The organism is Anaeromicropila populeti (assembly GCF_900112775.1).
GTDB classification, from domain to species: domain Bacteria; phylum Bacillota; class Clostridia; order Lachnospirales; family Lachnospiraceae; genus Anaeromicropila_A; species Anaeromicropila_A populeti.
Window position 1 is genome coordinate 1 of record NZ_FOYZ01000011.1, and the last position, 57,671, is coordinate 57,671.

General features: G+C 37.0%; 56 protein-coding genes and 1 pseudogene (1 of these 57 running past the window's edge). 49 read left to right on the plus strand and 8 right to left on the minus strand.

Annotated features, from left to right (window positions below):
• From BM305_RS19200 to BM305_RS13630, 5 genes and pseudogenes are all read left to right on the plus strand, one after another.
• Nucleotides 1–468, plus strand: a 468-nt coding sequence (locus BM305_RS19200) for a hypothetical protein (protein ID WP_092561731.1), incomplete at its 5' end; no start/stop codon positions are given.
• Between the two features lie 341 nt (nt 469–809).
• Nucleotides 810–1,286 carry a phage tail tip lysozyme gene (locus tag BM305_RS19665; protein ID WP_092561733.1) on the plus strand — a complete coding sequence of 159 codons (477 nt, stop codon included), beginning with the start codon at nt 810–812 and terminating at the stop codon, nt 1,284–1,286.
• Between the two features lie 122 nt (nt 1,287–1,408).
• A pseudogene (locus tag BM305_RS19670) lies at nt 1,409–1,558 on the plus strand (phage tail tip lysozyme); the annotation flags it as partial.
• 9 nt (nt 1,559–1,567) lie between these two features.
• Nucleotides 1,568–2,134: a hypothetical protein gene (locus tag BM305_RS13625; protein ID WP_143099183.1), complete on the plus strand. Its 567-nt coding sequence runs from the start codon at nt 1,568–1,570 to the stop codon at nt 2,132–2,134.
• Between the two features lie 194 nt (nt 2,135–2,328).
• Nucleotides 2,329–2,601 (plus strand): hypothetical protein, encoded by a 273-nt coding sequence (locus BM305_RS13630; protein WP_207649495.1) that lies wholly within the window; start codon nt 2,329–2,331, stop codon nt 2,599–2,601.
• Between the two features lie 74 nt (nt 2,602–2,675).
• Here BM305_RS13630 and aroA read toward each other — a convergent pair whose 3' ends face one another.
• The 3 genes from aroA to aroF are packed head-to-tail and all read right to left on the minus strand — an operon-like array spanning nt 2,676 to nt 6,145.
• On the minus strand, nt 2,676–3,953 hold the full coding sequence (aroA, locus tag BM305_RS13635; RefSeq protein ID WP_092561739.1) for a 3-phosphoshikimate 1-carboxyvinyltransferase: 1,278 nt from the start codon (nt 3,951–3,953) through the stop codon (nt 2,676–2,678).
• A 40-nt stretch (nt 3,954–3,993) separates the two neighbouring features.
• The gene (locus tag BM305_RS13640) at nt 3,994–5,103 is read right to left on the minus strand and encodes a prephenate dehydrogenase (protein ID WP_092561741.1); all 1,110 of its coding nucleotides are present in this window, start codon (nt 5,101–5,103) and stop codon (nt 3,994–3,996) included.
• Nucleotides 5,104–5,131: 28 nt separating this feature from the next.
• The gene (aroF, locus tag BM305_RS13645; RefSeq protein ID WP_092561743.1) at nt 5,132–6,145 is read right to left on the minus strand and encodes a 3-deoxy-7-phosphoheptulonate synthase; all 1,014 of its coding nucleotides are present in this window, start codon (nt 6,143–6,145) and stop codon (nt 5,132–5,134) included.
• Between the two features lie 268 nt (nt 6,146–6,413).
• Between aroF and fusA the strand changes: the two genes are divergently transcribed.
• Nucleotides 6,414–8,495, plus strand: coding sequence for an elongation factor G (gene fusA / locus BM305_RS13650; RefSeq protein ID WP_092561746.1), 2,082 nt, complete (start codon nt 6,414–6,416; stop codon nt 8,493–8,495).
• A gap of 94 nt (nt 8,496–8,589) precedes the next feature.
• Nucleotides 8,590–9,855, plus strand: a complete 1,266-nt coding sequence (gene hydF, locus BM305_RS13655) for a [FeFe] hydrogenase H-cluster maturation GTPase HydF (protein ID WP_092561749.1) — start codon at nt 8,590–8,592, stop codon at nt 9,853–9,855.
• A 95-nt stretch (nt 9,856–9,950) separates the two neighbouring features.
• On the opposite strand, the gene BM305_RS13660 is transcribed toward hydF, so the two are convergent.
• Nucleotides 9,951–11,339, minus strand: a complete 1,389-nt coding sequence (locus BM305_RS13660) for an aspartate ammonia-lyase (RefSeq protein WP_092561752.1) — start codon at nt 11,337–11,339, stop codon at nt 9,951–9,953.
• 156 nt (nt 11,340–11,495) lie between these two features.
• Between BM305_RS13660 and BM305_RS13665 the strand changes: the two genes are divergently transcribed.
• The 5 genes from BM305_RS13665 to BM305_RS13685 all read left to right on the plus strand — a co-directional run bounded on the left by BM305_RS13665 (nt 11,496) and on the right by BM305_RS13685 (nt 15,113).
• A complete protein-coding gene (locus tag BM305_RS13665) occupies nt 11,496–11,987 on the plus strand; it encodes a YqeG family HAD IIIA-type phosphatase (protein WP_092561755.1) in 492 nt (163 codons plus the stop codon).
• Between the two features lie 10 nt (nt 11,988–11,997).
• Nucleotides 11,998–12,522 carry a shikimate kinase gene (locus BM305_RS13670; RefSeq protein ID WP_242940548.1) on the plus strand — a complete coding sequence of 175 codons (525 nt, stop codon included), beginning with the start codon at nt 11,998–12,000 and terminating at the stop codon, nt 12,520–12,522.
• Nucleotides 12,523–12,546: 24 nt separating this feature from the next.
• Complete coding sequence (locus BM305_RS13675; protein WP_092561758.1) at nt 12,547–13,608, plus strand: M24 family metallopeptidase; 1,062 nt, start codon at nt 12,547–12,549, stop codon at nt 13,606–13,608.
• A gap of 120 nt (nt 13,609–13,728) precedes the next feature.
• Complete coding sequence (efp, locus tag BM305_RS13680) at nt 13,729–14,286, plus strand: elongation factor P (RefSeq protein WP_092561761.1); 558 nt, start codon at nt 13,729–13,731, stop codon at nt 14,284–14,286.
• Between the two features lie 164 nt (nt 14,287–14,450).
• Nucleotides 14,451–15,113: an SIMPL domain-containing protein gene (locus BM305_RS13685; protein ID WP_092561764.1), complete on the plus strand. Its 663-nt coding sequence runs from the start codon at nt 14,451–14,453 to the stop codon at nt 15,111–15,113.
• A gap of 67 nt (nt 15,114–15,180) precedes the next feature.
• Here BM305_RS13685 and BM305_RS13690 read toward each other — a convergent pair whose 3' ends face one another.
• Entirely contained in the window at nt 15,181–16,362 is a 1,182-nt protein-coding gene (locus tag BM305_RS13690) for a LysM peptidoglycan-binding domain-containing protein (protein ID WP_143099184.1), read from the minus strand.
• Nucleotides 16,363–16,505: 143 nt separating this feature from the next.
• Nucleotides 16,506–18,056, minus strand: a complete 1,551-nt coding sequence (locus tag BM305_RS13695; protein WP_092561770.1) for a putative polysaccharide biosynthesis protein — start codon at nt 18,054–18,056, stop codon at nt 16,506–16,508.
• A gap of 177 nt (nt 18,057–18,233) precedes the next feature.
• On the opposite strand from BM305_RS13695, the gene BM305_RS13700 reads away from it, so the two are divergent.
• From BM305_RS13700 to BM305_RS13720, 5 genes are all read left to right on the plus strand, one after another.
• A complete protein-coding gene (locus BM305_RS13700) occupies nt 18,234–18,746 on the plus strand; it encodes an RrF2 family transcriptional regulator (protein ID WP_092561773.1) in 513 nt (170 codons plus the stop codon).
• A gap of 58 nt (nt 18,747–18,804) precedes the next feature.
• Nucleotides 18,805–19,983, plus strand: coding sequence for a cysteine desulfurase NifS (gene nifS, locus BM305_RS13705; protein ID WP_092561776.1), 1,179 nt, complete (start codon nt 18,805–18,807; stop codon nt 19,981–19,983).
• Between the two features lie 24 nt (nt 19,984–20,007).
• Nucleotides 20,008–20,445, plus strand: coding sequence for a Fe-S cluster assembly scaffold protein NifU (nifU, locus tag BM305_RS13710; RefSeq protein WP_092561779.1), 438 nt, complete (start codon nt 20,008–20,010; stop codon nt 20,443–20,445).
• The gene (mnmA, locus tag BM305_RS13715; protein ID WP_092561782.1) at nt 20,445–21,527 is read left to right on the plus strand and encodes a tRNA 2-thiouridine(34) synthase MnmA; all 1,083 of its coding nucleotides are present in this window, start codon (nt 20,445–20,447) and stop codon (nt 21,525–21,527) included. The genes nifU and mnmA overlap by 1 nt, the downstream gene beginning before the upstream one ends.
• Nucleotides 21,528–21,660: 133 nt before the next feature.
• Nucleotides 21,661–22,590, plus strand: a complete 930-nt coding sequence (locus BM305_RS13720; RefSeq protein WP_092561785.1) for a glycoside hydrolase family 113 — start codon at nt 21,661–21,663, stop codon at nt 22,588–22,590.
• A 67-nt stretch (nt 22,591–22,657) separates the two neighbouring features.
• On the opposite strand, the gene BM305_RS13725 is transcribed toward BM305_RS13720, so the two are convergent.
• Together BM305_RS13725 and BM305_RS13730 are read right to left on the minus strand one after the other, a co-directional pair.
• Nucleotides 22,658–23,461, minus strand: a complete 804-nt coding sequence (locus BM305_RS13725; RefSeq protein WP_330393486.1) for a histidinol-phosphatase HisJ family protein — start codon at nt 23,459–23,461, stop codon at nt 22,658–22,660.
• A 15-nt stretch (nt 23,462–23,476) separates the two neighbouring features.
• Nucleotides 23,477–25,225: an Rqc2 family fibronectin-binding protein gene (locus BM305_RS13730; protein WP_092561788.1), complete on the minus strand. Its 1,749-nt coding sequence runs from the start codon at nt 25,223–25,225 to the stop codon at nt 23,477–23,479.
• 238 nt (nt 25,226–25,463) lie between these two features.
• Here BM305_RS13730 and BM305_RS13735 point away from each other — a divergent pair, with 238 nt between their 5' ends.
• The 32 genes from BM305_RS13735 to BM305_RS13890 all read left to right on the plus strand — a co-directional run.
• On the plus strand, nt 25,464–26,342 hold the full coding sequence (locus tag BM305_RS13735; protein ID WP_092561791.1) for a YicC/YloC family endoribonuclease: 879 nt from the start codon (nt 25,464–25,466) through the stop codon (nt 26,340–26,342).
• A gap of 42 nt (nt 26,343–26,384) precedes the next feature.
• The gene (locus BM305_RS13740) at nt 26,385–26,645 is read left to right on the plus strand and encodes a DUF370 domain-containing protein (RefSeq protein WP_092561794.1); all 261 of its coding nucleotides are present in this window, start codon (nt 26,385–26,387) and stop codon (nt 26,643–26,645) included.
• Nucleotides 26,635–27,267, plus strand: a complete 633-nt coding sequence (gene gmk, locus BM305_RS13745) for a guanylate kinase (RefSeq protein WP_092561797.1) — start codon at nt 26,635–26,637, stop codon at nt 27,265–27,267. The genes BM305_RS13740 and gmk overlap by 11 nt, the downstream gene beginning before the upstream one ends.
• 1 nt (nt 27,268) lies before the next feature.
• Nucleotides 27,269–27,517, plus strand: coding sequence for a DNA-directed RNA polymerase subunit omega (gene rpoZ, locus BM305_RS13750; protein WP_092561800.1), 249 nt, complete (start codon nt 27,269–27,271; stop codon nt 27,515–27,517).
• A 90-nt stretch (nt 27,518–27,607) separates the two neighbouring features.
• Nucleotides 27,608–28,198, plus strand: a complete 591-nt coding sequence (gene lepB / locus BM305_RS13755; RefSeq protein ID WP_242940549.1) for a signal peptidase I — start codon at nt 27,608–27,610, stop codon at nt 28,196–28,198.
• A gap of 33 nt (nt 28,199–28,231) precedes the next feature.
• Nucleotides 28,232–28,825 carry a signal peptidase I gene (lepB, locus tag BM305_RS13760; RefSeq protein ID WP_242940550.1) on the plus strand — a complete coding sequence of 198 codons (594 nt, stop codon included), beginning with the start codon at nt 28,232–28,234 and terminating at the stop codon, nt 28,823–28,825.
• A gap of 38 nt (nt 28,826–28,863) precedes the next feature.
• On the plus strand, nt 28,864–29,877 hold the full coding sequence (gene trpD / locus BM305_RS13765; RefSeq protein WP_092561804.1) for an anthranilate phosphoribosyltransferase: 1,014 nt from the start codon (nt 28,864–28,866) through the stop codon (nt 29,875–29,877).
• 196 nt (nt 29,878–30,073) lie between these two features.
• A complete protein-coding gene (gene dapF / locus BM305_RS13770) occupies nt 30,074–30,919 on the plus strand; it encodes a diaminopimelate epimerase (RefSeq protein ID WP_092561807.1) in 846 nt (281 codons plus the stop codon).
• Nucleotides 30,920–30,945: 26 nt separating this feature from the next.
• A complete protein-coding gene (locus BM305_RS13775; protein ID WP_092561810.1) occupies nt 30,946–32,403 on the plus strand; it encodes a UDP-N-acetylmuramoyl-L-alanyl-D-glutamate--2,6-diaminopimelate ligase in 1,458 nt (485 codons plus the stop codon).
• 17 nt (nt 32,404–32,420) lie between these two features.
• Nucleotides 32,421–34,649 (plus strand): replication restart helicase PriA, encoded by a 2,229-nt coding sequence (gene priA / locus BM305_RS13780; RefSeq protein WP_092561813.1) that lies wholly within the window; start codon nt 32,421–32,423, stop codon nt 34,647–34,649.
• 16 nt (nt 34,650–34,665) lie between these two features.
• The gene (def, locus tag BM305_RS13785; RefSeq protein WP_092561817.1) at nt 34,666–35,154 is read left to right on the plus strand and encodes a peptide deformylase; all 489 of its coding nucleotides are present in this window, start codon (nt 34,666–34,668) and stop codon (nt 35,152–35,154) included.
• A gap of 30 nt (nt 35,155–35,184) precedes the next feature.
• Nucleotides 35,185–36,114: a methionyl-tRNA formyltransferase gene (gene fmt / locus BM305_RS13790; RefSeq protein ID WP_092561820.1), complete on the plus strand. Its 930-nt coding sequence runs from the start codon at nt 35,185–35,187 to the stop codon at nt 36,112–36,114.
• Nucleotides 36,115–36,119: 5 nt separating this feature from the next.
• The gene (locus BM305_RS13795) at nt 36,120–36,818 is read left to right on the plus strand and encodes a zinc metallopeptidase (RefSeq protein ID WP_092561823.1); all 699 of its coding nucleotides are present in this window, start codon (nt 36,120–36,122) and stop codon (nt 36,816–36,818) included.
• The gene (gene rsmB / locus BM305_RS13800) at nt 36,808–38,172 is read left to right on the plus strand and encodes a 16S rRNA (cytosine(967)-C(5))-methyltransferase RsmB (protein WP_092561826.1); all 1,365 of its coding nucleotides are present in this window, start codon (nt 36,808–36,810) and stop codon (nt 38,170–38,172) included. The genes BM305_RS13795 and rsmB overlap by 11 nt, the downstream gene beginning before the upstream one ends.
• A 4-nt stretch (nt 38,173–38,176) precedes the next feature.
• Nucleotides 38,177–39,226, plus strand: a complete 1,050-nt coding sequence (rlmN, locus tag BM305_RS13805; protein WP_092561829.1) for a dual-specificity RNA methyltransferase RlmN — start codon at nt 38,177–38,179, stop codon at nt 39,224–39,226.
• 2 nt (nt 39,227–39,228) lie between these two features.
• Nucleotides 39,229–39,948: a Stp1/IreP family PP2C-type Ser/Thr phosphatase gene (locus tag BM305_RS13810; protein ID WP_092561832.1), complete on the plus strand. Its 720-nt coding sequence runs from the start codon at nt 39,229–39,231 to the stop codon at nt 39,946–39,948.
• 52 nt (nt 39,949–40,000) lie between these two features.
• Nucleotides 40,001–42,073, plus strand: coding sequence for a Stk1 family PASTA domain-containing Ser/Thr kinase (gene pknB, locus BM305_RS13815; RefSeq protein WP_092561834.1), 2,073 nt, complete (start codon nt 40,001–40,003; stop codon nt 42,071–42,073).
• Entirely contained in the window at nt 42,073–42,951 is an 879-nt protein-coding gene (rsgA, locus tag BM305_RS13820; protein WP_092561837.1) for a ribosome small subunit-dependent GTPase A, read from the plus strand. The genes pknB and rsgA overlap by 1 nt, the downstream gene beginning before the upstream one ends.
• 21 nt (nt 42,952–42,972) lie before the next feature.
• Nucleotides 42,973–43,635 carry a ribulose-phosphate 3-epimerase gene (gene rpe, locus BM305_RS13825; RefSeq protein ID WP_092561840.1) on the plus strand — a complete coding sequence of 221 codons (663 nt, stop codon included), beginning with the start codon at nt 42,973–42,975 and terminating at the stop codon, nt 43,633–43,635.
• A complete protein-coding gene (locus BM305_RS13830) occupies nt 43,628–44,284 on the plus strand; it encodes a thiamine diphosphokinase (RefSeq protein ID WP_177214737.1) in 657 nt (218 codons plus the stop codon). The genes rpe and BM305_RS13830 overlap by 8 nt, the downstream gene beginning before the upstream one ends.
• 20 nt (nt 44,285–44,304) lie before the next feature.
• Entirely contained in the window at nt 44,305–45,402 is a 1,098-nt protein-coding gene (gene ychF, locus BM305_RS13835; RefSeq protein ID WP_092561846.1) for a redox-regulated ATPase YchF, read from the plus strand.
• Between the two features lie 20 nt (nt 45,403–45,422).
• Entirely contained in the window at nt 45,423–46,277 is an 855-nt protein-coding gene (gene lgt, locus BM305_RS13840; RefSeq protein ID WP_092561849.1) for a prolipoprotein diacylglyceryl transferase, read from the plus strand.
• A gap of 200 nt (nt 46,278–46,477) precedes the next feature.
• Nucleotides 46,478–46,906 (plus strand): division/cell wall cluster transcriptional repressor MraZ, encoded by a 429-nt coding sequence (gene mraZ / locus BM305_RS13845; RefSeq protein WP_092561852.1) that lies wholly within the window; start codon nt 46,478–46,480, stop codon nt 46,904–46,906.
• 19 nt (nt 46,907–46,925) lie between these two features.
• Complete coding sequence (gene rsmH, locus BM305_RS13850; RefSeq protein WP_092561855.1) at nt 46,926–47,870, plus strand: 16S rRNA (cytosine(1402)-N(4))-methyltransferase RsmH; 945 nt, start codon at nt 46,926–46,928, stop codon at nt 47,868–47,870.
• Between the two features lie 24 nt (nt 47,871–47,894).
• Nucleotides 47,895–48,455, plus strand: a complete 561-nt coding sequence (locus tag BM305_RS13855; RefSeq protein ID WP_092561858.1) for a septum formation initiator family protein — start codon at nt 47,895–47,897, stop codon at nt 48,453–48,455.
• Between the two features lie 23 nt (nt 48,456–48,478).
• Nucleotides 48,479–50,458 carry a peptidoglycan D,D-transpeptidase FtsI family protein gene (locus tag BM305_RS13860; RefSeq protein ID WP_092561861.1) on the plus strand — a complete coding sequence of 660 codons (1,980 nt, stop codon included), beginning with the start codon at nt 48,479–48,481 and terminating at the stop codon, nt 50,456–50,458.
• Between the two features lie 84 nt (nt 50,459–50,542).
• The gene (locus tag BM305_RS13865; RefSeq protein WP_092561863.1) at nt 50,543–52,300 is read left to right on the plus strand and encodes a peptidoglycan D,D-transpeptidase FtsI family protein; all 1,758 of its coding nucleotides are present in this window, start codon (nt 50,543–50,545) and stop codon (nt 52,298–52,300) included.
• An 88-nt stretch (nt 52,301–52,388) separates the two neighbouring features.
• Entirely contained in the window at nt 52,389–53,342 is a 954-nt protein-coding gene (mraY, locus tag BM305_RS13870) for a phospho-N-acetylmuramoyl-pentapeptide-transferase (RefSeq protein WP_092561866.1), read from the plus strand.
• Nucleotides 53,343–53,366: 24 nt separating this feature from the next.
• A complete protein-coding gene (murD, locus tag BM305_RS13875) occupies nt 53,367–54,725 on the plus strand; it encodes a UDP-N-acetylmuramoyl-L-alanine--D-glutamate ligase (protein ID WP_092561869.1) in 1,359 nt (452 codons plus the stop codon).
• A gap of 26 nt (nt 54,726–54,751) precedes the next feature.
• Complete coding sequence (locus tag BM305_RS13880) at nt 54,752–55,906, plus strand: FtsW/RodA/SpoVE family cell cycle protein (protein WP_330393489.1); 1,155 nt, start codon at nt 54,752–54,754, stop codon at nt 55,904–55,906.
• A gap of 64 nt (nt 55,907–55,970) precedes the next feature.
• Nucleotides 55,971–57,221, plus strand: a complete 1,251-nt coding sequence (gene murA, locus BM305_RS13885) for a UDP-N-acetylglucosamine 1-carboxyvinyltransferase (protein ID WP_092561872.1) — start codon at nt 55,971–55,973, stop codon at nt 57,219–57,221.
• A gap of 25 nt (nt 57,222–57,246) precedes the next feature.
• Nucleotides 57,247–57,671 carry the 5' portion of a cell division protein FtsQ/DivIB gene (locus BM305_RS13890; protein ID WP_092561875.1) on the plus strand. Its footprint extends 328 nt past the window's final position, so the window shows 425 of its 753 coding nt (coding positions 1–425); the start codon lies at nt 57,247–57,249; its stop codon lies off the right edge, out of view.

Here is a 57,671-nt window from a genome sequence, read left to right on the forward strand (position 1 = left end):
GCAAGCGAAGAAAAGATATTAAACACTCCATATCCAACTGAAGATAACAATTTAGTTACTGTAGAGCCAGAAAAAGAGTTGGATGATTCAAACAATAAAGATGAAATAGAAGTTAGCACAGCACCAGATGAGGAGATGGAAGAAAGTGCTGATCCTTATGTGGGAGTATATAACGTTCCAGGAATTGATGAGCCTTTCCTTAAAATAGAGAAGGATAAGGATGGTGTATATTTGATACAAATTGGTCTTTATAGACTAACGACATTGGATCAATGCAAAGGAGTCGTGAAAGACAATAAACTGGAATTTAGTACAAATGAATGTTTTGATGATGAGTTAGAAGGAGAAATAGTATTAAACGGAGATATTGCGGAGGTAAGTTTTTTTGGCGATGAGTGGTTAGATTTTGCAGGATTTAATTTCCGCAAATTTGAGAAGATATCTGATGTACCTTACGACCTTTGGTAATTATAAGGACAACTTTTCTCAGCTAATATCTCTGAGCAAGTTATGAATGAGATGGTTTCTATGAAAAAGATTTAAAAGAAGAAGCAATATCTTTTAGGGGGTATTTCAATTTACCCCCTTTGCTTTGCTATTTAGTAAAAAGACAGTATGTTCAGATAGGTTTACATGAGCCTGTTTTGGTTTTGAATTCAACGGTACATAGTAGTAAAATTGGTGTAATAAGTGCAACTAAGTACATAACGGATGCCCCCATAATCTATATGAAATAAGCATTAAAGTCAACGGTCGTCAGCAGTGCAACTGCATTAGCAAAAAATACAACGAAAGATTATGTCCCAGGGATGCCGCCTAGTGTCTATGAAAAATATAAGAAATCCTTAGAGTCAAAATTCAATGGAAAGACTCCTGTTATTAATAAGATGCTGGATAACATAGATAAAGATACGTCTTTGAAATTGTCAGAGGATAAAAAGGCGGCAATGTTAGTTGCAGGCGAGAAACTTTTAAACAAGGGATATGAGCCTGAATTTGTGGCAGGCGTGCTTGGCAATGTCATGAATGAGGGGACAGCAGGAAAATTTGAAAGTTCATATTACAATAATAATCCTGAACCGAATTATTTGAAGTATATGGATGATAATTTTAATTATAGAAAAAACTTTTCTAGTAAAAATATAGGAGAAGTCGGGATTAAAGAGACAATTGAACTTCAGAAGAAGGTAGAGGTAACAACGTATTACAACAAACAAGGGAATAGTGAATATAAGGGGATGTTCGGGTTAGGAACGTGCCAATTTACTGGTTCAAGAACTACATAATTACTTGATTCTTATGCAGATTACTACAAAAAAACGCAAAACAATCATCCATCGAAGGAGGATTGTATTAGAATTGAAGTGGACTTTATGGTAGGAGAAATAGATGGAAGTTACAACACAAGGGTGTATCAAGCATGGAAAAAGGAAGTAAAACTGCAAGCAGTGCAGGAAAAATAGTTTGTAAGAAGTACGAAAAACCAGATGATATGGACAATCAATCAGAAGAAAGAGGAGAAAATGCTACAAAAATATATGATATAATGAAGAAGTAGGTGAAAAAAGTGAAAAAAGTGAAATTAATTTACATGCTCCTGATTGTAGGCGTATTGCTACTGTCATCATGTGGAATCAAAGAAGATGTTGCAAGTGAAGAAAATGTTGCAAGCGAAGAAGCCATATTGAACACTCCTTACGCAACTGAAGATAATAATTTAGTTACGGTAGAGCCAGAAAAAGAGTTGGATGATTCAAACAACAAAGATGAAATAGAAGTTAGCACAGCACCAGATGAGGAGGTTAAAGAAAGTGCTGATCCTTATGTGGGAGTATATAACGATCCAAGTATTGATGAGCCTTGCCTTAAAATAGAGAAGGATAAGGATGGTGTATATTTGATAAAAATTGGTCTTCATAGAGTAACGACATTGGACCAATGCAAAGGAGTCGTGAAAGACAATAAACTAGAATTTAGTACAAATGAAATATTTGATGATGAGTTAAAAGGTAAAATAACATTAGATGGAGATAATGCAGAAGTAGTGTTTTTTGGCGATGAGTGGTTAGATTTTGCAGGATTTAATTTCCGCAAATTTGAGAAGATATCTGATGTACCTTACGACCTTTGGTAATTATAAGGACAACTTTTCTCAGCTAATATCTCTGAGCAAGTTATGAATGAATGAGCTATGGAGCAAAACAATGAAGATGGTTCCCATGAAAAAGATTTAAGTGAAGAAGCAATATCTTTTAGGGGGGGATTTGGTATCCCCATAGGTCAAAGGGGGATAGCTGTAGGGTGTATTTCAATTTACCCCCATTCCTATTGCTAATTAGTAATAAGAAAGTATGTTTAGACGGGGATAAATGCGCTATTAATGGAATGTATAGTACATTAGAAGATATTATTGCCAATGCAGAAGAATATTTTTCTAATCTCATTTTTTGTAATTGTGTGATTGAACAACTAAAAGTAGAAAATCATTGCATAACGGTTAAGCAGATTTTCAAACGATTAAGTGAATTGCAGGAAGAATTTTCTTTTTACCAGATGAAAATAATAAAAATTGCTACATTGGGCATATTGGGAAAAACTTAAAACAGTGAAATATAACTGAAAAAAATAATTAGAGCCAGAAAAATCTTAATGATTTTTCTAACTCCGTAACAACTTTATTCAATGATTTTGTTCAAGGACTCATAAAAATCTGGGTAGGAAATAGCAACACATTCACTTCCAAGAATTTCGGTTGTACCATCAGCAATTAAGCCAGCAACAGCAAATGTCATAGCGATACGATGATCCAGTTTGCTATCAATTACAGCACCGTGTAAAGCTTTTCCACCGCGGATAATCATACCATCGTCAGTTGCCTCTGCATCAGCCCCCATTTTCTTTAAATTTTCAACCATAACATCAATACGATTGGACTCTTTTACCTTAAGCTCTTCGGCATCTTTGATAATGGTTTCGCCGTCTGCATATGCAGCAAGAACAGCAATCATAGGAAGTTCGTCAATCAAAGTAGGAATTAGACTTCCACCAATTATAGTTCCATGAAGTGTGCCAGAAGTAACTACTAAATCAGCAGAAGGTTCGCCCTTCGTGGTGCTGACATTCTCCAGTTTGATATTAGCCCCCATCTGTTGGCAGACTTGTAAGATACCATCTCTTGTAGGATTAATACCAACATTTTTGATGACTAGCTGTGAGTTGGGAACTATTAAGGCAGCACATATAAAATAAGTTGCAGAGGAAATATCACCTGGTACGATAACTTTCTGCCCATCCAGCCTGCTGCAAGGAAAAACAGAGGCAGTAGTATTATCACTGGACACAGAAGCACCAAAATACTCTAACATAAGTTCAGTGTGATTTCTGGATACATAGGGTTCTGTAACGGAGGTCTTGCCATCTGCGTATAAACCAGCAAAAAGAATAGAAGACTTCACCTGGGCAGAAGCAACAGGTGAGCTATAATGAATTCCTTTAAGTGGTCCGCCTATAATTCTAAGAGGAGCACAGTCATTACCAAGTACGCTGGTAATATTGGCTCCCATTTGGGAAAGGGGAGTAATAATACGTCTCATAGGTCTTCGCTGAATCGATTCATCACCATTCAAAATAGTTTCAAAATTCTGTGCGGCCAAAATCCCTGACATTAGTCTTGTTGTGGTACCACTATTTCCTACATCTAAAATGCCGTCTGACTTCTTTAACCCTCGAATCCCGTTTCCTTTTACTAATACAGAAGTCCCGTCATTTTTTATGGTTACACCCATTTTACGAAAGCAATCAATAGTGGAAAGGCAGTCAGCACCCTGCAAAAAATTTGTTATTTCAGTAGTGCCATCTGCTAAGGCACCTAACATAATTCCTCTATGTGAAATGGATTTATCTCCTGGAATACTAAGTTCACCAGCTAGTCTGTTTGCTTTATGAAATTTCATTGGTATCTATCCTTTCTACTTGTTTCTACTATGTAAAAACTTAACGTTCATATATAGTATAATGATAATGGCGCAACAATTCAACGCTTTTCTTTTCAGCGGATTGATCATAAAGTTCAATTCTAAGAACTCCTTCTTCAAATTCACGATTATGAAGAATTCCAATGTTTTTTATATTAATGGAGTTGCTTGCTAAAATAGTTGCTATGGTGGCAATTGCTCCAGTTTCGTCTAATAAGTCAACATATACTTCATATATTTTTTCCATAGCACCCTTTGGGTTTTGAGAAATAGAATCACGGTACTCCTTCGCTGCTTCAAAGGAATGCATTAAAAAATCCTCATCCTCTGCTATAATAGCGTTTTCCATACTGTCAATATCGGCTTTTATTGCACGGAGAAATTTTATAATGCTGTTTCGATTGGTTAAACAGATATTCTGCCACATAACTGGTGAAGAGGAAGCAATTCGCGTAATATCCTTAAATCCGCCTGCTGCCAGAAGACGCATATGTTCCTGCGAATTATCCTGTTCCCTAACCATATTTACAAGGCTGGCCGCTATAATATGTGGAACGTGGCTGATAGCGGCTGTCACATCATCATGTGTATTATAGTCAAGGAGGATAGGGAGGGCACCAATTTTTTTCACAAGGGCTTCCATGAATTTAGTCGTTTGCGGAAATGTTTTTTCAGTGGGAGTCAATACATAAAAAGCATTTTCCAACAGCTTATCAGAAGCATTATCATAGCCTGTTTTTTCAGAACCGGCCATTGGATGGCCACCTATAAAATGTTCCTCTAGATGCAATATTTTAACAGCTTCGTGAATATTTCCTTTTACACTGCCCACATCTGTAAGAATACAGTTTGGCTTAATATGTGGTTTCAATTTTTCCAAATACTTAATATTAGATAAAACCGGACCACATAAAAAGATAAGATCGCATTTGGAAAAATCGGTTTCCAAATTGGTTGTTATCCGATTTAGTGTACCTTCTTCTAGTGCAAGCAATAGATTTCTATTTGGTTTATCTATATGATGATCATAGCCAACCAAAGTGTATGATGAAAACTGCTTCTTTATAGATTTTGCAATGGAACCTCCTATTAAACCCAAACCGATAAAGCCAACACTAATATCCTCCATTGTATATACCCTCCTGTTTTTATTGCTATTAAAATGTTTTATTCATTACCTGAACCAGAGGTCTGATTTCTTCACATAACTGTTCAAACTCAGGGAAAGTAAGTGATTGTGGACCATCTGATAATGCCCGGGCTGGATTTGGATGTGTTTCAATCATTAATCCGTCAGCACCTGCAGCAATAGCAGCCTTAGTAAGTGGCTTTACATAAGAACGAACTCCAGTTGCATGACTTGGGTCAACAATAATAGGAAGATGGCTCTTTTCCTTAATAACAGGAACAGCACTTAAGTCCAGAGTATTTCTTGTGGCAGTTTCAAATGTACGAATACCACGTTCACATAAAACAACATTTGGATTACCTTCCGCCATGATATATTCAGCGGCATTTAACCACTCATCAATAGTAGCAGATAAACCACGTTTCAATAAAATAGGCAGTCCTGATTTACCAGCTTCCTTGAGCAGATAGAAATTCTGCATGTTTCTTGCACCGATTTGGAGCATGTCTACATATTTTACTGCATTTTCAATTGCAGATAAGCTTGTTACTTCACATACAGTTGCAAGCCCAGTAGCATCGCCAGCAGCTTTCATAAGCTTAAGACCATCTTCTTCCAGACCCTGAAAAGAGTAAGGACTTGTTCTTGGCTTGTAAGCGCCGCCTCTCAAAATTTGTGCGCCAGCTTTTTTAATCGCAAGTGCTGTTTCCATTACCTGATTTTCATCTTCAACTGCGCAAGGACCAGACATAATAATAAGTTCTTTTCCACCTATCATAGTATTTCCAACTTTAATTACACTATTATCAGGGCGGAACTTCCGATTACTTAATTTATAACTTTCCGTTACTGTAACAATTTTTTCAACATCATCTGCAATTTCTAAATTAGCGTCCTTCAATTTTGCTTTATCTCCAATCACACCAATAATGGTAATTTCTTTTCCTGTAGAAATATGTGAATCAAGTCCACTAGAATGAATTATGTTAAGAACGGCATCAATGGAAGACTGCTTTGCATTTGGTTTCATTACTATTATCATAATATAATCTCCAATCCAATAAAATAATAAAATAAGTATTTACTTTTATTAATAAATTTAAAACAAGGGTACTTTATTGGTTTAAAGTGTAACACTAAAAAATAAATATGTCAATACTTTAACGCGTAAAAGTTTAAAGCTTTAAAGTGTTACGCGTTAAAGCAAAATAACAAACATAAAAACTTTGTTAATATGCATAAAATAGTTGTAAAATAGGAGTTTTTTTAGTAAAATATATACATAGTTTTTGAAATAAAGGAGGTATGCAATGGAAACTTTTAAGTATGAGAAAATCAGGAATGTTGCAATTCTAGGACATGGAAGCTGCGGAAAAACAACGTTAGTAGAATCTATGGCATATGTAACGGGTATAATCAGTCGTCAGGGAAAAGTTGAGGAAGGAAATACCATAAGTGATTTTGATAAAGAAGAGATAAAAAGGTTATTTTCTATAAGCACCTCGGTAGTACCAATCATTTGGGAAGCCATAAAAATCAATTTTTTAGATACGCCTGGTTATTTTGATTTTATTGGAGAAGTAGAAGAAGCATTAAGCGCGGCAGATGCGGCTGTTATTGTGATTTCCGCCAAAGCAGGAGTTGAGGTTGGGACAATGAAGGCGTGGGAACTTTGTGAAAAGCTGAAACTGCCAAAGCTGTTTTTTGTAACGGATATGGATGATGATAATGCAAGTTATCGTGAGGTAATTGAAAATCTAACTGATTTATATGGAAAAAGAATTGCTCCTTTTCATCTGCCTATTAGAGAAAATGGGAAATTTGTCGGTTTTGTTAATGTTGTTAAGCAGGCAGGTCGGCGTTTTACAGAAAAAAGTAATTATATTGAGTGTGAAATACCAGACTACTCAAAAGAATACCTAGCTAAATACCGTGAACTTCTGCTGGAAGCAGTTGCAGAATCCAGCGAAGAGCTAATGGAGAAATATTTTGCAGGAGAAGAGTTTACCCAACAGGAAATGTCTATGGCATTAAGAGCCAGTGTGATAGATGGTTCTATTGTGCCTGTTCTGATGGGTTCAGGTGTACATACCCAGGGAGCAGTTATGCTGTTACAGGCAGTAGAAAAGTATTTTCCGGCGCCCAATAAAGGAATTATAACTGGTATTAATAATAAGACCAAAGAGACCTTTGCAGCTTTATATGATGCCAATAAACCAATGACAGCAAAAATATTTAAAACAATTGCGGATCCGTTTATTGGAAAGTTTTCATTAGTAAAAATTTGTTCTGGTATTTTAAAAGCAGACGATATGATATATAATACCGCCAGTGGAACGGAAGAGAAAATCGCGAGACTATATGTCCTGCGAGGCAAGGAACAGATAGAGGTAAAAGAGCTTTACGCAGGTGATATTGGAGCCATTGCCAAGTTGTCAGATTCAGTAACTGGTGATACGCTTGCTACAAAGGAATGCCCTGTCATCTATGACCGGCCTAAGATTTCAACTCCATTTACATACTTGCGTTATCTGGCTAAGAAAAAAGGAGATGATGATAAAATTTCACAGGCACTTTCTAAAATCATGGATGAGGATTTGACAGTTAGAACAGTAAACGATGCAGAAAACAGGCAGACCTTACTTTATGGAATCGGAGAACAGCACTTGGAGATTGTAATCAGCAAGCTTTTAAACAGGTATAAGGTAGAGCTTGAGACTATTGTACCAAAAGTTCCGTATCGTGAGACCATTCGCAAAAAGGTAAAGGTGCAGGGAAAATATAAGAAGCAGTCAGGTGGTCACGGACAGTATGGAGATGTCCATATTGAATTTGAGCCCCTTGGTGATTTAGAGAAGGCTTATGAATTTGAAGAAAAAGTATTTGGAGGTGCAGTTCCTAAAAATTATTTTCCAGCAGTAGAAAAGGGAATTGGGGAAAGTGTTTTAAAGGGACCATTGGCAGGTTATCCAGTAGTAGGAATTAGAGCTGTTTTGGTAGATGGCTCGTATCACCCGGTTGATTCTTCTGAAATGGCATTTAAAATGGCAGCTATTCAGGCATTCAAGCAGGGGATTATGGAGGCAGGTCCGATTCTGCTGGAACCGGTTGCATTGCTGAAAATAATCGTACCAGATAAGTTTACTGGTGACATTATGGGGGATTTGAATAAAAGAAGAGGCCGCGTATTAGGAATGAATCCTTTATATAATGGAAAGCAGGAAATTGTTGCAGATATTCCACTTTCTGAAACATTTGGATACTCTACAGCATTGCGTTCTATGACAGGAGGAATGGGAGAATATGAATATACCTTTTCCCGATATGAACCAGCTCCTTCTGATGTACAGGAAAAAGTAATTGAGGAATCCAGAAAGGAAGAGCAGCTATAATAAATTTTTTGCCTTTTTCTATTGCAGTGTGGTATCATATATCCGTAAAACAGTTTGAACACAGGCAATAAGTGAAATAGAAAGAGGTGCAGATATGGGGCTTAATGACACTCCAAAAGGAGAACGGATTCATATTGCTATTTTTGGTAAAAGAAACGCTGGGAAATCCAGTTTAATAAATAGTGTAACTGGACAGGAGCTGGCAATCGTTTCAGATGTACTTGGAACGACGACAGATCCGGTTTATAAAGCTATGGAATTACTGCCGCTGGGACCAGTTATGATGATTGATACGCCTGGGCTGGATGATGAAGGAGACCTTGGTGAACTACGTGTAAAAAAAGCTATGATGGTTTTAAATAAAACAGATATTGCGGTAATTGTAATTGATGTGAAAGAAATCGCAGCGGTACAAGAAAAGTTAGATTTTCAGTTTGAACGAAAAATAATTTCTATTATTGAAGCTAAAAAAATTCCTTATTTAGTTGTATTAAATAAAACTGATACAGTGGAGAACTGGGAATCAAAGGAACAGGAAGTAATACAAGTGGTAAAAAGTGAGCTGAATGGGGCAAACTGCATGGCAGTAAGTGCGTCAGCCAATAAAAATATCAGAGAGCTGAAAGAACTTCTTGGCAGATTAGTTCCGGAAGAAGAAGAAAAATTTCAAATTGTGGGAGATTTGCTTCAGCCCTCTGATTTAGTTGTATTAGTAGTACCAATTGATAAAGCGGCACCTAAGGGAAGGCTGATATTACCCCAGCAGCAGACGATTCGGGACATTCTGGAATCGGATGCCATTGCAGTTGTGACAAAGGAATATGAATTGAGGGAAACATTGGAAAGCTTAGGGCGAAAGCCAAAACTTGTTATTACGGACTCCCAGGTATTTGCTAAAGTATCTGCTGATACACCAAGGGATATTCTGCTGACTTCCTTTTCTATTTTATTTGCAAGGCACAAGGGTGATTTGGAAGAGCAGGTAAAGGGTGCGATGGCTGTTGAGAGATTGAAGGATGGAGATATTGTATTAATGGCGGAAGGCTGTACCCATCACAGGCAGTGTGATGATATTGGAACGGTTAAAATTCCAAGATGGTTATTACAAAATACTGGAAAGAAGCTTAGTTTTGAAACAAGCAGTGGAATGGATTTTCCAGAAGATTTAAGTAAGTACGCTATGATTGTTCATTGTGGAGGATGTACTTTAAATCGAAGGGAGATGCAGTTTCGACTAAAGCAGGCTGTTGATCAGGAAATTCCTATCGTAAATTATGGAGTGCTGATTGCTTATATGCAGGGAATTTTAAAAAGAAGTTTAGAACCGTTTCCGGGAATTCATTTCTTGCTGGAGGAGTAAATTTCTATCAATGAAATATAGTGATGCCAGGGTATAAATATATACCCTGGCATATGTTCATGTCATAACATCAGCTTATATTCAGAATAGCTTATTTATCCAATATAGGTTGATGCTTTTGATATAGAAAAAATAGTATCTAAGGTTTCTTTTGGCAAAAGCTCATTTTCAAGTATATATTGTTTAATTTCATCGGAATTTCCATGACATTCCTTTACTGCCAAGGCAGCAGCATCGTATCCGATGAAGGGTACTAACGCCGTAATTAATACACTTGTATTATTTAAGTGTTTTTTACAGTTTTCCTCATTCGGAATAAGTGTTAAAATACAATGCTCCCTAAATAGCTGAACGGCTGAAATAAGTAAATCCAGAGAACCTAGAATATTGTGTGCAATTAATGGAAGGAAAGCATTAAGCTCCAGTTGTCCGCTGGCAGCTGCGAATGAAACAGCCTGATCTTTCGCCATAACATCCATTGCAACTTGAGTAACCATTTCAGGAATAACAGGATTTACTTTACCAGGCATAATGGTGGAGCCTGCCTGAAGTTCTTCCAATCGGATTTCCCCCAGTCCACCATTTGGACCAGAATTCATCAGCCGCAAATCACTAGATATTTTCATCAGATTGACAGCGCATGTTTTAAGGAGACCAGACACTTCAACAAAAATGTCATTATTCTGGGTAAGATCCATAGGATATTCTGCATAAGCCAGGCCAAGTCCTGATAGATCCCGCAGCCGTTCCACTACCTTGTAGGTGTATTTCTTTGAGGCATTGCTTCCAGTTCCAACAGCCGTTCCACCCAAATTAACTTGTCTAAGCCGTTCCTCAACCTTATATATTCTCCATCTGTCTCTTGCAATAGCCTGTGCATAACATCCAAATTCCTGACCAAGTGTAATAGGAAGTGCATCCATTAATTCTGTTCTTCCTAACTTTATGACAGCTTCAAAATCCTGCTCTCTGTTTTGCAGGGCTTCTTGTAACAGGGAAAGCTGTCTGCTTAACTGGCGTACTTTATAAATAGCAGCAATTCTTAAAGCTGTAGGATAAACATCATTGGTTGACTGAGATTTGTTAACATCGTCCAGCGGGTGAATGTAAGAATACTCACCGCAGTGATAACCAGCCAAAGAAAGCGCAGTATTTGCAATTACTTCATTTACGTTCATGTTTGTTGAAGTACCAGCACCACCCTGCAATGGATGCAGAGGAAAAGATTCTTTGTTATAGGTATTATTCTCTAAAAGCTTGTCACATGCCTGTATGATAAATCTGGCTTTTTGTTCATCCAGTTCCTTCAGTTCAAGATGAGCAAGGGCAGCGGCTTTTTTTACTAAAATCATAGCTTTTAGTAAAGCGGGATTCACCAAATCACTGCCTAAACAGAAGTTTTGTCTGGCACGGGCAGTGTGAATTCCGTATAAGGTATGCTCTGGAAGTTCCAGCGTTCCAATTTTATCAGTTTCAATTCTCACATGAACACATCCTCTCTGCTATATTTTTTTATTATAGCATGCTGACCAGTGATTTTAAATGAAAATTATTAATAATTGTATTTCACATAAAAAATTGATATAATAAATTGTCTAGAAAAATTTGTGAAAGAGCAGGTGAAATGCTCTGGAGGTTTTATGTTAAATAAATTTTTTCCAAATGAATGGGTTGATTCTGCATACGGAATTGATTTTAGAAAAATGTATGACAAGGGATATCGAGGCGTTATTTTTGATATTGATAATACGCTGGTAAAGCATGGACAGGATGCTGATAAAAAAGCGGTTGCCTTTATGGAAGAATTAAAGGACATGGGTTATTCCATCTGTTTACTGTCAAATAACAAGCGTGAGCGGGTAGAGAGATTCAATCAAAATATTAATGTTAATTATATTTATAATGGTAAGAAGCCACGCAGGGGTAATTATCTGAAAGCTATGCAGATTATGAATACCAATACAGGAAATACAGTTTTTGTAGGGGATCAGTTGTTTACTGATGTTTATGGAGCAAAGCGAGCAGGGCTATATAATATTCTGGTCAAACCTATCGATCCCCAGGAGGAAATTCAGATTGTCCTAAAACGATATCTAGAAAAAATTGTATTACATTTTTATCAGAGAAATTAGGAGGTTTGAGGTGAAAAAAAATATTATTTTAATAGGATTTATGGGCTGTGGGAAGAGTTCTGTTGGAGAATTGCTTCATAAAGCTTTTGCGTATACGTTTATAGATACCGATCAGACAATTGAAAAAGATAGTGGAACTACCATACGTGATATTTTTGCACAAAAGGGAGAAGCTTATTTTCGAGAATTAGAGACAAAGACCATTGAGAAGATGGCTGAATCCACAGAACATGCTGTGATTTCCACAGGCGGAGGACTGCCCTTGCGAGAATGTAATGCAAAGATTTTAAAGGAAATGGGGTTTGTAGTTTATTTACGAGTAAAAGGGGAAACCGTATTAAAGCGGCTGGAGGGGGATATAACAAGACCACTTTTACAAGGAGATAACGTTGAAGAAAAGGTAAAAAGCCTGATGGAATATAGGGATCCAATTTACGAAGTGAGTGCACATCTGGTATTAGATGTAGATGATAAAGATTTTGATAGTATTATTGACGAAATAAAAAGAAACTACGAAATCATGGTGTCACGTTAAGGAAAGGGCAGAGAAAGGGAAGCGATGAGTCATAATAAAATTAATGATATTTTGCAGCAATTCTCAGTAGAAGGCCTGTTGATTTCAAATGGCTGTAATATGAGATATTTAAGTGGATTTTCAGGTGCTGCTGGATATTTGTTTATAACAGAAGAGAGAAAAGTGATTTTAACAGATTTTCGTTATACTATTCAGGCGGAAAGTGAATCCAGAGATTACGAAATTCTTGAGGTAGAAGGGGATTATGAATCAGTTCTAAATTTGTTAATTCGAGAAGAAGGCATTAAAACCATTGGCTTTGAGGGCAACGATGTTCATTACTGTGATTATGTGAAAATGAAAGAAAAGCTGGTGGTGGATAAGCTTGTTTCTATTAAGGACGCAGTTACTTCTCTGCGGTCTGTAAAAATGCCATGGGAACTGGAACGACTGCAAAAGGCAGAAGAGATTGGGGACTTGGCATTTCAGAAGATTCTTCCTGAGATTAAACCAGGAGTAACAGAACTGGAACTTGCAGCGAAGATTGAATATTTATTAAAAACCAATGGTGCAGAAGGCTTAAGCTTTGAAACGATTGTTGCATCTGGTGTGAATTCGGCAAAGCCACATGCTGCTCCGTCAAACAAAAAAATAGAATATGGAGATTTTGTTTTAATGGATTTTGGCTGTATCTATCAGGGATATTGCTCGGACATGACTAGAACAGTTGTAGTGGGGAAGGCATCCCAGGAACAAAAAAAAGTATACCAAACGGTATTGGATGCACAGACAGCTGCACTGGATTTTATTCAGGCAGGCTATGAAGGCTGTGAAATTGATCAGGTTGCCAGAAAGCTTATAAATGATAGAGGATACGAGGGCTGTTTTGGTCATGGATTAGGCCACAGTGTGGGACTTTTTATTCATGAAAATCCGAGGCTATCCCCAAAGGAGAGGAATGTCATTGAGGAAAATACAATAGAGACAGTAGAGCCTGGAATTTATATAAAAGATTTTGGTGGTGTGCGTATCGAGGATATGGTACTGGTGACGAAAGAAGGATGTATTAATTTTACAAAATCCACAAAACAATTGATTGAACTATAAAAAAAGTAGTTGAAAAAAAGTGTCTTTTATTATAAACTAAAATGAGGGTGCGAGCGAACAAAAACAGACTCGCATGATGAGATTAAACGAATGAGTGAAATTTAAGGAGGACTATTTAGAATGGTTAGTGCAGGCGATTTTAGAAACGGCATTACAATTGAATTAGATAATAACGTATTTCAGATTATTGAATTCCAACATGTAAAACCAGGAAAGGGTGCGGCTTTTGTTCGTACAAAATTGAGAAATATTAAGAGTGGTGGTGTTGTTGAAAGAACATTCAGACCAACTGAAAAATGCCCACAAGCACATATTGAAAAGAAAGATATGCAGTATCTTTATAGTGATGGTGAATTATATAACTTTATGGATGTTGAAACATTTGACCAATTTGCGTTAAATGAAGAAGCAATCGGTGATTCTTTAAAGTTTGTGAAAGAAAATGATATGGTTAAAATGGTTTCTCATAATGGAACTGTATTTGCCATTGAACCTCCTATGTTTGCTGAATTAGTAATTACAGAAACTGAACCAGGATTTAAGGGTGACACTGCTACAGGTGCTACCAAACCAGCTATTGTTGAGACAGGAGCAACTGTATTAGTTCCTTTATTTGTAGAAACTGGTGATAAAATCAGTATCGATACAAGAACTGGAGATTATTTGAAGAGAGTTTAATCGTTTTGGCGGTTTTTCAGAACCATACAAAGGCGCAAATCAAAGGAAAGCAAGGTTTCCAATGGTTCGCGCCTTTGGTGAATTTGTATAGAGTGTTCTTAAAATGTAATATTTTACCTTTCCCATGCATACATTATGTTAATCTATAGTTAGGAGTATCCATAATGAATAAGGATAATGAACAGAACAGCTGGAGATATAATGCTATGACATTAACCGGAACTGGTCTGGTTAATGCGGTTCCTGATACGGCTGTAATTCGTTTAGGAGTTCAAACCACGGGAGAAAATCTGATTGAGGTACAAAGAGAGAATGCAGAAAAAATGGAGCAGGTTTTAGAAGCCTTACAGCAATTTGATGTTATGGAAATACAGACAGCAGAATATGCAATTAACAAAATATATGAGTATGAAAATAATACTAGAATTGACAGAGGGTATTCAGTGCGTAATATTCTGGAGATTAACACAAGCTCGCTGGGTGAAACAGGAATGCTGATTGATGCTGCTGTGAATGCAGGTGCAAATGTTATTGAAGCTGTGGAATTTCAAGTATCTAAGAGAGAAACTTATTATATGCAGGCACTTAATCTTGCTGTAATGAATGCCTATCAAAAGGCAAAATCCATTCTTAAGAATATAGGAGTAACAAGCGAACCAGTTCCAAGAAATATTATTGAAAATACAGGGATGGCAGTTCCGATGCGAAATGGTGTGGTAAGAGAAGCACTTTCGTCAACTCCAATTGAAATGGGAAGCAAACAAATCGAGGCGTCAGTGACAGTAGAATTTGTTTACGAATCGAAATGGCCAAACCGTACTGAGTAATAGAAGAGGAAAACAGGACTTGTGTAAATGGGTGTCACAAGTCCCCGTTTATTATGGGATTCAAAGTTCAAAGGCGGGTACCAGACCAAATATTAGTTGGAAGATTGTTTCTGTATCCCCATTTTCCAGTAAAGGAATCTTGCTCAAAAGTCAGTTCTAGTATTCCAGCATCTCTGGGAGGCGTATAGGTTGGTTCTTCGGTCCAGATACCAGTCAAAACATTATTTTTCAGGATCCCGGTTACTTTACCATTATCCCAGTTATAAAACCCATCTACATAAGGACCAGTTTGAGTAAGTGTCATCAGCCCCCAGTTCGTATTCCATTTTCCACTGATATTAATTTCTTCCGTACTGGAAATTGTAGTGGGAGCTGAGTTCTCGGTCTTACTATCTTCCCATTTTTTAAGTAGTTCTTCATAATCTGTTTTTATTTGTTCGCACTCAGTTACATATTCATCTTGATAGGCTTTATAAGTTTCAATCATAGACTGTTTCCAAGCCTCAAGTTCTTGCAGCTGTTCCGCTGGGTTATTTCCAGACTCCAATCCTAGAGAAATATATTTCTCGTTTAATTTTGTAATGGCAGCAGTAGCAAGACGTGAAATCTGCTCTGTCAGCTCAACTGCATTTGAAGTAACACCAAATTCCAAATCGTCAATCATCAGCTTAATATTATCCGTAATAGGAGACATATCTAAATTTAAAAGAGAAGCAATGTTTAGAGCAACAGACAGAATCAGGTTTGTGTAAAACAGAAAGCAGCTTCTGGAAGCAGAGTATTCAGAAACTTCTTTCAGCATATTAATAATATCAGCTGTAGCTTTTTCCAGTTCCTTTATGTCAATATTTTCAGTAGGCATTTCCATAAAGCCATCAATCTTAGTTTTTGCACTGGCGATATCCCCAGATACTCTTCTGATAGAATCCGTAATGGTTATATACTGATTATATAACTGGGAATAAAGCTGGATCCAGTTTGAAATGGCTTCTATCGTTTTCTTTTCATTTAGCATTTCTTTAAGCAATTCATTTATATTTTCAGGAGTAGCAATTTCTTTACGTTCTTCGCAGGCAATTACCTGATGTACAGATGCTGCAATAGGAATTTTGATGGCTTTACCAGTACAGATATTATAAGGTCGGATGTAAGGGTTAGCATTCAGAATAGAAGCAACTGTTGTTTCATATTTTTTTGCCAGCATATAAAAATTATCACCTGGCTGAACAATATGTGCAATATATTTCAAGGCAATCAACTCATTTAAAATCTCTTATTACATAGTATTCATTTAAGAGAAAAAAGGTTCACATGGCAGGTGATATTTTATTTGTTAATTAATAGCAGAAAAAGCCAAAAGAAACAACTAGTATCTGTTTCTTTTGGCTTCGTCTATTTAAAGTCTTTGGCTGAAAGCGAATGGGTGATAAATAGAAGCAGAAGGTAAAAAGTAAGGACAAGGGAGCAGACAATTAGTAAAATCCAGGCGTTTCCTAAATGTAAACCAGATTGAAAAAAGTGATACGTTTTTTGGGACAACATGCCTAGTATAAATATAATCAGGGCAGGTTTGAGCAAACTGTTTACTGCATCAAATTTTATGGAAATTGTATGCACTAAAGAAAGATAATCCAATAACGCAATTGCCAGCTGACTGACAAGGAGACCAATCAGGTATCCATAGATCCCCTTGTTCGGTACCATGTAAAATACAAAAAGAATGCGGATAGATAAACCGCATATGGTATTAATAAAGGTTAAATGCGTTTTGCCCAGACCATTAATAATGCTCCCTAAGGTGGTTGTAAGGTAAATAAAAGGACAAAGCCAGGACAAGGTGACTAAAAAGCTTCCAGCCTGCTGGTTGTGAAAAAAAATGTCTCCAAAGGAGCGTCCAAAAAAAATGAATATCCCTGTGCTGAAAATCCCAATTACCAAACTGTATTTAATGGAAATGGAGGTGGTCTGGTTAATGGCAGACTGGTTTTTCGCTGCATTTGCTTCAGAAATGGTAGGGAGCAATAGTACAGCAAGGGAATTGGTAATGGCAGATGGAAAAAGAATAAATGGAAGAGCCATTCCTGTCAATACACCATAGACACTTAATGCTTCACTTGTAGATAAACCAGAACGTTTTAGCATGGTTGGAATTAGTATGGCTTCCAGACTATGTAAAAGGCTTACAATCAAGTGGTTTCCTGTTAATGGAACAGAATATTTTAATAAAGGGAACAGTATTTTGGAAACTGGTAAAGAAGCATGAGATATATCAGCAGGAGCAGGAATCTTTACAAAAGCCAGAGAACAAATATTGTAAAGGTTAGACACAATTTCACCGATAACAACTCCAAATACAGCAAGCTCACAAGTGACTCCAGCATCACCTTTCCCAAAATAGGTTGCAATCACATATACACTGATTACTCTGACAAACTGTTCCAAAAGCTGGGTTACAGCAGGAACACCAGATTTTTTTAAACCATAATAATAGCCATTAATGCATGCAGTTCCACCGCAAAAAGGAAATACATAGGATAATACTTTTAAGGAATTAGTACAGGCCGGCTCTTTAATAATATGAGTGGCGATAAAGGAGGCATTGTGATACAACAAAACAGATAAACAAAGGGCGGTAGTAATAGAACAAAATAAACCACACAAAAGGATTTTCTTTATGTGAAACGATTCCTTTTGTTCCTGTGTAGTAAGATAATGCTGCCTTCCAGCTTGATCAGCCACTAGCTTAGAAATGGCTGTTTGGATTCCGCTTGCATAAATGGTAAAACAAATTCCATAAACAGGAAATACAAGCTGGTAAATTCCTAGTTTTTCCGCACCTAGTGCATTAGATAAGTATATTCTGTAAAAAAACCCGATAATCCGCGTAGCAAGGCCGGCCAAAGTTAGAATCATAGTTCCTTTTAATATTGTGCTTTTTTTCATGACATCATCCTGACAAAAGGATTTATTCTATATATATTCTTTCAAAAATAAAATCATAACTATTTATAGCACTAACTTCTTGACAAAATATTTCAATAGTGATAGTATGTAAAACATAAATCAGACTTTTTTAGTCGGAATTAAAAAAGTAGGAATTAGATAAGGATCTGATAGCATATGAAAATATCAACAAAAGGAAGATATGGATTGCGGGCAGTCCTGGATGTAGCATTACATTCAGAAACAGAAGCTGTTGCGTTAAGCAGTATTGCTGCAAGGCAGCAGATTTCTATTAGTTATCTGGAACAACTGGTTTCGAAGCTAAAGAAAGCGGGAATTGTCAATAGCATTCGTGGTGCTCAGGGAGGCTACGTTCTGGCAAAGCCAGCTGAAGAAATATCAGTTGGAGATATTTTAAGGGCTCTGGAAGGTGATCTTCATCCCGTTGACTGTGCAGAAATTATGGATGGATCATCGGTGTGTACGGGCTCAGATGTATGTGTGACCAAGTTTGTCTGGAAACGCATCAGTGACAGCATCAATGATGCGGTGAATTCTTTAATGCTGGCAGAACTGGTGAATGAGGGAAAGGCAATTCAGGAGAAGGCTCAGGAGGACGAAGGAGCGAATGATACAGTTACACAGAAAAATAGTACTCCGATGTGTCAAAAACCAGGTAGTTTGCATTAAAATATAGTATATGATAAGGAATACTTTGATTATTTTAGGATAGAAAAGAGGAAAAACTATGGATAGAAAAATATATTTAGATAATGCAGCAACAACACCAGTAAAGCCTGAAGTAGTAGAAGCCATGCTGCCTTATTTTACAGAAAGGTTTGGCAATCCGTCCAGTGTTTATGAGTTTGCTGCACAGAATAAATCAGCAGTTACCGCTGCAAGAGAAACCATTGCTCATGCACTTGGTGCAGAGCCCGCTGAAATATATTTTACAGCAGGAGGAACAGAATCAGACAACTGGGCAATTAAGGAAACAGCTGAAGCATATAGTCAAAAGGGAAACCATATTATTACAACAAAGATAGAGCATCATGCGGTGCTTCACACATGTGAATATTTGGAGAAACATGGATATGAGGTAACTTATGTAAATGTAGATGAAAATGGTGTAGTAAAATTAGATGAATTAAAAAAAGCAATCAGACCAACGACTATTTTAATTTCTGTAATGTTCGCTAATAATGAAATAGGAACGATTCAGCCAATCAAGGAAATAGGCGAGATTGCCAAGGAGAATGGAATTTTATTTCATACAGATGCTGTTCAGGCATTTGGGCATGTGAAAATTGACGTGAATGAATATCATATAGATTTGCTCAGTGCAAGTGGTCATAAAATAAATGGACCAAAGGGAATTGGTTTTTTATATATAAGAAAAGGGCTTAAGCTTCGTTCTTACATTCATGGCGGGGCACAGGAAAGAAGCCGCAGAGCAGGAACTGAAAATGTACCAGCTATAGTCGGATTTGGAAAAGCCGTAGAATTAGCTGTTGCTACAATGGACGAAAGAATGAAAAAGGAGTTAGAATTAAGAGATTATCTGATTAGCCATATTCTTGCAGAAGTTCCATATGTACGATTGAATGGACATCAGAAGGAACGTTTATCCAATAATGCAAATTTCAGTTTTCAGTTTATAGAAGGGGAATCTTTGCTGATTATGCTTGATATGGAAAATATTTGTGCATCAAGTGGTTCCGCATGTACATCAGGCTCCCTGGATCCTTCTCATGTATTGCTGGCAATCGGGCTCCCTCATGAAATAGCTCATGGATCTTTAAGATTGACATTAAGTGATGATATTACAATGGATGAAATAAAATATGTCATAGTAAAAATAAAGGAAATTGTTGAAAAATTGCGATCAATGTCACCGTTATATGAAGATTTTATTAAAAGACAGTAGAACAATCATTAGGAGGAAATTATTATGTATACAGAAAAGGTAATGGATCACTTTAAAAATCCAAGAAACGTTGGAGAAATTGAAAATGCAAGCGGCGTTGGTACTGTTGGGAACGCAAAATGTGGAGATATTATGAGAATATATTTGGACATAGATGAAAATGAAATCATTCAGGATGTTAAGTTTAAGACGTTTGGGTGCGGAGCCGCAGTTGCAACAAGTAGTATGGCAACTGAGCTAGTAAAGGGGAAAACCGTTCAGGAAGCACTGGCTGTTACAAACAAAGCAGTAATGGAAGCATTAGATGGTCTGCCACCTGTAAAGGTACACTGTTCCCTGTTAGCAGAGGAAGCGATCCATGCAGCCCTTTGGGATTATGCAGAAAAGAACGGTATTAAAATAGATGGTTTAGAGAAACCTAAGAATGATATTAGTGAACATGAGGAAGAAGAGGAATATTAATGCAAAAAGTTGTAATTGGTATGTCAGGAGGAGTCGATTCTTCAGTTGCTGCATATCTTCTAAAGGAACAAGGCTATGATGTAATAGGAGTAACCATGCAAATTTGGCAGGATGAAGCAACTTATGTAATGGAGGAAAACGGAGGCTGCTGTGGCTTGTCAGCGGTAGATGATGCAAGACGTGTGGCGAATCAGCTGGATATCCCATATTACGTAATGAATTTCAAAGATTCCTTTAAAGAAAATGTAATCAACTATTTTATAGCGGAATATCTTGAAGGAAGAACTCCTAATCCGTGTATTGCATGTAATCGGTATGTAAAATGGGAATCTTTATTAAAGAGATCGTTGGATATTGGAGCTGAGTTTATTGCAACAGGTCATTATGCACAGGTTGTTCAACTAGAAAATGGACGATTTACCTTAAAAAAATCAAAAACCTCCAGTAAGGATCAAACGTATGCATTATACAATCTAACACAGGAGCAGTTAAGCCACACACTTATGCCAGTTGGTGCATATACAAAAGAGGAAATACGTGAACTGGCAGCTAAGATTGGACTTCAGGTGGCTAACAAACCAGATAGTCAAGAAATTTGTTTTATTCCAGACAATGATTATGGAAGATTTATTAAAGAAAATTCAGCATTGGAAAATTTAGAAGGTAATTTTGTAGACTTGCAAGGGAATATTATTGGCAGGCATAAAGGGATTATGCATTATACAATCGGTCAGAGAAAAGGTCTTAATTTGTCAATGGGTCGTCCCGTTTTTGTAGTAGAAATTCGTCCAGAAACCAATGAAGTTGTAATTGGAGATAATACAGATGTATTTTATCATACATTATATGCAGACCAGATTAATTTTATGTCAATTCCAGAACTGGAAGGTAAAATGGAAGTCAATGCAAAAATCAGGTATAGCCATCAGGGCTCAAAAGCTGTGATTGAGCGGGTAGATAAAGATATTTTAAAATGTGTGTTCGAGGAGCCACAAAGGGCCATTACGCCAGGTCAGGCAGTTGTGTTTTATGCAGATGACTTTGTAATTGGTGGAGGAACAATAATGGGGAAAATGTTATAAAAATGTAAAAAAGAATGAACAGCTTGATTTATAAGTTCTAAAGTCCTATAATGTAACTAAGGGCTTTAGAACTTTTTTACAATTAAACTAATTTGCGAAGAATTTGTTAAATGTTTGTAAATGGGGTGTTAGTATGTGCTTTTTGAAAGCAATCAATTATACAGGCTTAAATTATGGTATGAATGGAGAAGAAAGATCCAAGGAGTCATTAAGAATGATGCGGGCAAAAACAGCATGTAATGCAGTGATTATTGTACTAGGTGCATTGCAGGAAACGTTTCATACGGAATGGATAGACTATAAACACCATTTTATGCCGACAGATGAAGAATTGGCAGATTTTATTCAATATTCCAGGAGCTTGGGACTTAAGGTGATTTTAAAGCCTATTGTAAACTGTAAAGATGGAACGGTTCGTTCTTGTATTAATTTTTCAGAGCAAGGATTGTCTAGTGAAGGGAAGTGGGTCAGCTGGTTTTTAAATTATACGGATTACCAAATACATTATGCTAGACTGGCAAAAGATACAAAATGCGACATGTTGATCTTTGGAAGCCAGCTTGTAAAGACAGAGCATAAAGAAAAATTGTGGCGGGAAGTAATTTCTCAAGTTCGCGAGTATTATAATGGACAGTTATGCTATGAAGCTGATAAGTACCAGGAAGATGGCGTTAGGTTTTGGGATGCTGTTGATGTAATAGGAACAAGCGGCTACTATGGGCAGAAGTGTTTGGGACATGAACTTGACCGTATTAAAAAGATAGTAGAAAAATATCATAAAACTTTTGTAATAACAGAATGTGGATGCAAATCCTGCGAAGGTTCTGCGCTGGCACCGGATCAATGGATTCTGTCTGGAAGCTTAAGCTATGCAGAGCAGATTTCCTATTATAAAACTCTATTTGAAGAATGTAGTAAACGGAATTTTATTAAAGGGATTGGAATTTGGGCATGGCAAAGCAGGCTTGATAATAAAGAGATTTGCGAAAAGGATAGGGGCTATTTTTTATATGGAAAACCCGTTTGTGACTTAATCCATATGGCATGGAAGGAAAATCAATAATTTATTTTAGGCTGTCACACAAAGTTTAAGAATCATCTGTGTGGCAGCCTATGTTTTTGCGCATTTACTAAAGAGGAAGCATTTGCGGCTTTCTGTTCTCAAAGATGGTGTAGTACCGGAAACCGAGGGATTTTAATAAAGGAACAATTTTATCAAAGTCATATCCAAGATGCTCTGGACAATGACCATCAGATCCAATGGTTAATATTTCACCACCCAATTCCAAATAACGAGTTAAAATTTCTTCGTGAGGATTTGGATGACCAAGTCCATATTTAAATCCAGAAGTATTCACTTCAATCCCTTTTCCCAGAGAGAGCAGCTTTTTTAAAATTTCATCTAAGAGATCCTGGTATTCAGAGTAGACAATGCTTTTATTTTTAACAGGTGCATAACGAATCATGTAGTCAAGGTGACCATAAACATCAAAATCATGGTATACTTCAATATTTGCAAGAATTGACTGAAAATATTCTTTCATGCCACTATGAAGGGTTTTATTTTCCCAGAAATCCTTATAATAAGGGTCTCTGTCTCCTACTAAATGAGTAGAACAGATTACAAAATCGAATGAATAAGTAGAAATTAGTTCTTCAAACCGTTTTGCTAAATAAGGGCGCATACCTATTTCGATTCCCTTTAGAATATTAATTTGTGGATAAAGTGCAGATAGTTCAGTAATTTTTCTAAAATATTCTTCAGGATCAAATTCAAAAAGCATTTTATATTGTATTGGAAAGTCATAGTCCATATGGTCCGTAAAACAAATTCTCTCAAGTCCCATAGAAATTGCTTTTTCAATCATATTATGCATTGGTGTCCTGGAGTCCGAACTAAAATCTGAGTGGACATGGTAATCTGCCAGCATCATAAACATTTCCTCCTCTTAATCCTCTATTTGCTGAATTCCTTGTATATCAGGAGAAACAATAAAGGAATAGTTTGTATAGTAAATAACAAAGCCAGGCTTACTGGCGTTGGGTTTTTTGATATTTTTGCGTTCAGTGTAATCTACTTCCACTTTATCCAAATCCCTCCCCTTAGAATAATAGGCAGCCAGCCGTCCAGCTTCTATAAATGTCTGATCTGGCAGATCTTCGCCGTTGGATTTAACAATTACATGGGAACCAGCAATGTGTTTTACATGAAACCACCAGTCGTTTCCAGATGCTATTTTAAAGGTTAGCTCATCATTCTGAAAGTTATTTTTGCCAACATATATGTGAAATCCATCAGAAGAAATATAATGAAATGGTTTACTCTTTGAGGTGGCTTTTTTTCCTTTTTCGGTAATATTTTTACGTTTCATATACCCGTACTCCACTAGTTCCTGTTTTAATGACAGTAAATCTTCCTCTTTTAATGCAATGTCCAGAGCATTGCTAATAGATTCTAAATGCTCCAATTCCTCCTGGGTATCTTTCATTTGAACGGTAACTGCTTCAAAGGTACGTTTCAATTTGTTGTAGCGGTCAAAATATTTTTTTGCATTATCCATAGGGGAAAGCGTTTCGTCCATTGGAATTTTTACTGTTTCATTGGTATAATAATTGACACATTCTAAAAATTTGGAACCAGCATCTATATTATAGCCGTAAGTAGTAATCAGTTCACCATATACTTTGAATTTATCCCGTTTTTCAGTATCCTTTAGTTGTTTCTCTTGTAAATCAAACTTTTTATAATTCCGCTCTAGTGCTGTTGATACGATTTTGCGTAAGGTAGTAGATTTTTGGCGGATTCTAGTCAAGGTCTCTTTTGTTTGATAAAAGGCTTCCAGAACTTCTGAAATACTAGGGAAGCTTGTTTCAACCGCCTTTTCAAACGAGGTAAGAGATGTAGATGAAAACTCAATAGGTTCACCCTGTTCATACATAATGACAGGAGTAAATTTCTTTTTTTCTAAATCTTCCATCAGGCGTTCTATATTTTTGTATAAATGTAAGAATTCAGATTCGGATAGAGACTGGACAGCCTGACTTCCATCTAGTGATGCCCGGTAACATAATTCGTTTGCTATTAATGGACTAAAACCTGTAAGAGAAGTATAAATTGTCTTACATAATGAAGTAGGTTTTGATAAAATAGCGTCCTTAAAAATTATATTATTTAATTCGTAAGGGTTTATTTTATCTTGTGTCATAGGAATAAAATAATTTCTTCCAGGCAATACTTCACGCACGGAGCTTAAAAGAGAAGAAATATGTTTAATGCTGTCTACGATTACCATAGCATCATCACAAAATATGATATTGCTGTGTTTTCCCATCAGTTCGATTATCAGATGCTTTTTACATAAGTCACCTAATTCATTCAGATGCTCGATTTCTATATCAATGATGCGCTCCAGACCAGGCTGGGTGACAGATAAAATTTTAGCACTGTTTAAATGCTTTCTTAAAAGCATGCAGAAATTAGGTGCTGTTAAGGGACTTTGTTTATTAGTAGTTGTAATATACGCCAGTGGAAGACTGGCACTTGCTGAAATCAAAAGTTTATATTGTTGACGGTTATTCTTTATTGTCAGAAGAAGTTCGTCCTTTTCGGGCTGGGCAATTTTATTAATTCGGCCTCCAGTAAGCAGACCGTCTAGTTCAGATACTAAATTTGCAATTACAATTCCATCTAAAGCCATTTGTGTACTCCTTTAATTCTGTTATTTAACATTATTTTTTTATTATACTATAACTATACCTAATATAAAATAGTTTATTTGAAAAGACAAAACTTAGACTTATATCTCATATGAAGTTTCTTGTTGTTGCTTGACTTGTTGCATTTCATATCATATAATTATTTATACGAAAGTAAGAATTGGAAATTTGATAGGTACAATTCACAAATAAATAGAAATAAGAAAAGAGAGTGTAATAATGTTAAAAAGTATGACTGGTTTTGGCAGATGTGAAATGTCTACTCAGGTTCGTAAAATTATTGTTGAAATCAAAGCGGTGAATCACCGGTACTGTGATTTGTCTATTAAATTGCCGAAAAAGCTTAATTATTTCGAAGTGGGAATACGAAGTGTTCTAAAAGAGTATATTGTCCGAGGCAAGGTTGATGTCTTTGTTACATATGAAGATTATGCACAGTCAAAGCAGTGCTTGAAATATAACGAAGATATTGCAACGGAATACTATAACTATCTAGAATTGATTTCTAAAACTTTTTGTCTGAAAAATGATATTACAGCTTATGCATTGTCAAGGTACCCAGATGTTTTTACTTTAGGAGAACAGACTGTAGACGAAAAGGAAATATGGGAGCAGCTAGAATCAGTTGTCCGAAAAGCAGCGCAAAGTTTTGTGACTGCAAGGGTACAAGAGGGACAGCATCTTAAGAAAGATTTGATTGGAAAATTAAATGAAATGCTTTCTCAGGTAGAAGCAATTGAGACAAGAACTCCAAGCATTGTGGAAGAATACAGAAAGAAGTTAGCAGCTAAGGTACAGGATTTGTTAGGTGATAACAAGCTGGATGAAAGCATATTAGCAACGGAGATTACAATATATGCAGATAAAATTTGTGTAGATGAAGAAACAGTCCGTCTTAAGAGTCATATTCAGCATATGCTGGATACTTTGGAGACAGATAATAGCATAGGGCGGAAACTGGATTTTATAGCGCAGGAGATGAATCGTGAGGCAAACACAATTTTGTCAAAGGCTTCTGACTTAGATGTCTCTAACATTGCAATTGACTTGAAGACAGGAATTGAAAAAATTCGAGAGCAAATTCAAAATATAGAGTAAGTATTCAAAAAAACACTAGCGCAGTTGTGAGGAAGTAATATTATGATGGTGAATATTGGATATGGAAATATCATAAATGGTAATAGAATCGTTGCCATCATCAGTCCAGACGCAGCACCAATTAAAAGGCTGGTGCAGTCGGCCAGGGATGAAGGCACAGCAATAGATGCTACCTGTGGAAGAAAGACAAAATCAGTTATTTGTATGGAAAATGGCAGTATTGTATTGTCTGCGTTGCTGCCTGAGACAATTGCCAATCGGGTGAATAATGATATTAGTAAAGGTGAAGAATATGAATCGTAATGGAATTTTGACAGTAATATCCGGCTTTTCAGGAGCGGGAAAGGGAACACTGATTCGTGAATTGGTGAAAAAACCAGATTATAGACTTTCAATTTCTGCTACCACCAGATTACCAAGAGAAGGTGAACAGAATGGAAGAGAATATTTCTTTTTGACAAAAGAAGAATTTGAGGGTATGATAAAAAACAATCAATTAATAGAATATGCTGAATATGTAGGAAATTATTATGGAACTCCTCAAGAATATGTTGAAGAACAGTTGAAAATGGGTTATAATGTGATATTGGAGATTGAAGTACAAGGTGCCATGAAGGTTAAGGAAAAATATCCGGATGCCCTATTTCTGTTTGTAACACCTCCAAGTGCTGCCGTTCTGCGGGAACGGTTAGTAAACAGGGGAACAGAAGATAAAGAAACTGTCCAAAGAAGGTTAAGCCAGGCTGCTGACGAAGTGGATTATATGGATAAGTACGACTATTTAATTGTTAATGACAACTTGGCAGATTGTGTGGAACAGATGCATCGCATTATTTCAGAACAGAAAAATAAGATTAAGTATAATCAGAATTTTATTCATTTAATTGGTAAAGATTTAGAAGGGTTTAAGAAAGGAGATAGATAAAATGTTACATCCATCATACACAGATTTAATGGCAATAGTAAACAGTGAGGTTGAACCAGGTGAACAGCCTGTTGTTAATAGTCGTTATTCTATCGTATTAGCGACTTCTAAAAGAGCAAGACAGATTATTAGCGGAGAGAAGGCTTTAGTAAATACAAATTGTCCAAAGCCACTTTCTATTGCAATTGAAGAATTAAATCAATCTAAGGTTAAGATTGTTGGTGATGAAGAAATCAAAAACCTAGATTAATAGGGTATAGCTGTTTCCAGATCAAAGTTGACGTGGAAACAGCTTTCTTCTTACGCGAATTGCTTTTAAGAAAACTGGTGGGGTGAAAATATGGAACAGAGTAATGAGGTAATGGAGCAGAATACCAATAAGACTTTTGAAAATTCTTCAAAGAAAAGTAGGGAAAAATTTTTGATTGAAATTTTTTTGTGGATTTTGTTATTTATTTTGTGTGCAGTTGTAGTTCCTAAATATGTGATACAGCGGGCTATGGTAACAGGCTCGTCGATGGAAAATACATTGTTTGACGGAGAACAGCTTTTGCTGGATAAAATCAGTTATCGTATTGGCGAGCCAAAACGCTTTGATGTGGTTGTGTTTTATCCGCAAATTGACGATCCAGAAGAGCATTTTGTAAAAAGAGTAATTGGTCTGCCTGGAGAAACGATTCAAATCATCGGAAGTGAAATATATATTAATGGAAAAGTGTTAGAAGAGCAGTATGGTAAAGATCCGATTCAATATGCGGGTATTGCTGTTGAACCGATTACATTAGGTGAAGATGAATATTTTTTAATGGGAGATAACAGAACGGTAAGCTATGACAGCAGGCGTGAAGAGATTGGACCAGTTCATAAAGAGGCAATTGATGGAAAGGCAATTTTACGAATATGGCCATTAAATAAATTTGGGACATTTTAAAGAATAAAAATAAAAAATTAAGGGGGATTCTTTATGAAAGAACAAGAGAATATGCAAGAGGAAAGCAAAGAAGAAAGTGTGGAAGAAGAAAAAAAAGAAAAATCTAAAGTATGGTCTATTGCATCAGAAGCTGCATTTTACATTTTTTTAGTGGTTTTCTGTTTTTATATTGTACCTAACTATATTTTTCATAAAAATACAGTGGAAGGTCATTCTATGGAACCAACCTTGTATGAGGCTGATCAGTTAATAACAGAAAAGGTTTCTTATGAACTTGGAAAGCCTAAACGATTTGATGTCATTATTTTTAATCCATTTGAAGAAATTGAGACAGAATTTTATGTAAAGAGAGTGATTGGACTGCCAGGAGAAACGGTAAAAGTCCAAGATGATAATATTTATATTAATGGTGAACTTTTAGAAGAGGATTATGGAAAGGAACCAATGCTTGACCGAGGAGATCCTTATCTGGATGTTACTTTAGGAGAGGATGAATATTTTGTGTTAGGAGATAACCGAAATTATAGTTCTGACAGTCGTGAGATTGGACCTATTCATGAGAGGCAGATAGAAGGAAAAGTTATATTGAGAATCTGGCCATTTAAGTCAATGGGAGTAATTCATTAAAGTACAATTGGTGGATATTTATTTGGAGGAGTGATGGTATGAAAGCAGCAATTAAACAAGTAGTAGAGGGAAATAACCTTTCTATTGAGGAAGCAAAGCGCGTAATGAACTTATTATTAAGTGGTGAAGCAACACAGGCTCAGATTGGAGCTTTTTTGACAGCATTACGTATGAAAGGAGAAACTTTAGACGAAATAGTGGGATGTGCGTCTGTATTAAAGGATAAGGCAGAACACATTTCGCCAAAGTTGGATTCTTATGTTGATTTAGTAGGAACAGGTGGTGACTGTACATATTCGTTTAATGTATCCACAACAGCTTCCTTTGTTGTTGCAGGAGCAGGCCTGGCGGTAGCAAAGCATGGAAACCGTTCAATTTCAAGTAAGAGTGGTGCAGCAGATGTGTTGGAAGCCCTAGGAGTAAATATTATGACTTCCCCAGAACTGGTTGAAAAGGCGGTAGAAGAAGTTGGCATAGGATTTATGTTTGCACAGACATTTAATAAGTCGATGAGATTTGTGGGACAGGCAAGAAGCGAGATGGGAGTTCGTTCTATTTTTAATATATTAGGACCACTTGCAAATCCTTCTGGAGCAAAGTATCAGGTAATTGGTGTGTTTAGCCGTGAGCTAACAGAAGTTTTTGCAAAGGCAATGAAAATGCTGGGAGTGGAACGTGCTATGGTAGTGAATGCGGGAGATGGAATGGATGAAATATCAGTTGCAGCAGATACTTATGTTTCAGAAATTAAAGACGGTGAAATTATTAATTACGTTTTAACACCAGAGCAGTTTGGGTTCCAGAGGGCTGACTTGGAAGCACTTCGTGGAGGAGATGCCAAAGAAAACGCTGTAATTGCAGAAGAAATTTTATCGGGGGCAAAGGGACCAAAAAGAGATATTATTCTTTTAAATGCCGGTGCCACTTTGTATGTAGGAAATAAGGCAGGCAGTATAGAAGAAGGTATCGAACTGGCTGAAAAATCTATTGATTCTGGTGAGGCTTTCAGGCGGTTGAAGGCGTTGGTTGCATTTAGTAACAAACAGCAATAAAGTAATTTATTTTATATCGTCAACAGAGAGAAGCATTGATTCGCGCCCCATTGTATCAGGTGCGGAGAAATCTTCTCTTTTGTTATGTGTAATTTGACACAAAAATTAGAATAGATTATAATAAGTTCACTAGCTTTCCATATTAATGAATATAATAATATTGAATCGGATGGAAGGGTTTGAAAGGAGAAGTGAGATGAAATTTACAAAAATGCAAGGATGCGGAAATGATTATATATATGTTAATTGCTTTGAAGAAACAGTTGAGAATCCTCAAGAGGTTTCAAAGGTAGTAAGTGACCGCCATTTTGGAATTGGGTCGGATGGCTTGATATTAATACAGCCATCTGATGTTGCGGATTTTAGAATGTCAATGTACAATGCGGATGGTTCAGAAAGCCAGATGTGTGGTAACGGTGTCAGGTGCATTGCAAAATATGTGTATGACAATGGAATGACTGACAAGAAAAGAATATCATTAGAAACCAAGGCAGGTATAAAGTATTTAGACGTGTTTACAGAAGAAGGAAAAGTGAAGCGTGTTTCCGTTGATATGGGTTCACCTATTACTATGCCATCTCAAATCCCTATACGAATGGATAAAGATATTGTTATAGATGAAGCAGTTCAAGTTATGGGCAATGAATATAGAATTACTGGTGTCTCTATGGGGAATCCGCATTGTGTTGTATTTGTAGAGGATACAGAAAAAATAGATATTGAACGGATAGGCCCTGCATTTGAATATCATGCATTATTTCCAGAGCGTATCAATACGGAATTCATTCAGATTATAGACAGAAAAACAATCCGGATGAGAGTTTGGGAGCGGGGAACTGGTGAAACATTGGCTTGTGGAACTGGTGCTTGTGCCAGTGTGGTAGCTTGTGCATTAAATGAATTAACAGAGGATGAGGTTACTGTAAAGCTTCTAGGTGGAGAGCTTTTTATTCAATATGACAGAGAAGCAGAAAAAGTGATTATGACAGGACCAGCAGAAGTAATCTGCACTGGTGAGATTGAAATAGAAAAAAGCAAATAATAACGTATTCAGAAAGGGAATAAGGAATGCTATTATCCAATTTAGTGGAACAAGTAACAGATAAAGAAGTAACGGGTAATTTGGATATTGAGATTAAGGAATTGGTCTTTGATTCTAGAAAGGCATGCAAAGATGGTGTATTTGTATGCATCAGCGGAGCTGTTTATGATGGGCATCAATTTATAAAAGATGTAGTAAAGCAAGGGATAACGGCTATCGTAATTGAAAAGGAAACAGAAGTGCCAGATGGAATTACTGTGATTCGAGTAAAGAATACAAGACTTGCCTTAGCGTGTATGTCAGCAGCTTTTTTTGGAAATCCCGCAAGAGAGCTGAAGACCATCGGGATTACTGGAACAAAAGGGAAAACAACAACTACGTATATGATTAAATCTATATTAGAGAATGCTGGGGTTTCTACTGGTTTAATTGGAACCATCGAAACGATTATTGGTGAGAAAAAAATACCAGCAGTCAATACAACGCCAGAATCCTATACGATTCAGAAAACATTTCGTGATATGGTTGAGGCAGGTTGTAAATGTGTTGTCATGGAAGTATCCTCACAGGGACTGATGCTGCACAGAGTGGGCGGTTTTGAATTTGACTATGGTATTTTTACGAATCTGGAACCGGATCACATTGGACCCAATGAACATAAGGATATGGATGATTATATTCAATGTAAAAGTATGCTTTTTAAGCAATGTAAGGTCGGAATTTTGAACATAGACGATAGTCATATAAATCAAATACTACAGGGACATTCCTGCCAGGTTGAAACCTTTGGTATGTCAGAACAGGCAGATTACCGTGCAGAAAACCTGCATTTATGGAAAGAACCAGGATGTTTAGGTGTGGCATATCATATTACTGGGAAAATAGAATTAGATGTGGAAATTGATATACCAGGAAAATTCAGTGTATACAATTCACTGGCGGCAATTGCAATCTGCCGGCATTTTGGCGTTGCAAATCAGGATATTTTAGAAGCTCTAAAAGGAGTTAATGTTAAGGGAAGGGTTGAATTGATAAAGGTATCAGATAAGTATACCCTTATGATTGATTATGCCCATAATGCGATGAGTTTAGAAAGTCTGCTGACGACTCTCAAGGAGTATAAACCAAAACGACTTGTATGTTTGTTTGGCTGTGGTGGAAACCGTTCTAAGTTAAGAAGGTTTGAGATGGGTGAGGTTTCATCAAGGCTTTCAGATTTAACAGTAGTAACATCGGATAATCCAAGAGATGAGGACCCAATGGAAATTATCGAGGATATTTTAACTGGTGTGAAAAAGGAAAAGGGTGCCTATGTGACAATCAGTGATCGAAAGGAAGCAATAAAATACTGTATGGATCATGCGGAGGAAGGCGATGTAATTGTTCTTGCTGGAAAAGGGCATGAAGATTACCAAGAGATAAAAGGGAAAAAATATAAAATGGATGAACGGGATTTCATTCAGGAAATACTAGAAGGAAAATAGGAAAGAAGGTGCAGCATATGTATGCAGATATAATCGTTGACATTTCACATGAAAATTTAGATAAAACATACCAGTATGCTGTGCCAGCTGAGTGGGAGAAAAAAGCAGTGGTTGGTTCACTGGTAAAGATACCATTTGGAAAAGGAGAAAGATACCTGAAAGGTTATATTGTCAGTTTATCAGAATATCCCAAGATACCATTGGAAAAGATAAAATGCGTCTTAGAGGTTGTGGAAAACGGTCTGGCGATTGAATCACAATTGATAAAGCTTGCCTTCTGGATAAAGGATAATTATGGCGCTACCATGAATGATGCGTTAAAAACGGTAATTCCAGTAAAGCGTAAGGTGAAGCAAAAGGAGAACAAAAGAATAATACTGGCACAGAAGAAGGAAACGGCAGTAGCTTATCTCGCTATATATCAAAAAAAACACCACACAGCAAAAGTTCGGTTATTAGAAGCCCTGCTGGCAGATGAAACGCTGGATTTTGAAATGGTAACTGGAAAGTTAAATATTTCAAGAGAAACGATTAAAACATTGGAAAAAGATAAGCTGATTACGGTGAAGTCTTCTTTGGTTTATCGCAATCCTGTCCGATATGAGAGTAAGGATCAGAAAGAGATTATCTTAAATGAGAGTCAGCAAAAAATTGCAGATTGTATGCGAAAGGATTATCTGGAAGGAATCAGAAAAACCTATTATATTCATGGAATAACGGGAAGTGGTAAGACGGAAATATACATGGATATTATTTCAAGTGTTGTAGAACAAGGTAAGCAGGTAATTATGTTAATACCAGAGATATCATTAACATATCAGACTGTAATGCGGTTTTATCATAGGTTTGGAGGCAGGGTTTCTTTTTTACATTCCAGGTTATCTGGAGGAGAACGCTATGATCAGTATGTCAGAGCGAAAAATGGGGAAGTAGACATTATGATTGGACCAAGGTCTGCACTGTTCACTCCATTTGAACAACTGGGACTTATTATACTGGACGAAGAGCATGAAACCAGTTATAAAAGTGATAGCCCTCCTAAATATCATGCAAGAGAAGTTGCAATTGAACGTGCCAGAATGACGGGAAGCAGTGTTATTTTAGGTTCAGCGACACCTTCTATTGAGAGCTATAAAAAAGCTTTAGAGGGAGAATATCAGTTGTTTCACTTAACAGAAAGGGCAAATGATGCAGTTCTGCCTAAGGTGTGGGTGGCAGATTTGCGGGAAGAACTGAAAAACAAGAATAAGTCTATATTCAGCAGGAAGCTAAGTGAGTTAATTACAGACAGGCTGGCTAAAAAAGAACAAATTATGTTATTTATAAACCGTAGGGGCTATGCGGGATTTGTATCTTGCAGAAGTTGTGGTTATGTAATGAAATGTCCACATTGTGATGTTTCATTAACCTCTCATAATAATGGGAAATTAATATGTCATTATTGCGGTTATGAGGTGGAAATGGTAAAAAAGTGTCCAGGTTGTGGATCTAATTACATTGCTGCTTTTGGAACAGGAACACAAAAGGTTGAGGAGCTGGTTAAGAAAGCTTTTCCAGAGGCAAGAGTGCTGCGGATGGATACGGATACAACATCCAAAAAAGAAGGCCATGAAAAAATACTGGCTGCTTTTTCTAATCAGGAAGGCGATATTCTGGTAGGAACCCAAATGATTGTAAAAGGACATGATTTTCCTAATGTCACGCTGGTAGGAATTTTGGCAGCAGATCTGTCCTTATATTCATCAGATTATAAAGCGGCAGAGAGAACCTTTCAGCTGCTGACCCAGGCATCAGGGCGGGCAGGAAGAGGAAAAAAGCAAGGTGAAGTTGTCATACAAACCTATAATCCAGAGCACTATAGTGTAATTACGGCATCCACTGAAAATTATGAGGAATTTTATCGAAAAGAAATGTTGTTTCGAAGTATGATGTCTTATCCTCCAGTAGAGCATATGGTTGCAATCATGGTGTCAGCCAAAGAGGAAACGTACTGCTTTGATGGGGCAAGGAGCCTTGCTGAGCAGAGTAAGCTTTATATAAGCGAGGAGCAGGGGAAAATAATTGGACCTGTAAAGGCATCTGTGTCGAAAGTAAAGGACATCTATCGGTGGATTGTATATATAAAATGTAAGGATTATGAAGTGTTAAAGAAGCAAAAAGACCAATTGGAGGAATATATGCAGAAACAGGATTTATTTAGAAACTGCTCTGTGCAGTTTGACTTTGATCCTGTTCATAGCTATTAGAAAGTGAGGATATATTATGGCGTTAAGAAACGTAAGACAGATAGGAGATAGTGTTTTAACAAAAAGAGCAAAAGAAATTACAGAAATGACTCCCAAGTTACAGGTTCTGATTGAGGATATGCTGGACACAATGTATGATGCACAAGGTGTTGGACTGGCAGCACCACAGGTTGGTATTCTAAAAAGACTTGTGGTAATTGATGTGAGTATGGAAGGAAATGAACCAATTGTCTTAATTAATCCAGAGATAATTGAAACTAGCGGTGAACAAACAGGATATGAAGGCTGCTTGAGCGTTTTAGGGAAAACAGGAATTGTCACAAGACCAAATTATGCAAAAGTCAGAGCGTTAAACGAGAAAATGGAACCAATTGAATTGGAAGGAACAGAATTACTGGCCAGAGCATTTTGCCATGAACTTGATCATCTGGATGGGCATTTGTATGTCGATAAGGTAGAAGGCGAGTTAATGGACAGCAGTGTGCTGGATGATGAGGAAGAATAAATACTTAAATTTTTTTTACGGAGGTATCATATGAGAATTGTATTTATGGGTACACCAGAATTTTCGGTAGCGGCACTGGTTAGCCTTGTAGAAGCAGGCCATCAGGTGGCTGGTGTGGTAACACAGCCAGATAAACCAAAAGGGCGGGGAAAGCAAATGCAGTTTCCGCCAGTAAAAGAAAAAGCAATAGAATATGGGATTCCCGTTTTTCAGCCACAGAGAGTAAAGGAAGAGGGATTTTTAGAACTATTAAAGGGGCTGGAGCCAGAATTAATTGTAGTAGTGGCTTTTGGTCAGATGCTGCCACAATCTATTTTAGAGTTACCAAAGTATGGGTGTATTAATATCCATGCGTCCCTGCTTCCAAAATACCGCGGAGCAGCTCCTATTCAGTGGGTAATTATTGATGGGGAGAAAGAGACTGGTGTCACAACAATGATGATGGATGTTGGACTAGATACAGGCGATATGTTAATGAAGGAAGTGATTTCCATAGATAAAAAGGAGACTGGAGGAAGCTTGCATGACAAATTGTCTGCCGCTGGAGGCGATTTGATTCTCAAAACAATTGAAAAACTGGAAGCAGGTACGTTAACAAGAGAAAAACAGGATGACACCCAGTCGTGTTATGCTAAAATGCTTACAAAAACATTAGGAAAAATGGATTTTCAAAAACCAGCAGCAGAACTGGAACGGTTGATTCGCGGACTAAATCCATGGCCGAGTGCATATACCACACTAGATGGGAAAACACTAAAGGTATGGGATGCAGATGTAGTGGAAAAAGAGTATCAGGAAGTTCCAGGAACAGTGGTGGAAGTGTCTGGAACTGGTATTGTTGTTGCAACAGGCCAAGGTGGACTGGAATTAAAAGAGATCCAGTTAGAAGGCAAAAAAAGAATGACAGCTGATAACTTTTTAAGAGGTTATCCCGTTGCAAAAGGAGTTGTACTTTTATAGGAGGAATGCGTATGTTTTATTATTGGGATCCAACTTATATTTTAATTCTGATTGGCGCTTTACTATCATTAGGTGCATCTGCAATGGTCCGCTCAACTTACGGTAAGTATTCCAGGGTTCGCAATATTGCAGGGCTTACAGGAGCTCAGGCAGCGGAACGAATTTTGCGCAATGCAGGAATATATGACGTAAGGATAGAGAGAGTAAGTGGAGACTTAACGGATCATTATGATCCAAGAAATAAGGTGCTGCGCCTGTCAGATACGGTTTACGGAAGTGCATCCATAGCAGCAGTAGGAGTAGCTGCCCATGAATGTGGCCATGCAGTACAGCATGATAAAAGTTATGTACCACTGACTATTCGAAGTACAATTGTTCCTGTCGTACAATTTGGTTCGTTTCTTTCGTGGCCGCTGATTATACTTGGCTTTATGCTTCGTGGCCAGCTTCTGATTACGTTAGGAATTGTGTTATTTTCTGCGGTAGTTGCATTTCAGATTATTACACTGCCAGTAGAACTGAATGCATCCAGAAGAGCCCTTGTTCTGCTGGAGCAGGGAGGTATTTTATATAGAGATGAAGTGAACCAGGCAAAGAAGGTTTTAAATGCAGCTGCATTAACATATGTTGCAGCCGCAGCCGCTTCTATTTTGCAGTTGCTCCGTCTGATTATTTTATTTGGAGGAAGAGGTCGTGACGACTAAAGAAACGAAAGCAATAAATGTGAGAGAACTGGCGCTTGAGATTGTAACAGAAGTACTGGAAAATCAAAAGGCACTTAGTGAAGTGATACATGGGGTACTGGATAAGTATCAGTATCTGCCTAAGCAGGAACGGGCGTTTTTGACCCGGTTAAGCGAGGGGACAATTGAAACAGCAATAGAACTGGATTATATAATAGAACAGTTTTCTACTGTAAAGATAAAGAAGATGAAAACACCTATCCGAAACATCCTGAGGATGGGTGTATATCAATTGAAATATATGAATCAGGTACCTGCCAGTGCTGCGTGTAATGAAAGTGTAAAATTAGCGGCGAAAAAAGGATTTCATAATTTAAAAGGATTTGTAAATGGTATTCTTAGAAATGTAAGCGGGAATATAGAAAAAATTTCATATCCATCCAGAACACAAAATATAGTTAAAGCTTTGTCTGTTTCCTATTCCATGCCGGAATGGATTCTGGAAATGTGGAACCGCCAAATGGAAAGAGAACAGATTGAGAAGGTATTGAAGGCCTTTTTGGAAGAAAGAAAAACGGTAGTGCGGTGCAACACCGAGAAAATTACAGCAAATGATTTTAAAAACCTTTTGTTGGAGCATGAAATTATTGTAGAGGATGGCGCATATTGTCCTACCGCTTTTCGTATAAGTAATTATGACACTATTCGTAGAATTCCTGGATTTCAAGAAGGATATTTTATTGTACAGGATGAAAGTTCCATGCTATCTGTTTTATGTGCTGGCATTGAGAAAGAAAATCATGTTATGGATGTATGCGCTGCACCAGGAGGAAAAACTTTATTTGCAGCAGAATTGTTAAAAGGAACTGGAAAAATTCTTTCTTATGATATCAGCCAGTATAAAGTGGATTTCATTGAGGAAAACAAAAAAAGACTAGGAATCAATAATGTGGAAACAGGGGTACAAGATGCTTCTGTTTATAGAAAAGAGTATGAACAATCCCAGGATATAGTAATCGCTGATTTACCATGTTCTGGATTGGGGATTATTGGAAACAAGCCTGATATTAAGTATCACTGTACTTTGGAAGGAATCCATCAATTGGTAGATATTCAGCGTAAAATACTTAGTGTTGTAAGCCAGTATGTGAAAAAGGGTGGTGTACTTATTTACAGTACCTGCACTTTGAACAAGATGGAAAATATTGAAAATACTGTTTGGTTTCAGGAACAGTTTGATTTTGAACTAGAAAGCTTAGATCCTTATCTTCCAGATGCACTTAAATCTGACACAACGAAAAAAGGATATTTAACATTATTACCTGGTATAAATAAATCAGATGGTTTCTTTATTGCACGGTTTAGAAAGAGATAGAATTATGGAAAAAGCAGATATTAGATCATTAGATTACGATGATGTATTAAATCAAATGAATGAGTTTGGAGAAAAGAGTTTTCGAGGAAAGCAGGTTTATGAGTGGCTTCATAAAAAGCTAGCTGTTAATTTTAGTGAAATGACAAATCTTTCGAAGCAGCTTCGAGAAAATTTGGAAGAAAAATTTTATATACCTGCTGTTACAGCAGTAGAATCCCGGACTTCTGTAAATGGGGAAACAACAAAATATTTGTTTCAGCTCGAGGATGAAAGAGTGATTGAGAGTGTGTTGATGAAGTATAAGCATGGAAATAGTGTGTGCATTTCCTCTCAGGTTGGGTGCCGGATGGGGTGCCGGTTCTGTGCATCTACAATAGGAGGACTGGAACGCAATCTCCTCCCATCTGAAATGCTGGGGCAAATATATGAAATACAGAAAATTTCTGGTGAAAGAGTTTCCAATGTTGTGGTAATGGGAACGGGAGAACCACTAGATAATTTTGAGAACCTGATTCAATTTATTAAAATACTGACAGATGAAAATGGATTGAACATCAGCCAGAGGAACATTACAGTGTCAACCTGTGGTCTTGTTGAGCAAATTCGCAGGCTGGGTGATTTAGACTTGCAGATTACTCTCGCAATTTCTCTTCATGCACCTAATGATGAATTAAGAAAAACATTAATGCCAGTTGCAAATAAATATTCAATTGAAGAAATAATGAATGCCTGCCGTTATTACTATTCGATTACAGGACGTCGTCTTTCCTTTGAATATAGTCTGGTTGAAGGAGTTAATGACAGCGAGTTTCAGGCAAAAGAACTGGCTAAACTAGTGAAGGGAATGAATTGTCACATTAATCTGATTCCTGTAAACCCTATTAAAGAGCGGGATTACAAGCATTCGTCTATGCAATTCATACAAAAATTTAAAAATATACTTGAAAAAAATAGAATTAATGTTACTATTAGAAGAGAAATGGGTGCGGATATTGATGCGGCTTGTGGACAATTAAGAAAGAGTTACATGGATCATATGCAAAAGGGGGATTGACAGTGGAGGCATATTCCATTACAGATATTGGAGTTCAGCGAAAAGTTAACCAGGATTACGTATTTTGTAGGGAAAGCGCAATTGGAAGCCTTCCGAATTTTTTTGCTGTAGCAGATGGAATGGGTGGACATAAGGCTGGAGATTTTGCATCCAGATATTGTATGGAGATTTTATTAAAGCAGATAGGAAAATCTCAACTTAAGTCACCGGTTAGTATTCTGGAAGAGGCAATCAATGTGGCTAATGAGTCTTTACACAATATGGCATTAGACAACGAAGAACTGGAAGGAATGGGTACAACACTTGTTGCTGCAACCATAATCGATCATATTCTTTATGTTGCAAACGTGGGAGATTCCCGGCTTTATGTGATAAAGGATCAGATTAAGCAGATTACAGAGGATCATTCTCTTGTAGAGGTTATGATTAAAACGGGTGAGATTGAAAGAAAGGAAGCAGTTAATCATCCGGGGAAACATATTATTACAAGGGCATTAGGTACTCAGAGTGATGTGCGGGCTGATTTTTTTGAAGTGGATCTTATGGGAAATGAGTATATTTTACTATGCTCGGATGGCTTAACTAATATGCTTGTGGATGAAGAAATTATGAAGATTATTTTAGATGGGCATAATGTAAAGGAGACGGCAGAGTGCTTAATTGAAGCAGCTAATTTAAGTGGTGGAAAAGATAATATTGGAATTGTAATAGTACACGTATAGCGTATGTTCATAAAATCATTGCAATGCTATAGAAGGTTAAAGGAGGAAAAAAATGATTAAACCTGGGATGTTCATAAGTGACAGATATGAAATCATTGAAAAAGTGGGAACAGGCGGCATGGCTGATGTATATAAGGCAAAGTGCCATCGTTTAAATCGCTATGTGGCAATTAAGGTGCTAAAAGCTGAATTTAGTGAGGATAAAAGCTTTGTTTCAAAATTCAGGGGAGAAGCGCAATCTGCGGCTGGTCTGTCACATCCAAATATTGTGAATGTATATGATGTTGGTGATGATGACGGTCTTCACTACATCGTGATGGAGTTAGTAGAGGGTATTACGCTTAAGAGTTTTATCGAACGAAAGGGAAAACTGGAGATAAGAGAGGCATTGGGAATTGCAATACAGATTTCTCAAGGTATGGAGGCTGCACATGCGAATCATATTATTCATAGGGATATTAAGCCTCAAAACATAATAATTTCAAAAGAAGGCAAAGTTAAAGTGACAGATTTTGGAATTGCCAAGGCAGCAAGTTCTCATACCATTACAAGTAATGCAATGGGTTCTGTTCATTATATATCGCCAGAACAGGCGAGGGGCGGATACTGTGATGAAAAGAGTGACATCTATTCCCTTGGTATTACCATGTATGAAATGCTGACAGGAAGAGTTCCATTTACTGGGGATAATACTATTTCGGTAGCACTTCTTCATATTCAGGGGGAGGCAATATCGATTAGAGAACTAGAACCCACTATACCAGTAAGTATTGATAAAATTGTACAAAAATGTATGCAGAAGAAGCCAGAAAGAAGGTACTTATCTGCATCTGAATTAATACAGGATTTGCGAAAAGCTATTACTAATCCCAATGATGATTTTGTGAAAATTCCACCAATGGTAGTAAATGACTCACCAACCATTCACATATCAGATGATGAAATCAATCATATTAAAACGGCTTCTAAAGAACATGGAAATACTTCTCATCTCAGTGAGCAGGAGGATGATTTGTCAGATGAAGCAGTGGATGGAGAAGAAGAGGAAGATGTAGATCCAAGGATAGAGAAATTAATGATTGCTGGTGGCATTGCTGTTGCAATTATATTAGTCTTGGTAATTATTTTTTTAATCAGCAAGTTTTTATTACCTGGAGGTGACAATTCAACAGAATTGCCATCACCATCGCCTACTATAGAAGCCACAGAGGTGATTGAGGCAACACCTACACCTGAGGCTGTATCAACAGAAATTGTTCCAGATGTTGCTGGAATGAGTTTAGAAGATGCAAAAAAGCAATTGGAAGATTTGGGATTCGAAGTAAGGTATACAGAAGAAAGTTCAGATTATTATGAAAGCGGTCTGGTTATGAAACAGGATCCAGATAAGAATACAGAAGCTGAAGTGGGAAGTATAGTCAAAATTGTATTGAGTACAGGTGCTGAAAGCTTTTTACTTCCTGATGTATATGGAAAAACGCTCACAGAAGCAGATACGACTTTGGAAAGTGACAATGGATTAAAAATTACCCATGAATTTGAATACAGTGATACAGTCGCTGTGGATATGGTAATTCGTACAAATCCTGAGAAGGGGACTGCTGTGAAAAAAGGTGACAGTGTTGTAATTGTTATCAGCCGCGGCAAGGAAGTGAAGTATACACAGGTACCTGATTTATATAATCGTACAGAACAGGAAGCAATTGATGCACTGAAAGCGTCTAATCTGGTTGTGGGAACTACCAAATATAAGTATTCTGATACGGTAGCAGAAGGAAGAGTATCGGCACAGTCCTATTCAGCATATGCACAAGTGGAAGAAGGAACAAGTGTTGACTTTACCGTAAGCCTTGGACCAGAAGTGATAGAACCTGAATATAAATATGAGGCTGATGTAACGATTCAGTCACCATTTGAGTTTGAAGATGAAACGGGGATTGTGGAAATTGTTCTGGAACAGGATGGAAAGAAAAAGACGGTTTATAATTCAGAAGCTGACATGAGCACATTTCCATTTGATTTAACCATAACTGGATATAGCGAGTCAGATGGAACCCTTACCACTTATGTAGATGGAGAAGAGGTTAATGAACAAACAATATCCTTTGACAAGGTGGAAATATAATGACAGGAAAGATTATTAAAGGCATTGCAGGTTTTTATTACATTCATACATCCGAAGACAGGGTGTATGAATGTAAGGCAAAAGGAATATTTCGAAATAGAAAGATTAAGCCATTAGTAGGAGATAATGTTGAAATTGATGTGGTAGATGAAGGAAACAGGATTGGTAATATTATTGATGTTTTGGAGCGGAAGAATGAATTGATTCGTCCAGCAGTTGCCAATGTAGATCAGGCAATGGTTATTTTTGCAGCATCCCAGCCAGAGCCCAACTTTAATTTATTGGATCGTTTTCTTATTATGATGTCAAGACAAAAGGTTCCTTGTATTATTTGTTTTAACAAAAGTGATATAGTGGATGGAGAAGAATTAAAGCTGCTTGAAGAAACGTACTGGAAGTGTGGTTTTGATATTGTATTCATCAGCGCTCTCACAGGAGAGGGGTTTGACCAGATAAAGCAGCGGATCGAAAATAAAACTACCGTTCTTGCAGGACCTTCGGGTGTAGGAAAATCTACTCTGATTAATTTAATAAAACCAGAAGCCAACATGGAAACTGGCGAAATCAGCAGGAAAATAGAAAGAGGCAGGCATACGACAAGGCATTCTGAGCTATTTCATGTATCAGGAAGCACTTATATTATGGATACGCCTGGTTTTACGTCGTTGTATATAGATAATATGGAAAAAGAAGAACTGCGGAATTATTTTGTGGAGTTTGACGAATTTGAACCATATTGCAAATTTAACGGGTGTGCACACATTAATGAACCTGGATGTGGAGTAAAGGAAGCATTGGAACAGGGGCATATCAGTAAAATAAGATATGATAATTATGTATTTTTATACAATGAATTAAAGGATAAGAAAAAGTATTAATAGAATGGAAGAGTGAAGCGTTTGAAAAGATATAAATTAGCACCGTCAATTTTAGCGGCAGATTTCACAAAATTAGGTGAGCAAATCAAAAGAGTAGATGAAGCTGGTGCAGACTATATTCACATTGATGTGATGGATGGAAGTTTTGTCCCTAGCATTTCCTTTGGAATGCCAGTTATCCAGTCAATACGTCCAGTCACCAATAGAGTTTTTGATGTGCATTTAATGATTGATGAGCCGATTCGTTATGTAAAAGAGTTTAAGAATGCTGGTGCAGACATTCTTACCGTACATGCTGAAGCGTGTACGCATTTAAATAGAACGATCATGGCAATCAAGGAACTTGGAATGAAAGCCTCTGTTTCCTTGAATCCAGCTACTCCTCTGTCAGTACTGGAATATGTGCTGCCAGAACTGGATATGGTTCTGATTATGAGTGTGAACCCTGGGTTTGGAGGGCAGAAGTTTATTTCATCTTCCTTAAACAAAATAAGCCAGCTTAGAAAAATAATTGAGGAGCAGCAGCTAGATGTGGACATACAGGTGGATGGTGGTATCCATTTAAAAAATGTTGAGGCTGTTGTAAAAGCAGGAGCAAATGTAATAGTGGCTGGAACTGCTGTTTTTTCTAGTGATATTGAAAGCAATGTTCATGGTTTTTATGAGGTGTTTCAAAATGTATAATTGCTTTTTGATTTTGACTGGTGGAAGAATCGATGAATTATTTCTACGAGAATATTTAGATACCCATGATCGTCAGACGATTATATGTGTGGATGGAGGACTGGAACCAGCCTATCGAGTTGGGATAATACCTGAATTTGTAGTGGGAGACTTTGATACTGTTTCAAAGGATGTACTTACGTATTATAAAAAAATTAGTGGCGTTGAAATTTATGAGTACAATCCAGAAAAGGATGCCACTGATACAGAAATTGCATTGGAATTAGCAATATCAAAAGGTGCTGTGCATATTACAATTATGGGAGCTACTGGAACCCGGTTTGATCATATGCTTGGCAGCATGGCCAATCTAAAGAAAGTATTACTGGCTGGCATTCAGGCAGAAATTCTGGATGAATATAATAAAATTTATTTAATAAATCAACCAGTTACCATTCATAAAATGCGGCAATATGGGAAGTATGTATCGCTGCTTCCATTTACAGAAAAGGTAACGGGCATTACACTAACAGGAATGAAATATCCTTTGACAAATCATACACTATCTGCTGGAGATAGTTTGGGAATTAGTAATGAGATTATTTCAGAACAGGCTGAAATATTATTGGATTCAGGGATATTAATTGTTGTAGAAGCAAAGGATAATTAAAAGGAGAAAGAGGAATCTATATGAAATTAGGAATTGTTGGACTACCAAATGTAGGAAAAAGTACGTTGTTTAATGCGTTGACAAAGGCGGGAGCAGAATCTGCAAATTATCCATTTTGCACCATTGATCCCAATATTGGAATTGTTTCTGTTCCCGATGAAAGACTAAAGGTATTGGGAGAATTATATAAATCAGAGAAGGTTGTTCCGGCAGTCATTGAATTTGTGGATATAGCAGGTCTAGTTAAAGGAGCTTCAAAAGGAGAAGGACTTGGAAATCAGTTTTTGTCAAATATACGAGAGGTAGATGCTATTTTGCATGTTGTCCGCTGTTTTGAAGATCCTAATATTATCCATGTAGATGGATCTGTCGATCCGCTAAGAGATATTGAAACCATTAATCTAGAGCTGATTTTTTCTGATATGGAAATGGTAGAGAGAAGAATTGCAAGAGCCTCAAAGGGAGCAAGAAATGACAAAACCCTGGCTAAGGAAGTAGAATTTTTAGAGAGAGTGAAGGCACATCTTGAAGATGGTAATATGGCAAAAAGTCTTGTTGTGGAAGATGAGGAGGAGATAAACTGGTTAAATAATTATCAGTTATTAACGCAAAAGCCCGTTATCTATGCAGCCAATGTTATGGAAGATGATTTAACAGAGGATGGCGCTTCTAACGCAAATGTGAAAAAGGTCAGAGAATTTGCAGTGAATGAGAAGTCAGAGGTTTTTGTTATCTGTGCACAAATCGAACAAGAGATTGCTGAATTAGATGATGAAGAGAAAAAAGAATTTTTAGAGGATTTAGGATTACAGGAGGCTGGATTGGAGAAATTAATAAGAGCCAGCTATCGACTGCTTGGTTTAATCAGTTATTTGACAGCAGGACCACAGGAAAGCAAAGCATGGACAATAAAGGTTGGTACAAAGGCACCTCAGGCAGCTGGAAAAATTCACAGTGATTTTGAGAGGGGATTTATCCGGGCAGAAATTGTAAACTATCAAAACTTAATTGAATGTGGTTCTTTTAATGCTGCGAAAGAAAAAGGACTTGTTCGTTCTGAAGGAAAAGAATATGTGGTACAAGATGGTGATGTTGTATTATTCCGATTTAATGTATAAATTTTAAGGCGGTGTAGAGTGTGAATGGTTGTGAAGTGAGTTTTCCTAATTTGGGAATATATTTAGACAATGTGGTAAGTGGGTTTAAAGTCTTTGGATTTGAAATTGCTTTTTATGGCATCATTATTACACTGGGAATGATTGGCGGTTATTTAGTCTCGGAATGGCAGGCCAAAAGAACTGGACAGGATGCAGAAATGTATTTGGATTTTGCACTATATGCCATTGTACTATCTGTAATTGGAGCCAGAGTATATTATGTTATCTTTAGCTGGAATGAATTTGCAGATGAACCGTTAAAAGTGTTTAATACACGTACAGGTGGACTTGCTATTTATGGAGGGGTAATCGCTGGAATTTTGACAGCTATTATTTACACAAGACTGAAAAAAGTATCCTTTTGGCTGGTTGCCGATACGGCATGTGTTGGGTTATTAACAGGACAGATTATTGGGAGATGGGGAAATTTCTTTAATAAAGAGGCATTTGGCTCTTATACAGATAACCTTTTTGCAATGAGACTGCCATGGGATGAAGCGGTTCTCCATATGTCTAACAAGTCTGCGGCAGAACTGATGCAATATGTAGAAAACGGGTATATTCAGGTGCATCCTACCTTTTTGTATGAATCTGTATGGAATCTGATTGTCTTAATTTTAATATTGCTTTATACAAAACATAAAACCTTTGACGGTGAATTGTTTTTTCTATATATTGGAGGCTATGGGCTGGGCCGTTTATGGATAGAAGGCCTTAGAACAGACCAGCTTATTTTGTGGGGGACAACTATTCCAGTGTCTCAGCTTCTGGCAGGAATTATGATAGTATGTGCTGTTTTCTGCATTTTGTATAACCGTCGTAAAAAGGCAAAGTAAAATATAAATAACAATTATTGTAAAAAAATAACAAATATTATTGCGTTTTAATCGTAATTATTTGTTATTTTTTTTTATGCTTATACTTGAATATTTCCCTTAAATGGGTTAAAATTAATGTACAAGTGGTGCAAAGTGGTGGAAAGTGGTGGACAGTGCCACAAATGTGGGTTGACTAAAGACCGAGGTAGGTGAAAGCCATGTTTATGGGTGAACACAATCATACAATAGATTCAAAAGGAAGAATTATTGTACCCTCTAAATTTCGTGAAGAGTTAGGAGAAGAATTTGTTTTAACTCTTGGTTTAGATGGGTGTCTATTTGTTTACCCCAATGAAGAATGGATGAATTTTGTCTCAGAATTGAGAAAACTACCAGGAAATAAAGAAGCCAGACAATTGCAACGATATTTTATGGCAGGTGCTGCAACCTGTGAAGTGGACAAGCAAGGAAGAATTTTGATTCCAACTAAACTGAGGGAACATGCAGGATTAGAAAAAGAAGTAGTATTTGTTGGCGTTTTGAGCAAAATAGAAGTATGGAGCAGGGAACGTTGGGAAGCCAACAACAGCTACGATAATATGGATGAAATAGCAAACCATATGTCCACGTTTGGCTTGAGTTTTTAGAAAGAAGGTTTGTAGGTCAATGGAATTTAATCATATATCAGTTTTATTAACAGAAACAATTGACGGGCTAAATGTACGTCCAGGTAAAATATATGTGGATGGTACTCTAGGTGGTGGCGGACATGCATATGAAGTGTGTAAAAGATTGAATCAAAAGGGTAAGTTTATAGGAATTGATCAGGATTTAGCTGCAATTAGTGCAGCAGGGAGAAGATTAGAAGAATTTGGAGAGTTAGTAACGATTGTAAGAGATAACTATTGTAATATGAATGATATTTTACACAACCAGCAAATAAATAAGGTTGATGGAATTGTCTTGGATCTTGGTGTATCTTCTTATCAGCTAGATACGGCTGAGAGAGGATTTTCTTACATGGAAGAGGCATCACTGGACATGAGAATGGATCAGAGACAGGATAAAACAGCAAAAGATATTGTGAATACTTATACAGAAGAGAAGTTATATCATATCATACGTGATTATGGAGAAGATAAATTTGCAAAGAATATTGCAAAACATATTGTACGGTATAGAGAAAATCAGGTAATTGAAACGACAACCCAGCTTGTTGAGGTTATTAAGGGTGCTATTCCATTAAAAGTTAGAATGAATGGAGGACATCCAGCCAAAAAAACATTTCAGGCAATTAGAATTGAATTAAATCAAGAACTGAATGTTTTAAAAGAAACATTAAATACAATGATTGATTTACTGGAAGATGATGGGAGGATATGTGTAATAACATTTCATTCATTGGAAGATAGAATTGTTAAAAACATTTTTCGAGAAAATGAAAAACCATGTATATGTCCACCAGGGTTCCCTGTTTGTGTATGTAATAGAAAATCAAAGGGACATGTTGTTACCAGAAAGCCGATTCTTCCTTCAGAAGAGGAATTAGAAATGAACAGGCGCTCAAAAAGTGCAAAGCTAAGAATATTTGAAAAACAACAGGAAAAATAACTTGAAAAGAAATGGGGAGGCGTCATGGAGAAAAAACAGTACAATTTAAATCGAAATGAGTATGTTGTTGATGGGAGTGCCGCGAAGAAACTTTCACGTAAAGCCTCTTACACATATAACGATTCATTGGAAAACTGGAACGATGAGCAGGAACGACGGGAAAGGCGCAGGCAGGCAGAAGAGAGAAAAAGGAAGCAGGAAAGGAAAGCCAAGGAAAACAGAATGGATTTTTCTACCTTTATCTTTTTGTGCGGCGCTATAGCACTTACTATGTATGTTTGTGTATCCTATCTCAAGGTGCAGAGTGATAATCTTGTGAAGAAAAATGCAATTGCATCACTGGAAAGTGAAATTATTACACTGAAGAACGAAAACAAAGTTGCATTAGATAGAGTAAATTCTGCCCAAGATTTATCCTATATTTATGATGTGGCAACCAAACAGCTTGGCATGGTACATGCAAGTGAAAATCAAGTGATTCCATACGAGAGCACAAAGAGTGATTTTGTGAAACAGTATGCGGATATCCCTGAAAGCACAAGCGAAGGGGTTGTTGGGGAAATTTTGGATAAGTTTGCAAAGTAAGCTTAGGATAAGTAGGTGAAATAATGAGACAAAGGAAAAAAAATAATACAATTAAGAAGTTCAATAGCAAAATGCAGGGGGACTTATTCCTTGTATTTTGTGTTGTTGTTCTTCTTTTTCTTGCCTTAATTGGAAGGCTGCTATATATAACATATAGTTCAGGCGAACGATATGAAAGACGGGTGCTTTCCCAACAAACATATGTCAGCAATGCAATACCGTTTCAGCGAGGGATGATCTTAGACCGTAATGGAACTGTTCTTGCTAAAAGTATCCGTGTGTACAATGTGATTTTAGATCCTAAAAAGTTATTGTCAAGCGAGGAATTTTATCAGCCGACAATTGCAGCATTGAAGGAATGCTTTTCAATGAAGGAAGAGGATGTGAAAGCTGTTCTGGAAGAAAAGCCAGAATCCCAATATGTTGTAATGCAAAAATCAGTGGAGGCAGAAAAAGTTGAACAATTCAAGAAGATGAAAGAAACGGATGAAAATATACAGGGTATTTGGTTTGAGGACAATTACAAACGGTACTATCCACAAAAGTCGCTTGCTTGTGATGTAATTGGATTTGCGTCTGCTAATGGTTTTATTGGAGTGGAAGCTTATTATAACAATGAACTTATAGGAAACAATGGACGAGAGTATGGGTATTTTGATGCGGATTTGAATCTGGAAAGAACAGTAAAGCCTGCGGTGAATGGAAATACAGTGGTTACAACTCTGGATTCCAATATTCAACAAATTGTTGAAGAAAAAATCGAGGATTTCAATAAAGAAGTTGGTGGGAAAAATACAGCCGTTCTTGTAATGAATCCTACCAACGGAGAGATTTTGGCAATGTCCTCTGGATTACAGTATGATTTGAATAATCCAAGAGACTTGTCCTCTTTCTATACAAAAGCAGAACTTAATGGTATGACAGAGGATGAAAAAATGGACGCCCTAAATGGGATTTGGAGAAATTTTGTAGTGAGCGATGGCTACGAGCCAGGTTCTACTTTTAAACCTATAACAGTTGCAGCAGCATTAGAAGAAAATATTGTTACACCAGAGTCCACTTTTTTGTGTACAGGACATGAAGTAATTTCTGGGGTTTCCATTAGTTGTGCCAAGGTGCAGGGACATGGAACGATTACATTGGCAGAGTCCTTAATGTATTCCTGTAATGCAGCTATGATGCAGATTAGTGCCAAGCTGGGGAATAAGGCATTTTATCAGTATGAAAATAATTTCTTATTCGGGCAAAAAACAGGTATTGATTTGCCAGCAGAGCACATGGGTGAAATTTATCAATTAGATGGGATGCGGCCAACTGATTTAGCAGTATCTAGCTTTGGGCAGGGAATGAAGGTAACTATGCTGCAAATTGCCAGTGGAATTTCTTCTCTGATTAATGGAGGTAATTATTACGAACCTCATGTTTTGAAACAAATAGAAACAGATACAGGTGCTGTGGTAGAAACAAAGGAACCAGTACTGGTGCGTGAGACGGTTTCTTCCGAAACCAGTGAATTTATACGAGAAGCATTGTTTCAGACGGTTGAAAATGGAACGGCAACTGCTGCTCAGGTCGAAGGTTATCAAATAGGAGGTAAGACAGGTACAGCAGAAAAATATCCACGTAAACAGGGAAATTATCTAGTTTCTTTTATTGGGTTTGCTCCTTACGATAATCCATCTGTTTTGGTTTATGTTGTAGTGGACGAACCAGCTGTTGAAGATCAGGCACACAGCACATATGCGTCGAATCTTTTTCATAATATTATGACAGAAATTCTTCCTTTTTTAGAAATATATAAAACTAATGTCACAGAGACAACAGAACCTAGTGAGGAACCAACTCAAACAGAAGAAAACAGGGCAGAAGCCACACCAGTCCCAACCTTGTCACCAACCGAGGGAGAAAATGTGGAAGAGGACAATCCAGAAGGCTATGAAGAAGAATCAATGCCTGATAATGTTGTAAAATCCATCCGTGAATCCGAAGAGCCCGTAGAATAAAGTGGACTCGTGTATATGAAAAGTTATCATAACAAGCCATCCTTTGTAATAAAATAAAAATGATAAGTGTTATGGAGTTGGCATATGGCAAGAAATAAGACGTTTAATAGAAAAAATCTTACGTTTTTATTGGTGATTGTTTTAGTTGGAACGTTAAGTTTGATGGGACGTCTAGCATATTTGATGATTTTTAAAGCAGAACATTATGGCATAATGGCAAAAGAAATTCATGAAAGAGAGAGACCTATTAAAGCGGAGAGAGGAACTATATATGATGCAAATGGAATTGAACTTGCAAATAACAAGCCAGTTTGCACCATTTCTGTTATTCACAGTCAAATTGAAGAGCCAGAAAAGGTAATTGAAATATTGGCAAAAGAGCTTGGGCTGAGTACAGAAACTGTTCGAAAGAGAGTGGAAAAGGTTTCATCTATTGAAAGAATCCGTTCTAATGTTGATAAGGAACTGGCAGACCAGATCCGAGAATATGATTTGGCGGGTGTTATGATTGATGAAGACTATAAGAGGTATTATCCTTATGAAACACTTGCATCTAAGGTAATTGGTTTTACTGGCAGTGATAATCAAGGGATTATCGGGCTGGAAGTAGAATATGATAAATATCTGGCAGGAATTGATGGCACTATTTTGACATTAACCACTGCCCGCGGAGTTGAAATTAAAAATGCAGCAGAAGACAGAGTTGAACCAGTTGCAGGAAATGACTTATACTTAAGCCTGGACGTAAATATTCAAAAGTACGCAGAACAGGCAGCGAAAAAAGTGTATGAGGCAAAGCAGGCAAAAAATGTGAAGCTGATTGCACTAAATCCACAGAATGGTGAAATTTATGCAATGGTAAATTATCCAGAGTTCAATTTAAACGATCCATTTACTTTAAATACAGAAATAAATGTTACGCTTTCAGATAGTGAAAAAAACAATTTATTAAATAATATGTGGCGTAATGGCTGTATCAGTGATACTTATGAACCTGGTTCAACATTTAAAATTGTGACAGCAACGGCAGCATTAGAGGAAAAAGTTGTTAAGCTGACAGATACCTTTAATTGTCCGGGATATAAAATTGTTGAGGACAGAAAAATACGATGTCATAAAACAGCAGGGCATGGCACAGAAACCTTTGTGGAAGGGATTCAGAATTCGTGTAATCCGGTATTTATGGAGGTGGGAGCCCGCGTTGGAGCGGAAAACATGTATAAAAATTATAAAAAGCTTGGACTGTTTCAAAAAACAGGAATTGATGTTCCAGGTGAAGCCAATTCTATTACACATAAACTGGAAAATGTAAAGGCAGTTGAATTAGCTACTATGTCATTTGGGCAGGGAATTTCCATTACACCATTACAGCTTTTAGTAGCTGCCAGCGCAGTAGTAAATGGTGGAACACGGATTACACCTCATTTTGGTGTTAAGATTGTAAGTGCTGATGGACAGTATGTAAAGAAACTAACGTATCGGGAAAAAAGCAATGTTATTACCAAAGAAACAAGTGACACGATGAAAATGCTTTTGGAGTCGGTGGTTGCAGAGGGTTCAGGAAATAAAGCTTATTTGCCGGGGTTCCGCATTGGAGGAAAGACAGCAACATCTGAGAAACTTCCAAGACGCAGCAACAAGTACATTTCATCCTTTATTGGATTTGCGCCTGCGGATGATCCTCAGATTATGGCAATTGTACTCATTGACGAACCAGTCGGTATATACTACGGTGGAACAATAGCAGCACCGGTCATTGCGGACTTATTCAGTAATGTTCTACCTTATATGGGAATTGAAGAACAGTATGTAGGTGAAGATGGGGCAACAGATAATCAGTGATGGGAAAAAAAGTTTCTTGCTAATGGTTTTGTAATAGAATATAATGGTAGAGTTAGACAATACTTAAGATAATAATGAGGTGAGATAGATGGAATTTAAAATTTTATTACCAGTATTAATATCATTTGCAATTAGCGTAGTGTTGAGTCCGATTTTTATACCCTTTTTGAAAAAATTGAAATTCGGCCAATACATAAGAGATGAAGGACCACAGTCCCATTTAAAAAAGAGTGGAACACCTACAATGGGTGGATTAATAATTTTATGCAGTATTGTACTGACCTCTTTGTTGTTTGTAAATGAAAACAAGGAAATTATTCCAATCTTATTTGTTACACTTGGATTTGGATTAATTGGTTTTCTTGATGATTACATTAAAGTCGTGATGAAGAGGTCACTAGGATTAAGGGCATGGCAGAAAATGTTTGGCGAGATTATGATTACAGTTGTATTTTGTTACTACATTATAAATCACACTGAATTTGGAACAGAAACACTTATTCCTTTTTATGGGATGATAACAATGCCAGATGTGTTGTTTATTGTTGTCTTATTTATTGCAGTTCTTGGAACTGTGAATGGCGTGAACTTTACGGATGGGCTGGATGGTCTGGCATCTAGTGTAACAGTATGCGTTGCCACATTTTTTACTGCGGTAGCAATTGGAACATCAAGTGGAATTTCGCCTATTACATGTTCGGTAGTAGGAAGTTTGCTGGGATTTCTAATTTATAATGTATATCCAGCCAGAGTATTCATGGGCGATACTGGTTCATTGGCTTTAGGAGGCTTTGTAGTTGCTGCTGCCTATATGCTTAAAATGCCGTTTTTTATTGTAATTGTGGGAGGAATTTACTTTGTGGAGATACTGTCTGTAATGATGCAGGTGTCTTATTTTAAGCTGACAAAAGGAAAACGAATATTTAAAATGGCACCAATACATCACCATTTTGAATTGTCTGGCTGGTCCGAAACCAGAGTGGTTGCAGTATTTTCAATCATAACTGGACTATTATGTTTAGTTGCATATACAGCTATGTAAAATTGCTTGGAGGAAGAGGAAAAGATGGAGTTTAAAGGAAAAACCGTTTTGGTGATAGGCACAAAAATAAGTGGAATTGCAGCAGCTAATTTATTACTGGATAAGAAGGCTGATGTTATTCTGTTTGATGCTAACATAAATGTTGACAGAAAGGAATTAGAAACTTCTATAGATGGAAAAGTCACCATTGCTTTAGGCGAATTAAAGGGAGAGGAAAAGTCAGCTGTTGATTTAGTAATTCTAAGTCCTGGTGTACCAGCGGAGTTACCAATGGTTTGTGAATTTCGAGAGAGAAACATTCCTATCTGGGGGGAAATAGAGCTTGCTTATCAATGTGGAAAGGGCAAGGTAGTGGCTATTACCGGAACGAATGGAAAAACAACAACAACGTCATTAGTAGGCGAGATAATGAAGTCGTACTATAAATCTGTTTTTGTGGTTGGCAATATAGGAATTCCTTATACTGGTGTAGTACAGGAAACGAAGCAGGATTCAGTAATAGTGGCTGAAATCAGCAGTTTTCAGCTAGAAACAATTCATGAGTTCAGACCACAGATTAGTGCGATTTTAAATATTACACCAGATCATTTAGATCGTCATCATACAATGGAGAATTATATTGATGCTAAGCTATCTGTTGCAAAGAATCAAAGTTCAATGCAGTATTGCATTTTGAATTATGAGGACGAAGTATTAAGAGAGCGGTCAAATGATATAGCAGCCAATGTTTGGTTTTTCAGCAGTGAGCAGAAACTGGAGGTTGGAATCTATTTAAATGATGCGAAGGATATTATATATGCAGATGGAATTGAGGAAGTTTTGATTTGTAATGTGAAAGAGCTAAAGCTGTTAGGCCGTCATAATTATGAGAATGTTATGGCAGGGGTGTTAATAGCTATTAAGATGGGAGTCCCATACCGAACAATTCGAGAAACACTGTTAAAATTCAGAGCAGTGGAACATCGAATTGAATATGTTACAAGCAAAAAAGGGATCGCTTTTTATAATGATTCTAAGGGAACCAATCCAGATGCTGCAATCAAAGGAATTCAGGCTATGGAAACGCCAACACTGCTGATTGGAGGCGGTTATGATAAAATGGCAGATTATACAGAATGGATAAAAGCCTTTAATGGTAAAGTGAGATATTTGGTATTAATCGGGCAGACCCGCGATAAAATAGCAGAGGCAGCAAAAAAATGTGGATTTCATAATATTATTTTGGCAGAGAGTTTGGAAGAAGCAATTCAGATATGTTATGAGAAGGCAATGGAAGGTGATTCTGTATTACTTTCTCCAGCCTGCGCAAGCTGGGGCATGTTTAAAAACTATGAAGAACGTGGAAGAATGTTTAAAGAGTATGTAAACCAGCTGGCTGAATAAAAAATCGATTGTTAGGGGTGTTGGATGTGACAAAAAGTGAACAAGAGAGAATGAACGGAAAGAAAAAAATAAATAACTATTATGATTACAGTTTGCTGTTTCTGACAATTTTTCTTTCTTGTTTTGGAATGGTTATGATATACAGTACAAGTTCCTATACTGCTCAGGTAAAGTTTTCTGACCCGACCTATTTTTTGAAAAAGCAACTGGTTTCCGTTATTCTTGGGGTTATTGCTATGTTGGCAGTTTCTAAAATTGATTACAGAATTTTAATGAAAAAAGCAGGGAGAATTCCGTTCAATCTAGTAACCCTTGCTTATTTAATGGCAATTATTCTTCAAACATATGTGCTTTTTTTTGGAAAAGAATTTAATGGTGCCAAGAGGTGGATTAGTCTTGGACCGTTTGGAACCTTTCAGCCGTCTGAATTTACAAAGGTCGTTGCAATTATATTTGTATCTTATATTGTAAATAAATTGCCACGAAGCTTAAATCGTGTCAGTGGATTTATACGGGTTATGATTTTAGCATCGCCACTTATCTTTCTGATTGTAATTGAAAATCTAAGTACCGCTTTGGTTGTTTCAGCCATTGTTGTAGGAATTTGCTTTGTAGCAAGCAGAAAAAAGTGGTACTATTTTTTCTTTGGTTTTTTATTTGTTGGAATGGTAGTAGCATACATATTTTTAGGAGATGAATTTAGAAGCGTTCGAATTGATGTGTGGAGAAATGTTGAAACCCATCCGCTTGGATTTCAAATTCTTCAGGGATTGTATGCCATTGCATCAGGTGGTGTTTTTGGAACTGGTCTTGGTGAAAGCATGCAAAAGCTTGGATTTATCCCCGAATCCCACAATGATATGATTTTTTCAATTATTTGCGAAGAGTTAGGCCTTTTTGGAGCCATAGCAGTTGTCTTGTTATTTGTGTTACTAATCTGGAGGCTGTTTATTATATCAATCAATGCACCAGATTTATTTGGAGGTCTCATCTGTTCAGGAGTATTAATTCATATTGCTGTTCAGGTTATAATAAATGTTGCAGTAGTTACCAACTCAATACCATCTACGGGGATTCCGCTGCCGTTTATCAGTTATGGAGGAACATCAGTAGCTATTTTATTGGCGGAGATGGGATTGGCACTAAGTGTGTCCAACCAGATACGAAGTGAAAGAATATAGTATGCACTTTAATTTGAAACCTTCATATACTAATAGTATATTTCAAGCTTTCTGAGGTGTACCCATGGCAGTTCTTCGTGTTGAAGGTGGAAGAATACTTAGTGGAGAGGTTAACGTACAAGGCTCAAAAAACGCGGTACTACCTATATTGGCAGCTTGTATACTTTGCAAGGATGCAGTTTGTATCCAGCAATGTCCAAAAATCAAAGATGTGTATGCAATGATTTCATTGATGCAAGGTATTGGCTGCAAGGTTAAGTGGGAGACAGATGGTTTAGTGATTGATGCTGGCAGTTTGAATACTGAAATCATTCCAGAGCAAGAGGCCAGAGAAATGAGATCTTCCATTATAGTTCTGGGAGCGATGCTAGGGAGAACAGGAAAAGTTGAAATTTCTTATCCTGGCGGCTGTTCCATTGGAGGTAGACCGATTGACATTCATCTAAAGTCATTTGAAAAGATGAATGTGAAAATGATTGAGATGGATAATAAAATTCGGTGCATGACAGAAGAATTAAAAGGAAGTGAGATAGAATTTTATTTTCCTAGCGTTGGAGCAACAGAAAATGTAGTTTTAGCGGCAGTTTTAGCGAAGGGTATTACTATTATCCGAAATGCTGCTAAAGAACCTGAGATAGTGGAGTTGTGTAGCTTTCTGAGAAAGATGGGAGCTGATATTGAAGGAGATGGAACAGACATACTGAAAATAAAAGGGGTACAGAGTTTACATGGAGTCAAATATCGTGTTGTGTCAGATCGAATTGTGGCAGGAACATACTTAGCTGCGGTTGCAGGTATTGGCGGAGAATTGTATTTACATGCCAATTGTACCCGGCAGCAAAAGGAAGTAGTGGATTTGTTGTATTTAATGGGTGTGGAAATGCAGGAAACAGAAGGAGGACTTTATGTAAAGTCATCAGGCAGATTAAAAAAGATTGGTTTAATTCGAACCAGACCATATCCAGGATTTCCAACAGATATGCAGAGCCAGTTCATGGCTATTCTGACAAAAGCAGAAGGTGTCAACATTATGGTGGAAAATATTTTTGAAGGCAGATATAAGACAGCAGGAGAATTAACAAAAATGGGGGCAGATATTGTAATTGATGGAAGAGCCGCAGTAATCCGCCAAGTGAAGAAGTTAAAAGGAACAGATGTTACAGCTCATGATTTAAGAGGGGGGGCAGCTTTGGTAATTGCAGCAATGATGGCAGAAGGTGTTACAACCATTGCAAATCCTCATTTTATTCAACGAGGTTATGAAGATATTGTAACGAGCTACCGTAGTTTAGGAGCAGAAATTTCTTTGCAGTAAAAAGTCTATAATAGGAGCATATGTGATGAAAAATAGTATCCAAAATGAGGAGGAAAAAGCACAAAAGAATCGTACCTTAAAGAAAATATGCATGATAGTGTTAATCGTGTTTGCATTGTATGTTGCTTACACAGGCTTCTTCCGACTGGAGGTTATTACAACAAAGGGATGCAGCTTTTATACAGAAGATGAAGTACTTGAGTATTTCAAACAAACAGCAGCAGACAGTAACACATTGCTTTTTTATATTAAGTATAAATATTTAAAAAAGCCAACGATACCATTTGTAGATGAGTATGATATTGAAATCAAAGGAAGAAACAAAATCCTAATTAATATATATGAGAAATCCATGATTTCATGCATAAAATATATGGAGGAATACTTTTATCTGGATAAGGATGGTACGGTGATTGAATCATCATCAGAAAAGGTTGCAGATTTACCGTT

Coding starts and splice junctions, on each gene's coding strand:
- lepB (WP_242940549.1), top strand. CDS start 27,608: ATGGAACAGAGTAATGAGGTAATGGAGCAGAATACCAATAAGACTTTT.
- BM305_RS13830 (WP_177214737.1), top strand. CDS start 43,628: ATGTATAATTGCTTTTTGATTTTGACTGGTGGAAGAATCGATGAATTA.
- BM305_RS13740 (WP_092561794.1), top strand. CDS start 26,385: ATGATGGTGAATATTGGATATGGAAATATCATAAATGGTAATAGAATC.
- BM305_RS13685 (WP_092561764.1), top strand. CDS start 14,451: ATGAATAAGGATAATGAACAGAACAGCTGGAGATATAATGCTATGACA.
- BM305_RS13775 (WP_092561810.1), top strand. CDS start 30,946: ATGCTATTATCCAATTTAGTGGAACAAGTAACAGATAAAGAAGTAACG.
- dapF (WP_092561807.1), top strand. CDS start 30,074: ATGAAATTTACAAAAATGCAAGGATGCGGAAATGATTATATATATGTT.
- trpD (WP_092561804.1), top strand. CDS start 28,864: ATGAAAGCAGCAATTAAACAAGTAGTAGAGGGAAATAACCTTTCTATT.
- BM305_RS13640 (WP_092561741.1), bottom strand. CDS start 5,103: ATGGAGGATATTAGTGTTGGCTTTATCGGTTTGGGTTTAATAGGAGGT.
- BM305_RS13735 (WP_092561791.1), top strand. CDS start 25,464: ATGTTAAAAAGTATGACTGGTTTTGGCAGATGTGAAATGTCTACTCAG.
- pknB (WP_092561834.1), top strand. CDS start 40,001: ATGATTAAACCTGGGATGTTCATAAGTGACAGATATGAAATCATTGAA.
- aroA (WP_092561739.1), bottom strand. CDS start 3,953: ATGAAATTTCATAAAGCAAACAGACTAGCTGGTGAACTTAGTATTCCA.
- mnmA (WP_092561782.1), top strand. CDS start 20,445: ATGCAAAAAGTTGTAATTGGTATGTCAGGAGGAGTCGATTCTTCAGTT.
- murA (WP_092561872.1), top strand. CDS start 55,971: ATGGCAGTTCTTCGTGTTGAAGGTGGAAGAATACTTAGTGGAGAGGTT.
- BM305_RS13795 (WP_092561823.1), top strand. CDS start 36,120: ATGCGTATGTTTTATTATTGGGATCCAACTTATATTTTAATTCTGATT.
- rlmN (WP_092561829.1), top strand. CDS start 38,177: ATGGAAAAAGCAGATATTAGATCATTAGATTACGATGATGTATTAAAT.
- lepB (WP_242940550.1), top strand. CDS start 28,232: ATGAAAGAACAAGAGAATATGCAAGAGGAAAGCAAAGAAGAAAGTGTG.
- BM305_RS13730 (WP_092561788.1), bottom strand. CDS start 25,225: ATGGCTTTAGATGGAATTGTAATTGCAAATTTAGTATCTGAACTAGAC.
- BM305_RS13695 (WP_092561770.1), bottom strand. CDS start 18,056: ATGAAAAAAAGCACAATATTAAAAGGAACTATGATTCTAACTTTGGCC.
- aroF (WP_092561743.1), bottom strand. CDS start 6,145: ATGATAATAGTAATGAAACCAAATGCAAAGCAGTCTTCCATTGATGCC.
- BM305_RS13865 (WP_092561863.1), top strand. CDS start 50,543: ATGGCAAGAAATAAGACGTTTAATAGAAAAAATCTTACGTTTTTATTG.
- priA (WP_092561813.1), top strand. CDS start 32,421: ATGTATGCAGATATAATCGTTGACATTTCACATGAAAATTTAGATAAA.
- hydF (WP_092561749.1), top strand. CDS start 8,590: ATGGGGCTTAATGACACTCCAAAAGGAGAACGGATTCATATTGCTATT.
- mraY (WP_092561866.1), top strand. CDS start 52,389: ATGGAATTTAAAATTTTATTACCAGTATTAATATCATTTGCAATTAGC.
- BM305_RS13700 (WP_092561773.1), top strand. CDS start 18,234: ATGAAAATATCAACAAAAGGAAGATATGGATTGCGGGCAGTCCTGGAT.
- mraZ (WP_092561852.1), top strand. CDS start 46,478: ATGTTTATGGGTGAACACAATCATACAATAGATTCAAAAGGAAGAATT.
- BM305_RS13720 (WP_092561785.1), top strand. CDS start 21,661: ATGTGCTTTTTGAAAGCAATCAATTATACAGGCTTAAATTATGGTATG.
- BM305_RS13855 (WP_092561858.1), top strand. CDS start 47,895: ATGGAGAAAAAACAGTACAATTTAAATCGAAATGAGTATGTTGTTGAT.
- nifU (WP_092561779.1), top strand. CDS start 20,008: ATGTATACAGAAAAGGTAATGGATCACTTTAAAAATCCAAGAAACGTT.
- rpoZ (WP_092561800.1), top strand. CDS start 27,269: ATGTTACATCCATCATACACAGATTTAATGGCAATAGTAAACAGTGAG.
- gmk (WP_092561797.1), top strand. CDS start 26,635: ATGAATCGTAATGGAATTTTGACAGTAATATCCGGCTTTTCAGGAGCG.
- efp (WP_092561761.1), top strand. CDS start 13,729: ATGGTTAGTGCAGGCGATTTTAGAAACGGCATTACAATTGAATTAGAT.
- fusA (WP_092561746.1), top strand. CDS start 6,414: ATGGAAACTTTTAAGTATGAGAAAATCAGGAATGTTGCAATTCTAGGA.
- BM305_RS13860 (WP_092561861.1), top strand. CDS start 48,479: ATGAGACAAAGGAAAAAAAATAATACAATTAAGAAGTTCAATAGCAAA.
- BM305_RS13725 (WP_330393486.1), bottom strand. CDS start 23,461: ATGATGCTGGCAGATTACCATGTCCACTCAGATTTTAGTTCGGACTCC.
- BM305_RS13675 (WP_092561758.1), top strand. CDS start 12,547: ATGAGTCATAATAAAATTAATGATATTTTGCAGCAATTCTCAGTAGAA.
- ychF (WP_092561846.1), top strand. CDS start 44,305: ATGAAATTAGGAATTGTTGGACTACCAAATGTAGGAAAAAGTACGTTG.
- BM305_RS19665 (WP_092561733.1), top strand. CDS start 810: ATGCCGCCTAGTGTCTATGAAAAATATAAGAAATCCTTAGAGTCAAAA.
- nifS (WP_092561776.1), top strand. CDS start 18,805: ATGGATAGAAAAATATATTTAGATAATGCAGCAACAACACCAGTAAAG.
- BM305_RS13665 (WP_092561755.1), top strand. CDS start 11,496: ATGTTAAATAAATTTTTTCCAAATGAATGGGTTGATTCTGCATACGGA.
- rsmH (WP_092561855.1), top strand. CDS start 46,926: ATGGAATTTAATCATATATCAGTTTTATTAACAGAAACAATTGACGGG.
- fmt (WP_092561820.1), top strand. CDS start 35,185: ATGAGAATTGTATTTATGGGTACACCAGAATTTTCGGTAGCGGCACTG.
- def (WP_092561817.1), top strand. CDS start 34,666: ATGGCGTTAAGAAACGTAAGACAGATAGGAGATAGTGTTTTAACAAAA.
- rsgA (WP_092561837.1), top strand. CDS start 42,073: ATGACAGGAAAGATTATTAAAGGCATTGCAGGTTTTTATTACATTCAT.
- murD (WP_092561869.1), top strand. CDS start 53,367: ATGGAGTTTAAAGGAAAAACCGTTTTGGTGATAGGCACAAAAATAAGT.